This window comes from Pelagimonas sp. (genome assembly GCF_050633425.1).
Taxonomy (GTDB): Bacteria; Pseudomonadota; Alphaproteobacteria; order Rhodobacterales; family Rhodobacteraceae; genus Pelagimonas.
In genome coordinates this window covers 1-53,920 of the sequence record NZ_JBOEGM010000023.1, presented here as the reverse complement: position 1 = coordinate 53,920, position 53,920 = coordinate 1, and the positions used below count along the sequence as shown (strand labels likewise).

The following is a 53,920-nucleotide window of genomic DNA, read 5'->3' as shown; positions in this document are numbered from 1 at the left end:
TTCTTCGGTGGGCCTCACCCTGATCTACGGTGTGATGCGCATCCTCAATATTGCGCATGGGGGCTTTTATGCTCTTGGCGCGTATTCATCTGCCTGGGCAATTGGCCTCTACACCCAAACCGGCAGCACTATTGCCTTGACCTACTTAATCATTCCCGTCGCCGCACTTGTAGCCGGGGTTGTCGCGGGTCTCTTGATTGAGCGGGGAATTCTTCGCTTCATGTATGGCCGCGATGAGGTTCTCATGGTGCTCGTTACATACGCGATCTTTCTGATCCTCGAAGATGTCACAAAACTCATTTGGGGAACAGAATCCTACGTCGCGTATCAGCCCGCATATTGGCTTGGAACGATCGATGTCTTTGGTATTCCCTACACGGTTTACAAATTCATGATCATTGGCATCGCCCTTGCGCTTGGGTTGATCCTTTTCATCGTTCTGAACAAAACGCGCATCGGCAAGTTGCTTTTGGTAGTCATCGAAGACCGCGAAGTCAGCTCGGCTCTTGGCATCAATGTCACGCTCTTTTTCACCGTGACATTTGTCATTGGGGCGACACTCGGCGCGCTAGGCGGGGCTTTGACGGCTCCCGAGATTTCCGTCTCGCCGGGCATCGGTGCCGAAATCATTGTCATGGCCTTTGCCGTGATCGTCATTGGGGGCATGGGCAGCATCGGAGGCGCTATGATCGGCGCTTTGATCGTTGGTCTCGCACGTGCCGCCTCAGTCCACATTTATCCGCCTGCGGAGCTGTTCTCCATCTACCTCGTGATGGCCGCAGTTCTTGCCGTAAAGCCCTACGGTCTCTTCGCCATGGCTGAAGGAAGAAAGATATGATCCGCAATATAGACAAAACAGAAACCGCTCTGCTCACAGCCATTCCCATTCTCATTGCACTGGCTTTCGTGCTGCCTCAATGGATCGTCAACTATGTACAGGTGTCATTGGGCACCGGGTTGGTGGCACTTGGCGTCATGATCCAAATGCGCGCCGGTCTCGTGTCCTTCGGTCAAGGTCTTTACTTTTGCATCGGCGGATATACGGCAGGGCTTGCTGGGAAATTCTTCAGCATTTCGGACATCTTTGTCCTGGTTTTGCTTGGCATCATCACCAGCCTGTTAATCTCGGGTGTTCTTGGCTTCCTCTTGCGGCGCTACCGGGAAATCTTCTTTGCCATGCTGACGCTGGCGATTTCAATGATTCTGTTTGGCATGCTTTCCAGCAGTGAGGAACTCGGCAGCACCGACGGCTTCAACCTTCCTGCCGCGACCTATCTGGGGTGGGCACCAACAGGCGAGGTTGGGCGATATGCGCTCTACATTGCTACCGTCATCCCGGTCATCGCGATTGCGATCATGTTGAACCGCTATCTGCGTAGTCCGATGGGATACGTGAACGAAGCGATCCGCGAGAATGAGCTACGCGTTGAATATCTTGGCACCTCTGCGCACCAAGCTGTCCACATCACCTATATGCTCGCAGCTGCGGTGTCCTCGGTGGGCGGGGTCTTGTGGGCGCTATCACTTGGCCATGTCGACCCTGAAATGACCAACTGGACCACATCCGGTCAGTTTGTTTTCATCTCAATTCTTTCGGGCACTGGAAACATAATCGCACCACTTGTCGGCACGTTTCTGCTGGAAATTCTACGGGTTTACGCTGTCGAGATCTCTCCGAACACATGGCAGATGATCCTCGGCACAGTGATGCTGTTGATTATCATCTTCCTGCCTAAGGGCCTGTGGTCGCTGATCAATCGCACCCGTAAACCATCACAAACGTCCGTTTCGCCGGCCAAAACTCCAGGGGAGTGAACGCATGACTGTTATTCTTGAAACGAAAAATCTTGAACGGACATTTGGTGCAGTTGTCGCTGCGTCTGATATCAATATCACTATCAGTGAAGGCGAAGTTCTCGGCGTTATCGGCTCGAATGGGGCGGGGAAGACAACCTTTGTGAACATGGTGACAGGGTATCTGACGCCAAGCTCCGGTCAGATCCTTTACCGCGGCACGAATATAGCTGGCAGGCCAACACGTGAGCTTACCAAACTCGGGGTTTGCCGGTCCTTTCAGATTCCGCAATTGTTCCTTGAGCTGTCTGTGATCGACAACATGCTGATCGCGCTGACCATTGCCAAGCAAGATCGGCCGGTACTATTCAAGCCAGCAATCAACCAAGAGATCCGACATGAAGCGATGCAAATCCTTGCCCGTTTCGGGATCGAACAATGGGCCGAGCAGGAGATCACAACGCTGCCTCAAGGGGTTCGCAAGCTGATCGACATCGCGATGGCCACTGTGTCTGGGCCTGACCTTCTGTTCCTCGATGAACCGACCAGCGGTGTCAGCGCGGACGAGAAAATGGACATCATGCGTGTTCTCATCGATGCGTTGAAAACGACCAAAACTGCCGTGTTGTTCATCGAACATGACATGGAAATCATCGAGACATTCTCGCCACGAGTCGCGGCCTTCTATGAGGGAACAATCCTGGCAGATGGCCCGACTGCCGAGGTTCTCGCGAATGACAAAGTCCGCGAGTTCGTCATTGGTGGAGAGTTTCACAGACAAAGCACTTCAGAGGAGGCTGTATCTTAAATGTTGAAAATTGATAACATAGATCTGTCCATTCAACGCGTCCCAATTCTTCACGACGTGTCCCTCGACATAGCAGAAGGCAGCACCTGCGGACTGATTGGTCGAAACGGTGCGGGCAAGACGACGCTCCTGCGTGCAATAATGGGACTTTTGCCGGTTCGCAGCGGCTCAATTCGATTCCGTGACCATATCTTGACGGATATGAAACCCCACGAACGTGCAGGCCTGGGTATTGGCTACCTGCCAGAAGATCGCCGTCTCGTGCCTCACTTCACGGTTGAAGAAAACATCAAGGTCACGCTCTGGGCGAGCGGGCAGACAGATGAGACGCGCCTTCGTTGGGTCTATGAAATGATGCCAGAGATCGGCCGGTTTGCAGATCGCAAGGCCCTCACCCTCAGCGGTGGGCAACAGAAACTGGTCGCGTTGGGCCGCGCGATGGTTGCCGGCACAGACTTGCTTTTGCTTGATGAGCCTTTTGAGGGCGTTGCCCCGGCGCTCGCGCAGCGATTGATGGAAGTTATCTCGAACTTGAAATCCGAGAAACTCTCCGTGCTGATCTCAGAGTCGGACTACACGCATTCCGAGAAAGTCGTGGACAATGTTTACTCTATCGAGCGCGGCAAAATCAGCATCATGAACACCAGTGAAGCGGCATGAGGGTAGCGAAATGACGGACTTCATATTCAACACCACACCATCCATCCGGCAAATGTTGGGTGGTGCGACTCAATTGGGCAAAGTGCTGGAGAGCATGCCCTTTGCAAGTGATCGTAAAGACGTCCTTTTCGTCACTGACCCGGGGATCGTAAAACTTGGCCTCAGCGCGCCTGCGCTCAAAAGCATCCGTAGCCACGGATTTGAAGCCACTGTCTTTGACGCTGTTGAACCTGACCCCAAGGCGACAACGGTGCTTGAAGCCGTCAAAATTGCAAAAGCAAACAAGATCTCAGCCGTCGTGGGTTTCGGCGGTGGCAGTTCGATGGATGTGGCCAAGGTCATTGCGCTTCTCGCGGCGTCTGAACAATCCATCGACGCGGCCTATGGCGTCAATCAAGCCAAAGGCCAACGTTTGCCGCTGGTCCTTGTGCCAACGACGGCGGGCACCGGCTCCGAAGTGACCGCCGTGTCCATATTGACCACGGGGACTGAGGAGAAGAAGGGGATTGTCTCACCGATCATCCTACCGGACATTGCATTGCTGGACGCAGAACTGACCATTGGACTGCCGCCCCAAATCACCGCTGCAACCGGCGTTGACGCTATGGTACATGCTATTGAGGCCTACACTTCCAAGAGCCCCAACAACAACCCGATCTCTAAAACGCTCGCTTTGCAGGCTCTCGATCTGCTTGGCGCAAACCTTCGGGAAGTCGTCAGCAATGGGAAAAATATTGAAGCGCGGGCCAACATGTTACTCGGCTCAATGCTTGCGGGCCAGGCCTTCGCCAACTCGCCGGTCGCAGCTGTCCACGCGCTTGCCTATCCGATTGGGAGCATCTTTCACGTACCTCACGGGTTATCAAATGCGCTGGTTCTCGCAGAGGTGATGCGATTTAATGCTCCCCATTGCGCTCCTGCATATGCAGAACTTGCACCACATGTCTTTCCCAAAATCGACACCAACAGATCGACCGACGAAATCTGTAACGACTTCATCGAACGGTTAATCCAACTCAATGTCGATCTTGGGCTTGAAAAAGGACTTCGCCAGGTCGGAATTGCAGAAGGTGATCTCGACCGGCTTGCGACCGATGCGATGAACCAGACACGTCTCCTTGTGAACAACCCACGGGAAGTGACGCTGCAAGATGCCCGCCGGATATACGAAGCTTCGCTTTGATCCAGCGTGTTGAAGGGATCCGTGGAGCGGTCGCGACCCCCTTGAAATTTTAGACCGCAAATTTCCAAGGGAGGAAAAATCGATGAAGATGATTGCAATAACTGCTGCTTTTGTAGCCTGTTTGGCGGGTGGCGCTGTCGCACAGGACTGGACCGAGTCTCAATGGGGTCCGGAAGACGAAATCGGTGCCGCCAACCGTATTACACCAGAAAGCGTACTGGCGGCTTCGCAGCTGATCACAACCGGTAAAACCTATAATCTTGGGATCGTTGTAGATTCCTCTACGCCCGCATTTTCACCGCGCAGCATGAGCGTCACCGTTTTGCAGCCAAACCAGATCGAGACCGATGGTCTGGGCTCGAATGGTATGACCTATAACGACGATATCTTCACCGGCTGGCTGGGAATTGGGCCGCAGATCGACGGGCTGGGCCACATCGGCGTGAAGCACACATATTACAATGGCTTTCACGATTCCGAATTTGCCAAAGCAGACGGTCTCACAAAGCTGGGCATTGAAAAATTGCCGCCAATTGTGACCCGTGGGGTTCTGTTGAATATGGCGGCGCATTTTGATCAGGAAATTGTGCAGGAAGGAACACCCTACACGAAAGAAGACATCCAAGCTGCTGCCAGTGCACAAGGCGTCGAAATCCGCGAAGGCGATACCGTCTTGTTCCACTCCGGTTGGCTGAACCTTCTTGATGGTGAAAACCCGGATCACCAGCGCTATGTGTCCGTTGAACCCGGCCTTGGTATATCAGGCGCAGAATATCTCGCTGAAATCGGCGTCGTCGCGGTTGGTGCTGACACGTGGGGCCTTGAAACTCTGCCGTTCGAAGAAGGTACCGATGGCGTCTTCAAGGTCCACCAAATCCTGATCCCACAGAACGGTATTTTCATTCTTGAAAACATGGAAACCCGCGAGCTTGTTGCCGACAACGTCAACGAGTTCATGTTTGTTCTGGGTGCGACCCGCCTGAAAGGCGCAGTTCAGATGATGATCAACCCAACTGCAATCCGCTAATCTTATCGCCCTCGCGCTGCACCTGCGCGGGGGCAACACACCAAATGAAAAGACACCACCAATGGCATTGTTTTTTGCAGACTACCCTCACCGACTGAAGAACCATGATCTTGTGAAAGGCGCGGCCTTCGTGGGGGGCGAGTGGACAACGAAATCCAGCGACGGAAAGTCGTTTGATGTCACAAACCCATCGACCGGCGACAAAATTGCTCAGCTTCCCGATATGGGTATTGCTGAAACAAGGTCTGCAATTGACGCTGCTTATGAGGCACAGGTTGATTGGGCCAAACGCACCGGCAAAGAGCGTGCAAACGTCTTGCGCAAGTGGCACGATCTTATGATTGCCAACGCAGATGACCTGGCTGCGATCCTGTGTGCCGAGATGGGCAAACCACTCGCCGAGGCGAAAGGCGAAATCCTATATGGCGCCAGCTACATCGAATGGTTTGCCGAGGAAGCCAAGCGCATCTATGGCGATCTGATCCCCGGACACCAACACGATAAGCGCATCATGGTCATGCGCCAGCCCGTCGGCGTGGTTGCTTCTATCACACCCTGGAATTTCCCCAACGCGATGATCGCGCGCAAGGTTGCCCCGGCCCTCGCAGTTGGGTGCGCCTTTGTTGCCAAACCCGCCGCAGAAACGCCCTTGTCTGCGCTGGCGATGGCCGCTCTGGCGGAGGAAGCTGGCCTGCCCAAGGGGCTGTTCAGTATCGTGACATCAACATCCAGCTCTGACATCGGCAAAGAGTTTTGTTCAAATGTCAAGGTGCACAAGCTGACCTTTACCGGCTCAACGGAAGTTGGTCGTATTCTGATGCGTCAATCGGCCGACCAGATCATGAAGACATCAATGGAATTGGGTGGAAACGCCCCGTTCATCGTGTTTGACGATGCCGACCTCGACGCAGCTGTCGAAGGCGCGATAATCTCAAAATACCGCAACAACGGGCAAACCTGTGTCTGTGCAAACCGAATCTATGTCCAGTCGGGTGTGTATGATGCTTTTGCGGAAAAACTGACGGCTGCGGTAAAAGCAATCTCTGTTGGTGATGGCTTTGAAGATGGCGTTACTGCTGGTCCACTTATCGACAATAAGGCCGTGGAAAAGGTTCAAGAGCATATCGCCGACGCGACTGAGCTCGGCGCAAGAATCGTGACAGGCGGCAAAGCCCATACGCGTGGCGGTACGTTCTTTGAGCCGACTGTTCTGACCGGCGTCACCAAGGAAATGAAGATCGCCTCGGACGAGACCTTCGGCCCGGTCGCGCCTCTGTTCAGATTTGAAACCACTGAAGATGTCATCGAGCAGGCCAATGACACGATCTTTGGGTTGGCATCCTACTTCTATGCCAATGATCTGTCTCGTGTCTGGAAAGTCGCAGAGGCACTGGAATACGGCATGGTCGGCGTCAATACCGGTCTGATCTCGACGGAAGTCGCCCCCTTCGGCGGTGTCAAACAATCTGGTCAGGGTCGCGAAGGCTCAAAACACGGGACCGAGGATTATCTTGAGATGAAGTACGTCTGCATCGGTGGCATCGCGTAGCCCGCCAATGCAATCCACTCAATATCCTGGAAACACTATTGTGAGGCACGACATGAGCGACACATCAAAACCCATGGCACAGGCCATAAAGGCAATGATGGAAAACCAGGCGCATTTCATGCAGGCCTATTCCGATTTTTGGGAGAAACCGGGCGCTGATAGAGGCGCAGCGACGAGCAATCTGTTTGATGCGTTTCAGGAGAAGATGGCAGCGTGGAGTGCCCGCATGCCAAACGCCGACTGGATGAAAAACAAAGATGTTGTGTCCGAGACAATGCAGCGCATGATGGATCCGGCGCGCCTGCTATTTGCCGGATCGGATGAACTCAACAAGACCCTCAACAAGCTTGTGGAGGGGCCCGAGTTATCTGACATTGGCACGCTGGAACGGCAGAGCCTGAAGACCATGAAAGAATGGGCGGCGCTGAAAGAGGCCAACACCCAATACCAGGTTGTCATCGGCAAGGCCTGGACCCGCGCATTTGCGGCCTTTTCGAATGAAGTGGCGCAAGAGCCAGATGTCGCGCTCAAGGGGTCAAAGGTGTTTTGCGACCGCTGGTTCGCTATTGCCAATGATGAGCTGATCAAAACCCAACGCACACGCGAATTTCTGGAGGCCCACCGCCAGCTCTTGCGCAGCGGCGTCGAATACCGCTTGCGCGAGCGCGAGATGGTTGAGGCTTGGTGTGAAGCGCGATCCATGCCAACGCGCACGGAAGTCGATGACCTGCACAAGACTGTCTATCTGCTGCGCAAGGAAATGCGTGGATTGAAGAAGCAGCTGGCGGCGGCAAATCCAAAGAAACCCGGCGATTCTCCAACTGGAAGGACGACAAAAAATGGCTGAATTCCGCGAAAGCAGCCTGCTGTTGAAAGAGGCGCAGGAGCTTTTTGAAAACATCTCAAAAGGAACGGAGGCTCTGTCCCAGATCAAGGATGCCGACATTGAAGTGGGCACGTCACTAAAGACCTTGATTCATGCACAGGACAAGGTGACGCTGCATCATTACGAACCGCTTGACGGCGTCAAATCAACCATTGGGCCGGTTTTGATTTGTTATGGTTTGATTGGGCGTTACACTATGATCGATCTTCAGGAGGACCGATCTTTGGTGCGCAATCTGTTGGCGCGCGGGGTTGATCTTTATGTAGTCGATTGGGGGCATCCCAACCGGTCGGATCAATGTCTGACATTGGATGATTATGTTGATTGGTATCTGGACGATTGCGTCGATGCCATCTGTGCGGATGCGGGTGTTGGCCAACTCACACTCCTGGGGATTTGCGAAGGGGGGGTGTTTTCCACGATCTATGCGGCGCGCCATCCCGAAAAAATCCGCAATCTGATGCTGACGATCACGCCCATCGACTTTCATGCCGATCAAACGGACCCGGAGGAAACCCACGGCTTCATCAACCTGTGGACCCGTAATCTGCAGGATGAGGATATCAACCGCCTGGTAGAGGCCTTTGGCACGCTACCCGGTGACATCATGTCGAGCGTCTTTCAACAAATGACACCGATCAACACGATGACAAAATACAATCTTGGCATTGTCGACGCCTTCAAAGATGAGGCACGGTTGAAGAATTTTCTGCGTATGGAGAAATGGCTGGCAGACCGCCCCAACCATCCGGGTGAGGCGGCGAAACAATGGCTCATCGGCCTTTACAAGGAAAACCGGTTGGTGGATGGCACGTTGGAAATTTCAGGAGAAAATGTTGATCTAAGCCAGATCACGATGCCTGTGCTCAATGTCTATGCCAAGGGAGATCATATTATTCCCCCCCCATGTTCGACCGCATTGGGAAAATATGTGGGCACAATAGATTATACCGAACTTGCGCTGCCCGGCGGCCATGTTGGCGTTTACGTCAGTAGCAAAAGCCAAGGCATTGTCGGGGACGGTATTTTCAAGTGGCTGAGCGAACGGCAATAGGGACTATCGATGGCGAATCTGGCGGTCAGCGCAGCGGAGGCCATTTCGGTTATCCGGGACGGGGATACCGTTGCGGTGTCCGGATTTGTGGGTGTTGGCACGCCGGATGAGTTGCTGATCGCGCTGGAACAGCGTTTCCTTGAAACTGGCCACCCGCGCGATTTAACGTTGGTGTTCGCTGCGGCCCCCGGCGACGGCAAGGACCGGGGACTGAACAGGCTGGCTTACAAAGGGCTGATCAAACGCGGCATTGGCGGGCATTGGGCGCTCGTGCCAAAGCTTGCAAAAATGGCCGTAGACAACGACATCGAAGCCTACAACTTGCCGCTTGGCTGTATAAGCCAGCTATATCGCGAAATAGCGGGCGCAAAGCCCGGCATGCTGTCCAAAGTCGGGCTGCGGACGTTTGTGGACCCCCGCCTCCAGGGCGGGAAAATCAACAGTCGCACAGAAGAAGACCTTGTGTCTTTGCAGGTTATCGACGGTAAAGAATGGCTGTTTTACAAGTCATTCCCAATTGATGCCACCTTGTTGCGCGCAACGACAGCTGATCTAACAGGCAACGCGACGATGGAACGCGAGGCGCTCAAGCTCGATGCGACGTCGATGGCCATGGCCGCGCATAATTCGGATGGTGTTGTCATCGTTCAGGTTGAACGGACCGCAATACGCGGCTCTCTGAACCCTAACCGTGTGCAAATCCCCGGCGCCTTGGTGGATTGCGTCGTGAAATCCAGCCGTGAAAACCATATGCAGACCTACGCGACGCCATATAATCACGCCTTTTCAGGCGAGCTGCGCCACCCTCTCGAAAGCATCCCAAATTTGCCGCTAGATCAACGCAAGGCTATCGCAAGGCGCGTGGCATTTGAGTTGCCAATTGATGGTGTCGTTAACCTCGGCATCGGAATGCCGGAAGGCGTAGCGGGTGTGGCGGCAGAAGAAGGTCTGCTGGATTGCGTAACCTTGACCGCTGAACCCGGGGTAATTGGTGGCATGCCCCAGGGCGGCATGGATTTTGGTGCTGCACTTAACCCTGACGCAGTCATCCAGCAAAGTTTGCAGTTTGATTTTTATGACGGCGGCGGACTCGATATGGCGTGTCTGGGCATGGCCCAAACCGATAGGCACGGCAATGTAAACGTCTCCAAATTTGGGTCACGCTTTGCCGGAGCCGGAGGTTTTATCAACATCAGTCAAAATGCAGGTCGTCTGGTGCTTGCGGGCACATTTAAGGCCGGTGGCCTTGAGACAACCATTCGCGAAGGGGTGCTGAACATCCTGAATGAAGGTCATTCCATGAAGTTTCTTGGCCAGGTTGATCAGATCACCTTTTCAGGGCCCTTTGCGGCTGAGATGGAACAGTCAGTGCTCTATGTGACAGAACGTTGCGTGTTTCAAAACACCCCGAAAGGGCTTGAGCTGATTGAGGTTGCGCCCGGCATCGACATTGAGCGCGATATTCTGGCCCATATGGAGTTTGAGCCAATTATCGGTGAGGTTCGTTCAATGGATGCGCGCATATTCATGGATAGGCCAATGAATTTGAAAGTCGACATTTTCGACGCGCCATTAAAAGAACGAATACAGTTTGATCGGGAAAAAAATATGCTCGAATTCAATTTCCGTGGCCTGACGATATCGCATACTTTACAACTATCTGAGATAGAGGCGCTGGTTTCAGGCATTTGCAGCACGCTGCACGGCCGGGTCGACAGCATTGTTCATTATGACGGGTTTGACGTGACATCAAGCTTGGAAGATCCCTACCGGGATCTAGTCGCCAGACTGGAAAAGAAATTTTATGCCAGGACCCAACGATTCAGTAGAAACCCCTTCATGCGCCTGCGCTTTGGGGCCGAACTTATCAAGAGAAACCTAAATGCGCGCGTGGTTCGTGAAGCAGTTGTAACAGGTTACGCGGACTAAGATGACAGCGAGACAATCCAAAAAAACATGCCCAAGCCAATTGATGCCTTCCCTGAATGCAGATCTTACAGGCAAGGTAACCTGCATTTCACCCGTTGGGTTTCACGAAATAGCCTATCGTGAGTTCGGGCGATATCCGGCCAAAAACAATGTACTCTGTGTGCATGGGCTAACCCGCAACAGCCACGACTTTGACTATCTTGCTAGTCAGCTTTCAGCCGAGGGTAACCGGGTAGTTTGTGCCGATCTGGTTGGACGCGGTCAGAGCGATTGGTTGAGCGATCCTCAGCACTACCAACTTCTGCAATACAATTCAGACATCGTTACGCTGGCTGCGGAACGCGGGCTTGCCCATTTCGATTGGATTGGAACGTCCCTTGGAGGCCTGATGGGGATCAGTCTGGCAGGTTTAGAGAACTCTCCAATAAAGCGTCTCATCGTCAATGATATTGGCCCAAAAGTTCCATATTCAGCCCTCTCTCGGGTAACTCTTTATGCCGGAACCATTCATCAATTCTCCAACCTTGACGATGTGGAGGCACATTTGCGTGAAACACTTACACCATTTGGGCCCATGACAGACGATAACTGGCACAGAATGGCCGTAACCAGTGCGATCGAGACTGATGTGGGTTTTGAGTTGCGGCACGATCCGAATATTCTTCAGAACTTTCGCCGATACTTTATGTTTATGCACTTTAGCCTATGGAACTACTGGGAGCGCATAACTTGCCCGGTGCTGGTTCTGCGAGGTACACAGTCAGATTTTTTGACTGAAACACTAGCAAACGAGATGCTTCACAGGTTGCCCCACGCCGAACTGATTGAATTTGAAGGAGTCGGCCACACACCAACACTGAACGCAGATTGGCAGATAGATCCGATACTCAGATGGCTAGATGCGAACCCTTAAGAGGACGTTGTTGCGCAGATTACTAGCCGGCGGATAGCGCAAGGACTTTCAACCTGAGTCTCTTTGACACATCCAGATCTGGGTAGAATCCACCCCTACGTGTTGTCCTACCCAACGTGTTTCTTCTCTGTGGGTACCAAATTGTTGTCAGCTGCCATTGAGGTTTGGCGCAACGAAAGCGCGGATAGTCCCTCGTCTTTCTATCTCATCGAGGTTGCAGCGACTGGTCGGGGTTGGAAACCGCCCAATGATGTGATTTTAAGGGCCGGTTCGGTGAAATTCGCTGCCCCGCCGCAAATGCCACGCTGCAAGAGCGAAAGTTTTCTGCGTTAGCACTAGCTGCATGTGCATAAGTCAGCTTCGTCCCGCAAATTACCGGTTCATGCACGATGCGGCGAAGGTCTGCTATGGCCCCTGCCCCAGTGTCATCAATAGAAAATGCTAAGTGATTGTTTTCAAGGGTGGCACAGTCTCACTGTTAAAGGTTTCCGACATTGGGTGAATTTCGAGGGGTTTCTTGTGAACATATGAAGGCCACAAGAACCCCTGTCGCGGGCGAGAGATACATCGATGGCTCACCTAGATCAAATCAACTGAAAGTTGCGAGTTCAATTTGCCATCTGTTGAACGAAACGACCATATTCTTGACTAACTTCCTGAGCCTCGGTGAACGCCCTCGCGCGTTCGCCTTCCATGCAACGGAAATAGTCTTGAACATTGGTGATGTAGTCTTCGAAATCTTGTCGGATAAGGTCTTCGTATTCCCGTGCGGACGCGGGGTCGCTCGGTACAAATGGTCTGGTTGGTGCCAAACACGTTTCAGCAATTGCCGAATGAGCCATAAAAACAAACCAGATTATAAGAGTGTAAGTCGTCTTCCGTGACTTAGCCATAGTGGTTGTTTCCTTATCATACTTGAGTAAAAGTAATCTTGCTGCTTAAGGGTGGTATATAGGAAGACTTGCATCGAGTGACAATATTATAACTTGATGATGGTTTTATAACATTGTAATGTGGTGGTGCCTGAGAAGGGTGCCACTGCTGCTGACCATGGAGGTGACGCAGATCGTGGCGACAAACATAAATAAAGAAGCGCCTAATGTGGTCACAGAAACGCATTTCAAGACCCTTGTTGACAGCGGTTATCAAGCAGAGGTTGTGTGCAAAACCAAAGCTACAAAGAAAGCTGCGGTTTGGTACGGCATCTGGATTATCCGCGTCGTCAACAAGGAACGCACATACGAAAAACTGCTCGTCCCAGCCCGCAAGAAGCTCGGCGACGACGACGAAATTGCAGTCCGTACCTTTAAGACAGCAAACGGCCTTATCTCCTTCCTCGAAAGCATGGGCTTCACACAAGTCAACATTCCGATGCTTGAAGGCGGTCGCACGTTGCACGCCCTGCCAGACAGGCCTATCGAAAGTAGCGACAGCTAGTCTTGCTGCTCTAATACTCGCCAGCACCCCTGCTCTTGCGCAGAGCATGGTGCTTGTAATGAACGGCGACGGCTCACTGAGTGAGTCTACTGCGCAAGACAACTTTGCACGAAATTACAATGATGGTGTGGGCCAAGGGTCAGCGTCCGAAGGACTGCAACTTTTCGGTCAAGGCACTGCTGTTGAGAGTGAGACAACAGATGGCGACTTTCGCGTTGCGTCTGTTGCACCAAGGGCCGCTGTGCCGCGCCCTGAAATTCTTCAAGCAATCGACGCAACAGCTATGCGCTACGCAAGCCACCCTGCCCTGCGTCGTGCAGGGCTTTCGGTGACTGAATGGCGTTTGTTGTTCCGAGCAAACATTGAAATCGAGAGTGCCTATAACGTCGGCGCTCGGAGTCAGGTCGGCGCAATCGGCCTTGGGCAACTCATGCCTGAGACAGCGCGTGACCTGAACGTCGATCCTCACAATTGGCAACAGAATCTCGACGGGTCGGCCCGGTATCTTCTCATGATGCTGGTCCAATTCGGGGATGCGCGATTGGCATTGGCTGCATACAACGCTGGCCCCGATGCTGTGACGCGCAACAACGGTATCCCGCCTTATCGGGAAACCCAAAATCACGTCAGCAGGGTGCTGGCTGTGTTTAACCGGCTAGAAGGAGAAAACTCATGAAGCCAAATACGACCAACGTGGTGACACTGATCGGTGTATTCCTGATGCTGGCACAACCGGCATTAGCGCAATCCATCGACCTCTCACCTGTCCAAAGTGTTCTGCAAGGCATCGTCGATGCGATTACCGGCCCGCTCGGTATCGTGATCGGCACACTGGCTCTGATCGGTGTGTTCCTTTCGTGGCTCTTTGGCATCCTCGATTTCCGTCAAGCCCTCTGGGTGATCATCGGGATCGCGGGGATCGCAGCCGCACCAACAATCGTCGCTGCAATCTGGACCACATAAGGAACACTACGAATGGCCGAACAAACCCCACTTTTCAAAGGACTGCTCAGACAGCCGAAGCTACTCGGCTTGCCCGTCATGTACGCGATGGTGTGGTTGTTCGGCGGCGTTCTGGTGTTTCTGTGGACACAACATTGGGTGGTCGCGGTTCTTGCCGTGGCCGCCTACCCCGCTCTGCGTAAAGCTGCGGATTGGGACCCAAATTTCTTGGACGTGGTTGTGACGACTCTGCAAGAGACGCCTCCCACGACAAACCGTAAAATTCACGATGGAGATAGCTATGCGCCTTGAAGATGGCTTTGACGCTGCATCGCTGTTGCCCCATTGGGTTGCGAAGGAAAAACACCTCGCACAGATGCTTCCTTATGTCAGTCTGGTAGATGATCAGACCGTGCGGACGCGCGGGAATGAACTGTTCCAGTGCATCCGTCTTGATGGCATTAACAGCTATACGAAAGACGACGACGAGCTGGACAAAATACGTGACCTGTTCGCACAAATCGTATCGGACAGCGGCCACCAGTTTGCCTACTACGTGCATAAGGTCTCTAAGCCCATTGATCCGGCAATGAAACCTATCGAGGGCGATAGCTTTGCAGCTGCGGTCGATGAACAATGGCGGGCCTTTCTTGCGAACGCTGGTATGCGGGATAAGACGCTCACGCTGACAATCATGCACCGTCCCGCAACATCAAAGAAAGTTCCGTTCTCACCAAAAAAATCTATCGAGGCTTTGCGTGAAGAAACGGCCAAACGTATGCGGGCGCTGCGCGAGGCGGTTGGCTTCATCAGCACCACATTCGCCGATATGCAACCACGCCTTCTGAACGCAGAGAGTGGTGAGCTATTGGGCTTCCTTGGCAGTCTCAACACTGGCGAAGAAACCCCCCTCTATTCCGGCACGAAGTATGGCGTTGTCGCTGATGCTGTTGCCAATACGCGGGTCACATTCAAGGGCGATAGCTTTGAACTGACTGGTGGCTCGGTCGGTAAGAAAATCGGCACGACCTTGGCGATCAAGGATTACTCCGAAAGAACGCCCTGCACGATGTTCGATGAACTCAACCTGCCTATCGACATGGTGATCACGCATTCCTTCACGCCGGTGAACAGCAACACTATGGATGATCGGATTAAGCGCCAGATGCGCTTGATGCAGACGACCGAAGATGGCGCAGTAACGCAGTATGAACAACTCGCGGCTGCGCGTGATGAATTGCTAAGTGGCCGTCTTAGCTTTGGGGATCACCATATGTCGGTGACGCTCTTTGCTGACTCTGTTCCTGAACTAGATGATTACACGGCAGAGATACGCAGTAGCGCACTTACGCAGGGCGTGAAAATCATCAAAGAAGGTTTCGCTCTGCGGACCCACTTCTTTGCGCAACACCCCGGCAACTCGGTTAAGCGCAGCCGCAAGGCAATCGTGACCAGCAAGAATTTCGCGTCGTTTGCCGCATTTCACCGCACGCCTTTGGGGAAGACTGGCGATAACGTGCCTTGGGGCGTCCCAATCACGATGCTCCCAACGCCCGAACGCTCTGGATTCTGGTTCAACTACCATGAAAAGGGCTCCCCCGATGCGGAACCTACAGGCGGTCACACGCTGATCTTTGGTCGGCAGGGTGCCGGTAAGTCGGTCCTGTCGGCTTTCCTTGCCACGCTTGCGCGGCGGGCCGGTGCGCGGGTGTTCGTCTTTGATTATCGCCTCGGAATGGAGATGGCGGTTCGCGCAAACGGCGGCACGTATTCTTCGATCAAGGCAGGCGAACCAACAGGTTTGAACCCGCTGTGGACCGAGACCGACATTGAAGGTCAAGCGTGGATGAACGAATGGCTCATGTCCCTCTTTAGCCGCGATGATCGGTCCTACACGCCATTGCAGCGAACGAAAATTCAAGAGGTGATCCGCCAGAACGCCGAGGCGGCTGACCCCTCATTGCGGAATTGGGATGATCTAGCTTCGTTGTTTGCTGCAACCGATGATGACGGTGACTTGCAACAACGTGCGCGTGAATGGGCTGCTGACGGGCGCTACGGCTGGATTTTTGGTCAGAACCTAGAGGACAGCTTTTCACTTGATGGCGATTTTGTGGGTTTCGATCTGACCGGCATTCTGGACGATTCCAGTGAACGGGAACGCATGGCTGTGCTTTCGTATCTGTTCCGCCGTGTCGAACGGACCATGAAAGACCTCAAGCCAACCTTGATCATCGTGGACGAAACATGGAAGTCGCTCGACAACCATTACTTCCGCGAAAAACTGGAAAGCTGGCTCTTTTCCGTGCGGAAACAGAATGCGGTCGTTGTGATGATGACCCAATTCCCAAGCCAGCTCAAAAAGACCGGCGTTGCAGAGACAATTTTGCAGGCGGTGCCTACGCAAATCCTACTCCCCAACTCGAAGGCGAAGGCGGCTGACTATGACCTTCTAAGCCTCGAAGACAAGGAACTTGATGTGATGCTGACAACCCCAAGCGCATCGCGCCTGGGGCTTGTGAGAGACGACCAAGGATCAGTTGTTGTGAACGCTGATCTGAGCGCCCTCGGGTCGCTGCTAACCATCCTCGGCGGGATGAAAAAAGGAGAACAGTTGGTGGGTGCCGATTACCGCCAGCGTCCAGACTTTTGGAGAGTCAAATGACAAGAACTGTATTATTGCTTCTGGGCCTCACTCTGACTGCCTGTGGTGAATATCAAGGGCTGACAGCTAATTGCTTCAACACTGACAGCGGCGCGACCGTCACCCGCTCGGCGAACTCGCTCAGCTTTCTACCGCAATCCAGTGGCCGCTTGTCTACGGCAACAGCGCCGGTTGATGATTGCAGCTTTACGCCGCTTGGTGGACCGGGGGGTCAGTGATGCGCCCTACCCTATCAACAACGGCTCTTTGCCTGATCTGGGCAACATCATCGTTCGCTCAAGGTGTGCCAACGGTCGATGGGGGCCTGATCATTCGCAACGAAGCCGCCAACCTGCGGCGCGAGGCTGATCTTGCGACACAGGCCGAACGTCTTTCGACCGCCGAGGCTATTGCGGAAATTGAAGCCGAACAGCTTGAAGTGCTGCAAAACATCCTCGACGCACAAACCAGTTTTGGTGGTCAGAATATTCCTGCAATGGTTCAAGGTCTCGAAGACGGCGCATTACCGGAACAATCTGCTGACGCCCTTTACTCACCGACCGACACCAACCCTGCTGGTGATCAAATGTTTGGGGACGCAAACCTGAACATCGAACAGCTTATTATCCGTGTGGCCCAAGAAACGCACGGATTGAACGGCGTCAGTCAGGCAGGTCTTTCGGTCGTACAGTGGCGTTGTCTGTTGCAAGCTCTTATCTGGCAGGAAAGTCGCTTTACGATTGGCGCACGGTCGCCAGTAGGTGCGTTCGGTCTGACCCAAATCATGCCACCTACGGCGGGTGATCTGGGTATTTACCCCGCCTACTATGACAGCCCTTATTTGCAGGTTGAAGGTGGCGCACGGTATCTCGCGCAGATGCTTCGCATGTTTGATGGCAACATCATCCACGCGCTTGCTGCCTATAACGCTGGACCCGGCAACGTTCAAAACTACGGTGGCGTTCCGCCTTTCAAGGAAACCCAGCATTACGTGCAGGTGATCCCCCAGAAATATAACGAATATCTCACCCGCGTTGGTGGGATTGACGCCTTGGGAACTATCGACCCCGCGTTGCTGGCGAACTCGAACCTTTCGATTTCAGGCAGTGGCGCAAGTTTCTATGCCAACAGCTCTATGCAGAATGTAGAAGCTGCCGCCCTTCGTGTTCGCAACATCGTAGAGCGGATCGGACAAACCACCGATATTCAAGAGTCGATGGCACTCAACACCTACGCACGGGCCGAACTGGTCAGGCTGGTATCGGTCCTTACTCGACTGAAAGCCGCCCGCACCCGTCCTCTGAGCGATGCCGAACTGGCAATGGCTGCGGCTCAACTCAGAGAACAACAATTCATGGACTTCACATTGGAGGAACTCGACTAATGGAAAATTTCACCAAACCCCGCGCAATTCTGCGTCAAACAATCACGGCAAGCATGATCGGTGCAGCCGCTTTCGTGGCCGCGCCCAGCCTTATGGGGGGCGGCGCAGCCTACGCGCAGGGTGTCCCAACGGTTGATACACAGAACATTGCGCAAGAAATCCAACAACTTCGTCAGATGATTGAAGATGAAGTCTTGCAGAACGAACAACTTCAACAAGCCTTGGCACAGTTGGAGACGTTGCGAGAGCAATACGCGCAACTTCAAGAAACGTATGCCGCTTTAACTGGCTTGATGGAGCTACCAGAAATCATCACGACGCAGTTTGAGGCGGAGCTAAACGGCCTGCTGGATCAAGAATTTGGCGACATTATGGGGACCATTGACGCGATCCAAAACGGCGATTGGTCTCAGTTGGCAGGCAGTGGGTCAGGCCAAATCCAAACCCAGATGACGCGCGTACTGGCCGACGCGGGTTTTGATGAAGATACACTGTCAGAAATGGCAAACAGCGGTGTCGGTGGCGCAGAGCGTGCGGCACAACAGGCCACCACCGGCGCGGTCATGTCTGCGGCGGCACAGAATAGCTATGAGGATGCCGGACATTCGCTTGAGCGGGTTGACCGCCTCGTTGGCATGATCGGTGACATGGAAGAACTCAAGGACAGCGTAGACCTCAATACGCGTGTCACCGCTGAACTAGCAATCGCGTTGGTGGCCCAATGGCAATTGGAAGCCGTGCAAACGGTTGGCACAGGCACGACTGGCGTTCTGGATGCCGCGACGCTCGCCGAAGAACGGCAATTCATGGACTTCACCCTGCCGACATTGAGCGCAGATTAAGGGAAACAATACATTGGCTACTGAACAGGAATACATCGAAGAAGAACTGATCTACGGCGCACGGCGTCGTGAACAGTTATGGCGAAAGCTCGGTCTGGGTGGCATGGCATTTGGGTTAATTGGGTGCTTGTCGGCGGCGGCGGTTGCTGTTCTCGATGTAGACCCTGAGCCAGTTGTCATTCCTTTCAACCCAGAAACCGGCATGGCTTTGCCTAATGCGCAGGTTGAAACACAGCGCGTAACGGAAAATCAGGCGATTATTGAAAGTGTCGCTTTCCGTTACGTGACAGACCGTGAAACCTATAACCAACTCGACAATGACGTGCGGGTTCGAAGCATTTTGGAAAGATCAGACGGTGCCGCCCTCGCATCAATGCGCGCGCTTTGGGACAGCGCAAACCCGAATTATCCCCCCGAAGTCTACGGCGACAATGCCCGCCTCGATGTTGAAGTCTTAAGCATCACGCGGATTGGGGTGAACCGCGCACAAGTCCGGCTTCGCAAGCGATTGACTTCAAATCAAGGCGTCCAAGCAGGTCTTTTTACCGCGACGATGCTCTTTGAATTTAGACCGGAAGAACGTCGATCCATTGATGACGTTTGGAGCAACCCCTTCGGGTTCACGGTCATAGAATACTCTATCCGCTCAGACAGATTGGAGAACTAGGATGAACGTATTGAAACCAACCATTCTGTCATTGGCTCTGGCTCTTGCGGCTGGCCCAGCACTGGCGGAATACACACCACGCGCCGGTGCAAACGACAGTCGGGTGCGTGTTGCTCAATATCAAGACGGGCAGGTGTATCGTCTCAACGTAAGCCTGACGCATGTAACCACGATTGAGTTTGGTCAAGGTGAAACGATCCGCTCGATCATTGCTGGCGACACGGAAGGCTTTCAACTCGACGGTGTTCCCGGTGGTCGCGCATTCGCGGTAAAGCCCAACGCGCGAGGTGTTCATACGAACATTACGGTCTACACAAATCGTCGGAGCTATTACTTCAATGTGCGTGAGGTAAACTCACCCACGTTCTACGTGGTCCAATTTCGGTATCCCGAAGACAATGTGAGGCCAGTCAACGCGGTCGCCCAACAAGCGCCAAATTACAATTATGCGGCCAGCAGCCAGACCGCCTTCACTCCCACGTCCGTTTGGGATGATGGAACATTCACCTACTTCCGGTTCGCGCGAAACGCTCCGATCCCTGCAATTTTCCGTTCTACCAATGGCCGGGAACGCACAGTCAATTCGCAACAAATCGAAAACGGCGTACTGCGCGTGTCAGGTGTCAGCGGGCAATGGGTGCTTCGCTTAGGCGATGAAGTTGTCTGCATTCAAGTCACTAATGGAGGGACAGGATCATGAGTGAAGCAGAAGACCTCAAAGCAAGGCTTGCTGCACTGGAAAACGCAGGCGGTGGTGGTAGTGGTAAGAAAAGACCGTCAACACTGGTTGCCCTTGCGGGGATAGCCGGTATCGGGGCGCTCGGCGGTGTTGCGTTCTTGGCGTTGCAACCTGAGACAGAAGATCCGATGCCTGTTGCACAGCCCGAGGAATTTCAGGCCCAGGGCGACGGCTTTGGCGAGATTGCACCATTCGTTCCCCCTGCTGCTCCTGAACCCGAGGTTCAAATTGTGGAAGCGCCAGCGGAACCGAACGCAGAACTATTGGCTCAATTGGCGGCACTGCAAGCTCAAATTGAAGAATTGCAAAACGCTCCTGAACCCGTTGTAGAAGAAGACACTGCCGCAGCGGACGCGATTAACGCCTTGACCGAACAAATCGCAGCGTTGCAATCGGCCTCTGAGGATGCGCAACAGCAATTCCAAGACGAGTTGGAAGCCCGCGACCGCGATCTTGAACGGTTGCGGATGGACCTCGAATTGGCACAACTTCAAACGCCAGCCCCAGCTCCGGCCGGACCAACGCAAGACGAATTGCTTGAAGCGGAAAGGCAACGTCTCGCCCGCGAAGAAGAAGCCCGCCGACTAGCGGAATTGGAACAACGCCGTGCGGCGGAACTCGCCTTTCAAGAGGCACGCATCCTCTCGCCCACCATCGCGTTCGGTGGTGGCGCTGGCGCTGATGAAGGTGAATTGAGCGGTCGCACTTTGGGCGCTGTTCAAGATTTTGTCGCCAATGGTGCGTTGCCAACACAGGTAACGCAGGCCGAAGTGATCGCGAACCCGGCAAACACAGTCGTCCAAGGCACGATGATCCAAGCCGTTACAGAAACGGCGCTGGATAGCACCCTCCCCGGCCCCATTCGCGCAATTATCTCTGAGGACGTCCATTCTTTTGATGGCTCACGCATATTGATCCCGCGCGGCTCACGGCTCATCGGTCGTTATCAATCCGGTGTGGAAATTGCGCAGCAACGGGTGACTGTCGCATGGGACCGGATCATACTTCCCAATAATCAAACCGTTGTCATTAGCTCCTTTGGTGGCGATGAACTTGGCCGCTCCGGTGTAACAGGCGTTGTTGATACGCGCTTCGATGAACGGTTTGGTTCCGCTGCATTGATTTCATTGATCACGGCACTTCCTGGGGCAGCCGCAGCACAGGTAGAAAGTGAAACGTCCGCAGAGGTCTTGGAAGACGTTGGCGACGATCTGGCGGATAGCACAGACTCCGTCCTCAGCGACTATCTGGCAATTGGCCCTGTGATCTATGTAGATCAAGGCTCTCGCATTACGGTCATGGTCGACCGCGACGTAGAGATTTTCTAGGTGGCAGGTAACTACTTCCAAGTCACTCTGGACAAGCTCCCAGAAGCCAAAAGGGGCGATGCAATCGAAATTTGCATCAACCCCGATGGTTCGATCTGGGGCGAGTTTCAAGGCGATCACTTTATGAACCGCCTTGATACCGTCTGGGACACGCGCCAGATCGGCGACTTAGCAACTCAGATTGCGGCGGCGGCTGAAACTAAAATCAGTCGAGACAAGCCGATTGTCTCTTGCAGCGTCGATTACCACGGAAGGGCTGTCCGGGCGCAGGTGATCCAAGATCCAGTTGTGCGCGGCGGATACTCCATCGCGTTGCGGTTCTTCTCAACCATGTCTCTCGATGATATTCAGTTGAAATTCCTCTTTGGCGAGGAAATCAGTCTGGAAAATAATCGGAAAGAGCGGAATCGTGAGCTGCGGAAGGTCGTGGAGTCGGGCGACATTGACGCCGCGGTTAAGTTTTGTGTCGATAAGCGCCTCAACGTCATCGTTTCGGGTGGCACATCCACTGGTAAGACCGTCGCCTGCCGTAAGATCATCAATTACATCGACGAGGCCGAACGGCTGATCACGATTGAAGAAGCAGCTGAACTGGTCCCAACGCAGCCGAACACGGTCACGCTTATCTCGAACAGAGACGTGCCGGTTCAAATGGCTGACGTTCTGCTGACCTCCACCCTTCGAATGCGACCAGACCGCATCATTCTTGGCGAAGTGCGTGGGAAAGAGGCTTTGACCTTCCTTGAAGCGATCAACACGGGTCATGGTGGCTCGATGACAACGCTTCACGCGGAAACGCCCCAATTGGCGGTTCAACGCCTTGCTATCGCGGCACTTAAAACAGATGTGCCAATGACTTACCAAGATATGATAAGATACATCGAAAGCTCGATAGATGTTATTATTCAAGCCGGTCGCCATGAGGGTGATCGGGGTATCACGCAATTCTATCTGCCGGGCGAAACGGATCAGGAAGGAGACGGAAAATGATCTATTTTGAACATGAAATCTTGACCTTCGGGACAGGCACGAAAAAAGAAATGAACGCTATGGCGGCGTCTTTGAAAGAATGGGGCGCGGCTGGTTATGAAGTGGTCAGCGTTGTTCCCATCCAAATTGGCGGTTCGGTAGTAACCGTGTTCCTCAAGCGGGAAGTAGTCGCCGAAGATAACAGTGATGGGAAGGCCGCATGAAAAACCTAACAATCTTCATCGTTGCATTTGTTAGCGCCGTCGCCAATGGGGCGGCGGCGCAATCCGTTTCCACCAATGATTATGATTTTTGTGCAAACCGACCAAATCGCCCAGAAATCGTAGAAGACATGCCGTTCCGCGAAGCACACCGGGGAATACTTATTCAACGCCTGTATGCAGCCAATGCTTTGCAGAGCGTAGTCGAGGGTAATGATTGTTCCTGTGAAACACGCTTTCCTCAGTGGGATAGTGCTGTTGAACAATATCTCGAACTCTACGCTGGTATCGAAGACCGACATGAAATTCGCACTCTAACCTCTGAGTTTACCCGTGCGATCAACGACTACCGCAAACTGGCCCGTCCAATCTGCGAAGAAGTTGGAAACTGGTAAGGGAGAAAAGAAAATATGAGTGTTGTTACATTTTTTGTCGAGACTGCCGACAACTTCCTAGAAGAAGCCGCAGAAACACAGTTTGGATCGGTCGCCGCGACTGTTGGAACCATTCTTGTCCTCGCGATGACTGTCGTTGTGTTGATGGTCCTTATCAACGCTGTTTTTCAATACAAGTCTATGGATGGAAGGCAAGCATTTTGGCTGGCGGTCAAGCTAACGTTGGTTGGGGTGTTTGCAACGAACTGGGCACAATTTAACTCGTTTTCAACGGCAATCCTGAGTGGCATCGACAGTATTGCAGGTTCGCTTGTTGCTTCGGTAGGTGGAGGGACGCCCGGGCCGTCCGGCACATTTGCGGAGGAGTTTGATGGCATCATCGAGCAGTTTGGTCTCTACATGAATGCGATTGGAAGCGAAATGCACTGGATGACGGGTGCTTTGATGGGTGCCATCGGAACCGTCATGTTGTCGATCCTGGGTGGTCTAGCAGCTTTCTTTCTCATTGCTTCACGCCTGATGATAGCGTTGCTGCTTGGACTCGCACCAATCATGATCTTCCTCACGCTGTTCGAAGTGACAAAGGATTACTTTGCACGTTGGCTGTCTGCGCTGATCTCTTTTGCTATGTATCCCGTCTTTATTGCCGGTGTATTCGCCACAATTATTGGCGTCTCGAACGCTTTGATCAACGAGCTTGGGAGTCCTGACGGGGCATCTAACATTGGTGCTATACTACCATTCTTCATGATGGTGTTCATGGCAAAGGGTTTCATCCTAGCAACTCCATTTCTTGTGCGAGCGGTCTCAGGCAACATCGTTATGCCAGCACTAAACAGCGGGTTAGGCGGTGCATACCAGTTTGGTGCGGCGGCTCTCGGTGGGAAACAAGCGCAGGCTAGAGCAAGTGTTGGTACAGCGACCGGGGCTGAATTGATCGCGTTGCGTGGCAGGACTATGCTTGGCATAGGCAAAACAGAAAAGCGCCAAAAAACAGCGGCCAATGATGCCAAACCTACGCCGCAACCAACCGGCACTGGCGCCCAACAACAGCGGTTGAAAGAACGAGCTGACCGGCTGGCTAGCAAAAAATAGACTGCTACAATAACAGCAAAAGGGCCGCTCATTGAGCGGCCCTTTTGCGTGGTGCTGGTCGTGATCACTCAGCGGCAGTAACTTTGACGCCCCCCTGCCCTTCGCTTTCAAACTCAATCTCAAGTGCGGCAAGCGCAGCCTCCGTGTCCTCGATAGCGGCAATGTCCTCGGGCGACGGTTCTTGAAGGTCAAGACTTTGTTGCACCGCTAGATCAAGCTGCGCCTGACGATCATCAAAGTCGCGGGTGGCGTGAACAACAGCTTTGGCACGTTTGCGGCCGGAAGTCGGCAGTTTCCCTTTCGATGGGATATGTGACGCCGCACCAACAGACAGAGGTTCTTTCTGTTCCCGTTCTGCTTTCTCTGACACATCGGCCCCCGCGCCACCTTCCGGCATAGGCTCTTGGCCCTTCACAGGCTGATCCGTTGATGAACCTGGCTGACCCTCTGGCATAGGCTCTTGACCCTTCACAGGCTGATCCATGGGTGTTGTTGTTTGGTCCGTATTATCGCGCTCTGGTGAAGCCTCTGGGGCCGGTCCAGACGCCTTCGCTTGATCAGATAGTGATACCTTGTCCAAAGATGTTTCTGGGAATGGCAATTCGCCCTTCTGTGCCGCATGGATGCCTTTGAAGAATGGATCATCGTAGTATTGAATCCGCTTCGCCCTGATCGGCATTTGTGCATCCACGACAATGATTATGTCATCAAGCGGTAGGCGACGGGCTTCATCTTCTGGAAGCAACGACACTTCTTCTGTCCGCTCTGACATGCTGCGTCCCTCGAATGGGTTTTTCCCGATGGAACGCGACCGCGTAACGACGCGCTTCGTCGTTTTACCAACAGCTTTGCTCAATTCTTCGACCGTCTTTTCATCAGATGGCGTCAGATAGAGCTTAACGCCCGCGTTGCCCTGCAGGGCGCGGCGGGTGTTCTCACCGTAAATCTCGTCCAGCGCTGGAATGGTCTGGGTGACGATTGCCAAGTGACCTTTGTATGATCTGAGCGTTTCGATACTGTCAGTAACAATCGGCATCTTTCCAAGACGGTTGAACTCGTCAAGCATGATCATGACCGGCCACGGCTCGTCTGGACCAGGTTCTTTGTCCTGCATTGAAGAAATAAGATCAGAGAAGAACAGCCGGATAAGCGCTGCCATTGGTTTGACCATATTTGGGGACACCACCAAAAAAACGGAAAAAGGCTTCTTCCGAATGTCCCTGAAATCAAAATCGGAAACCTGCGTGGCCTTGTCGATCGCGGGGTTGCTCCACTGGTCCAGACCCGAAGTCATAAGTAGCGACACATAGGAAGTCAGCGTGTCGTTGTTGGTCGATGCCATACGTTCAAAGATCAGCTTGCCCGCACGGTTCTGAATTTCGTCACGACGCATCATGAACTCTTTTTGCTTGTTACCACCGCTGGCCGTGATCCGGTAAATCTCCCCGAGCGTCGGGCGCTCTCGCTCGAATGCCAAAAGGCCGGCTGCAACAAACAAGTCGATCCCGCCCTTTAAGAGACCTTGAACGCGGTCACTGTCCGCTTGCAGAAACAGTGACGCCAACAACTGTAATTCCATCTGCTGACGGTCGGGATCTTCTAGCTCCGCAATCCGCAGCAAAGGGTTGTAACGATGGCTGCGACGGTCATGCCAGTCGGTTGGTGCAAAGCGATAAACCTTGTCACCCTCTGCGGCTCGATGCCGCGCTGTTGCTTCAAAGTTCTCGCCCTTCACGTCCAGGACCACAGCTGACCCTTTGAAGGTAAGCAGATTCGGAATGACAAAGCCTGTGGTTTTACCTCGGCCTGTTGGTGCCACGATCAACGCATGTGGAAAAACCTTCGAGCTGATCAGCTTGCCGTTGCCTTTTGGTTTTCCCAGCTTCCCGATGATGAATCCTGTTCCTGGCTTGCTGAAAAAACCGTTCTTGCGCATGTGCTGTGCCTTTTGCCATTGGGTGCGGCCAAACTTCGTCAGGGCGTTCCCTGATAAGACCGCGCTCAACAAGAGGCCGGTCACGCCGAAACCACCAACGATCAGGTTCACCAGTCGAAAATCGTCTGGTCGAAACCGCTGCAACCCGGTGTAATTCTCCGCAAGCCACATGAAGTCCAATTCAGCATTCATGCCGTAATCGCGGAACGTCAGAAAAGCGGTGGCGACGACATAGCCAATCGCCAAGAACACGGCTGTAAGAAGGAAAATACCCGCTGCGATCTTGCCCTTATCCATGTGTCTGCCCCTTTTCTGTGTCTGCGCGAACGGTCTTCAATCGCTGTGCATCAAATTCCTCTTCGGCAATTTCTGAGACGACTTCCCGCGTCGCCTCGCTGTTGGCGGTCTCGGCGTCTGATTGCAGATAGGCTTTGGCTGCGTACAAACGGTCAAGACGTTCATCAATCACGTGCTCCAAGGCATCGGCGTCACCGTTGCGCAGCGCTTCAAGTTGCTCGTCGTCCAACTCACGCTCGATCTGGTCGCGGAACTCATGACTGCCACGCCAGTTGTCGAACGGCCCTTCGATCTTTTCCGTCCGCTCATGCTCGATAACACGGCGCATTTCGGCGGTCTCTGCTTGATCTGCCCGATATGGCCGTATGGCATTGTCGAACTCGCGCACCCGTGCATCGGACCACTCTTGGGCCGTTTCACTGTCCTTATCATAGTCTGGATCAAAACGGTCGGTTTCCGGCTGATTGTCACGGGCTAGTCCATCACGCATTTGCTCTCCATAGCGATCCGCTGTGTCTTGCAAATACACTTCGATCCGACGCTGATCCGCAGGGCTAAGGTCGGCGTCGTTTCGGCTTTGGGCCAAACTCGTGAATGCTAGGCCCATATCTGAACCATTCACGACGCCACCGACTTGGTTTCGCTCAATCGACAAAGGTTCAAAGCGAGTATATTCGTCAGAACGCTCGTCAAACTGTTCACGCACCCCACGGTCAATATCAGCAACAATCTCTCTGTCCGACATATCGGCCCGCAAGGTGTTGCTCTGATCTGTCTGAACGTAGGTGGCGGGCTTCTCCATATCATCGCCAAGTTTATCCCATGCGCGGGACGCAAGCTGCGCGTGGGCCGGTGACTTCGCTGCAAAAGCGTCGAAGTCGGCTTGACGGTCCTGCTGCAAGGCTTGGTCGTTCTCGCCGTCTCTGAACTCCTGTGTTTGAACAAGGTTTTCCTCAAGCCGTTCAAACTCGCGCCGGTCTTCGCGGGTCATTTGGATAAGCTCTGGATTGTCAGCGATCCGTTCTTCAGCCCGCTCGGTCATTTGGACGGTGTAGCCACCAATAACCGAGGCAGGCATTCCAGCACGTTCCATCGCCCGCATGTTTTGATTGAATGCGTCCGTCACTGCCTCCTTATGTTCGGCCTCGGCAATGCCCTGCACTTCTGCAAGCTCGCTTCCGCGCTCCAACCGCAGTCGTTCGGACACGTCTTCGCGATAGTCTTGGTCCGCCGCATTCTGCATCATCGCCGCAAATTCTTCGTCTGACGGGCGTTCCTGATCATCGCTTAGGATCACACCATCATCCCTGATCACATCTGCTTGCTGTAGTGTTTCTCCCAGTCTCACATGCGCCTGATCCAACTTTTCAGCGGCTATCTCTAAGTCAGCCTTACGCTCAAGGTTCAAACCTTCGGTCTCTGCAATTTTTGTAAGGTCATCTGCAATCCAACGCTGCTCCAAAGAGGCATTGTTGGCCCCCTGCTCTACTCGCGCAATGACGGCCTCTGACGAAATGCCCGTTCCCCGCAACGCTGTCTCGATCTGAGCCCGTGTCTCAGGATCACGCATGGCTCCGATACCGTCTTTGTTGACGTTCGTTTCCGAATAAACGCCGGTGTCTGACGGTGCAGTAGTCAGCTTCGATGAATTTGCGCCAACGGGGTTCAAATGCGCAACTGGCTGTAATGCGCTGTCCAACTGTTTTTCCATCCGTGGCCGGTCAGCCTCGGACGCACTTTGGATTTGGCTTTCAATCCGATTAAGACGATCTGTGAGGCTTGTTTTCAGATCATCGAAACTCTGCTGGTTCTCCATGTAAACGTCTCCATCTGTTTGTAATTGACCCCCACGGGCAAGGACTTCGCCTGCACGGAAAAGGGCATTTGAAATGTCTTCCCTGTTGTCGTTGGTCGCTTCGGCTGACAACGAAAGGTAGACTTTGGATGTGGTGGCGATTTCGGCCAACGCGCGGTCAAGGTCACGTCCAACCCTCTCCCGCTGAACCGGCTCCCGGCCCTCTGCTTTGGCGTCGTAAATTTCCTTCGTGCGCGGCGCGTAAGTGACGTCTCCGCGATCAAGTCGCCGCGTTGCCTCAAGGCGAACACCAACCTTTTCGGCGTGTTCAACCATCGAAAGGCGAAAATCATCATAGTTAAAGTGATGATCCCGCCCCAGATAGAAATACTCACCCTCCTGGGAACGTCGATTCAAGACGATGTGCGCGTGGGGGTGCGCTCGATCCTCATGAACGGCGATGATGTAATCAAAGTTTCGATCATCATTTTGAAAATGCTCACGACAGACAGCCGCGGTTATATCTCGCACATCCTCGCCGCGTGTCCCTTGCGGATAGGACATGAGCATGTGAGTGGTGTGGCCCATCTTTGGGCGAAAGCCATCGTCCCAACGGCTTGAAAATCTATCAGTCAGACCTTTGATTTCGTCTCCCGAAAGCGTCTTCTTACCGTCCAACACGCCTCGGCTATCTACAATGTGGGATGACTTCGTTGTCAGGTATTCAAGCTGATTGGAAAGCTCTGCCTTAGTATGTGTTACGCCAGATTTAATAGCTTTGAACACGGCTGCACGGTGGCCTTTTGCTGCTCGGATCATTTGCGGCTTCTTCGCATGAAGCCCCTGCATGGAACCGCGCACACGGCTCCAACCTTCACGGAAAATCTCGCCCGTTACGGACTGAACCGCATCATTCCTCGCCATCGGCCAGCTCCTTCAAGGCGTCACTGACCAACATGGTGATCCCATCGGTCCTGCGACGGGACAGAAGATCTACCTGATCCGCAAAATCCAGAACGAACCCTGCAAGGCTCCGCATCTGCGCCAGACTTGATGGACCAAACGAAGGTCTCAGACCTTTGTTGTTCGATTCATTCATCCGCTTTGCGATCTGCGTCACGTTGTTTCCGACACGGTTCAACGCCGCCCGAAAGGCTTTCAATTCGTCGGCCAAATGCTCGTCAGGTTGAAAAACTCCGTTCGCGGACTGGATCAATCGGCGCATTCCATCTGACCGATTGCTGATCCCGTGCCGCGAAAGCACCACTTCAAACGCCCGTAGTTCCTCTGGTGTGACGGTCGTTCCAATCTGCGCGGTGCGGATGCCGGTATCGCGGCGGCGCTCTTTTTCGCGCTTCACGGTGTATTGGATCGTTCGCGGTGTTACCGAGTATCGCTTTCCAAGCACCTGAGCAGAAACGCCTTTTCGCGTTTCACGGACGACTTCCAATCGCTCCAAATCAGTCAAGCGTCGGCGACCAGCCATGCGAACATACACCTCCTATTTCCTGCCATCTTCCATACAATCACTTAGGCTTTGACGCAATTGTAAAGGTGCACCGCAAATTATAACATTGTTAAAGCCGTTAAGAGTGATTGTATTCCGTTTCAGACGGCCCCTTGCGGGTCGTCGTGTCGAGCCAGAGGCGAGACCGCCCAAAACCGAAGGTGATGGGCCAAGCCAAAAATGCGCCGCCTGACGGCTCAACAGCACTTTTGGCCCCTGCCCTACCAAAAAACACGGCATGGCCCTCTGACGGGCCGGAAATGCCCCCTCAAGCGGTATATCGCTTGGTAGCTGCCCCCTATTTCGGTTTTGACTGGTCTAAAAAGCAGACTATCGCGGCAGACAATCAACAGGAGACAAGAAACAAGATACGGGTTCGGGGCAATCTGGCAAGCAACACGAAACAAGCTACACGGCACAATCGACACTCGACAGGTAACCAGAAACAAGGAACACGCTGCAAGACACCGAACACGACACACGTAACACGCGACAAGAAACACCGAACGCGCAACAAAGGACACGCGACAAGAAACCTGTGACACGAAACACGCAACAAAACACCGAACAAGAGGCAGGCGACAAGAAACAGTAGACGCGATACCAGCAACAAGATACCAAGGACACGACACAAGCAACACGAAACAAAGGACAAGATACATGCCCAATGATGAAATGAAGGTCGTCTCGATCATCACGCGAAAAGGCGGCGCGGGAAAAACGACACTCACGCGGGCATTGGTCAGCGCAGCAATGGCGAGAGGCAAACGCTGTCTAGTGTTTGACGCCGACCCGCAACAAGCCTTAGCTCGATGGGCGAATAAGCTGCAAATCGAAGACCCACTGTTCCGCATTGAGCCGTTGACGATGGTGAACGAACTTTCCGAGAAAGTGGAACATGCATACGAAAACGACACTGCCGATTACGTCTTCATTGATACCATCGGGGCAGCGGGTGCATGGGCAGACGATCTTGCGGTTGAAAGCGATGTTCTAGTCATACCAATGATGCTGAGTGACGACGATCTTGAAATTACGACTGACACTTTCAACTGGTATGTCGGGCTACGTGATCGCGCCGAAGACCCAGACGCCTTACCGTCCTTTCATGTCGTAATGTCAAATGTGCCAGCCAAGCAAAGCAAGGCAGAGCTGGCAATCGAAGAAAAGGCTATCTCTCAATTTCCGGTTATGGACGATTATTTCATGCAACGGAAACAGCATAAGGATGCGTCGGCGGAGGGCTTCATCCACCACATTGCGGAGAACCGGCGTAACGGGCCAAGCCACTTGCGCGTTCAAGCAAAACACTTTGCCGAAGCGCTCGAAGAAGCCACCTCAATACTCGATGCTTTGACAGGGGGTTAACAGATGCCACGCAAGAAAAAGACCGCAATCAAGGGAAGCGACCCTGCGTATACATCAGACTTTTCGCAACCCTTGCCGACAAACAAGCCTGTTGTCGAAGAAACTCCGAAACCCGTTGTATCCAAACCCGAACCTGCGCCCGAAAAGTCTCCCGCACCAAAACCGACGCCCAAACCAACGGTAAAAACAGAGATCACCAAGCCAAAACAACCACCTGCGAAACCAGCACCAGCAGCAAAACCAAATTCAGAGCCGCAAGTCCAAGGATCAGGCGACAAACGCGAAATCGCCTTGTCGGCTGCGGTCAAGATGGACCAGCAAAAGCAATTGGACGCCTTGGAAGCACAAGGAACACCCGCGAAGGTTGCTATCACAATGGCGGGGCGTCGGGCAGTCGAGCAATTTGAGCCACAACCTGAGTATGTTGAAAAACAAGACGTTCAACGGATGCCAATGCGGCAGGGGTATAAAAGCACAAAACGCATTGATGCAAGTTTGCTTGATGCGCTCCGAAACAAACATGATCCACATCGCCTATCCTCCGATAGTGCGATGATGCGAGGTCAATTTGAACCATTGTTCTGGACCTGTCTCGATGCTGTTATCAAAGAACTGAACAGCAAAGATTGATAGAGGGCGCGATGCGCCACGATATTTTTAAGAGGGGGAAGGAGTTTCGGCTTCCTTCCCCCTGAAACAAAATAGACAGGGCCGTGTCCTCGCTTCGCTGCGGGCCGCACCAACCCTGTCGATTTGGTTTCACCCCCATCCTCTCATGCTCCGCGCAAACTCGCGGATAGGCGATGGCCTACCCGACTTCGAATTGTGGGTCGGGCAGGAAAATCGCTGTTCTCAGTGAATGCAGAGGAAAATCTATGGGACGCAAACAAAGACTTTATGCTGAACCAATACAGCGAATTTTGGATCGCAAAACGCGCTCGGTTGTTGGATGGCTATACCTCTGGAACACCGGTGAAAAGGTGCCGATGTGGAAGGATGGCAAGCAATTGGATGTGATCTATGAATGACGAAGGGCAGGGGGGACTTTTTAAGCTGGTAGCAGACTACGGCACTAGCAAAAGTTGGCTTCAATCATCGAACGAACGAACTTTGCGCATGTTCGGTAAAGATCATCACCAATCTGCTAAGATCAAGCCGGAACTCACATTGCTGGCCCCCGATGGGTCTGTGATCGCCACGATGGATCATTGGGCGTATGAGTGGAAAGAGGCCGACAAAGGCGCGGCCTAGCCTTCCAAATTCCGAGCCAAAATGCTAGACTGCTTCCGTAAAGGAGGCAGTCTATGCGTATTGTCAAAACCCTTATTTCTCTTGCACTTTTGGCATCTGTGCCGGTTTCTGCATTTGCTTGGGATCACGAAATGGAACGTGGTGTAGACCTCTATCAAGCTGGGGATGCTGACATGGGTGTTTCCTTAGTTTGTGATCCCAACTCCGTCTATGGCACCTCTGTAAGTGCAGTTCTGATCGCACTTGACGCTGATCCAGACATAAGCGCCGTGGCAACGTTCCGTTTCCCTGACCTGATCACCATTGATGCGCCGATGGCACACGGTCGTATCTCCAAGGCTGATAACCAAAACGGCATCTGGGAACCTCTGGTGGCCGGTCTCCGTGCCCATAGCGCCGTGGATGTTTCATTGAATGGCGAAACGCATACTGTCGCACTTGGCGATCCTTTGCCGTTTAGCTGCCTCTGATCTGGCCGGAAGGGCCAGGGCGCGAAGCGCAAGGCGGGGCAGGGGGCGGGCGCAGCTCGTCCCCTGCCGCGTCACCATCATCATCCCGTGAAAAAGCCCCCACCTTTTCAGGCAGGGGCAGCATCGGCCAAGTGGGCCAACAGGGAGGGGTTTAGCTTACCACCTTTGGCCGATATAGCTATGTGGCTACGCGGCCTCCTGCGTCGTGGATTGCTCAACCTGTGCTGTGATGTAGTCCACTGCTTTTTGTGCCTCTGATGCGGCTTTGAAAATCAGGTTCTTATCGTCCTTCAAGGCTTTCAACCAAGATTCGACGTATGCGGCGCTCTGGTCAAAATCTGGCTCAATCCCAAGTTTCACGGCAAGGATGCAAGCGCCGATTTCGGCAACAAGTTCTTCGAATGCGTAGGCTGTGCGGTCATTAAATTTCTTGATCCGGTCCAGCCGCTTCTCGCCGCCGCTCCAATGCGTGATTTCGTGACCTAGAACCCCATAATACTTGGCTGCGCTGAAAAACGTAGCGATTGGCGGCATGTGAACGTGATCCTCGGACGGGCGGTAATAGGCGCGGGGTTCGTCGGTTGTGATGATCTTCGCGCCTGTGTTAGCAAAGAATGCCTCTAGGTCGGCATCTGGCTCGGTTCCAAGATCGCGGGCAGGATCAGGCAGGACGTAGTATTCAGCGGGCAAACCTTCGATTTCGTCGGCGTTGAATACGTTGTTGCACTTAGCAAAGGGGACGCGGGTTTTGCCTTCCCCGTCTGGTGCGTCGTTACCCTCTGCATCCTTTTCGAATGTGCCATAGAAAACAGAACGTGCCGCCTTCGATCCCTTCTTGACCATGCCGCCCAATTCCTGCGCCTGACGAAAGGTCATCCACCGCTCGGACGAATAACCGCGCTCGGATGCGGTCGCCCACAACATCAAAATGTTGATCCCGCGATATGCCTCTCCGTTGTGACGCAATGGCAAAGCGGCTGATCCTGCGCCACCTGTCCACGGCTTGCGCCAAGGTGGTGTGCCTGCTTCGATTTGCGCGACGATTGTATCTGTGACGTGCTGGTGAATATCTACTTTTGGCATAACCTATCATCCTTTGTGGTGTCGCTTGGGTCTGTGCGCCCAATGGTTCGGGTTTTATGGACAGCGCGAATGCGCCTGCTCCTGAAAACCTGAATGCGATGAAAGGAAGGATTAGGAGGCTCCAAGCCTAATCGACGGGGGGTGGTGCGGCCCGCAGCGCAGCGAGGACACGGCCCCCGGCTATTCGACTTGGAGGCGGCGGTATCCCTACCGCTAACGCCCCACAGTGGCGTTCGGCTTGTCCGAACCCCAAGGGGCCAATGAAAAGTCAGGACCAACGGTCCGTAGGGCAGGGGGTTATCCAGTGCGGGTGAAGGCGGCTTGACCGCCTGAATCCCAAACCGTCGCACTCCCGCAAACGAAGACATCACACATCGAAGTGTCGGGATTGTGGGTAACGCGCTGCCCGCCCAAGGCGAAGCGAACGACCGTCACCGGCAGGCTGATCGGCGCGGCCCAGGGCGAGCATGAGACAAAGGAAGCGGGGCGGCTCAGAGAGACGGCCCGACGACTATTGGATCAGCTCGTATCGGGGCGCGGTGTTCAGGTGGAAGCCGCTTGCGGCTGGAACTAGGGCGCAGTGGACCGCCCAACGGGCGGGACATGGGCCACCAAACGTCCTGCTCTGTGTGCTTAGATTTCGGTATTCAGCGAAAGTGTCACGGAATGTCCCTCAATCACGGGGAAGGAAACTTCGGTGAAGCCGCCGTCTGTTAGGAACGACACGATCCCGGTCACAGTCTTGAACTCACGAACGCAAATTTGACCAGCAAGTCGAGAACGCGCCGTGACAAGCATCTGCTTAGACCCGTCAGGATGATGGGCCTCCATGGTCCAAACACCGTGCCACGTTGACGCTTTTCGCGTTGGCGTTTGGGTGCAACGGATTAGCAATTTTGACCCTGTTTCAAGCCGGTGGCGCAAAGCCACCTCAGTGATCACGTTTGGGATCGGGGCAAGTGTTTCCGACAAAGAACAATCCAGTGTAGCAGACAATGATATGTTATTGTACCAAGCTCCGTCGAAACGACAAGCAGCAAAGGGGCTGTCTGCCCCCGCGCCCTGCAGGGCGCTCCCCCGAGGATTTTTAGGGGAAGATGAATAGGAAAAGTTTCACAGCCGGATCGCAATTCCAGTTTGGTCAAACCTTGACAGAATGGGGCGACTTGGCAGAAAGAGGAAAAGAACAATCCAAGAACATAGGAGGGATTTGGATGCCTGTTTTTCCGGTGGAAACACCTGTGGTTGCCAATGGTATGCCCCTTCGGTTGGTGACAACGCCTGCCAGCGCGGGTTTTCCGTCCCCCGCTGCTGATGATCTTGAAGACGAAATAGACCCGATTTCATGGGTCGTTCGTCGTCCTTCATCGACATTCTGGTGGCGTGTCGAAGGCGACTGCCTTTGGGACGCCGGAATCCGTGACGGTGATCTGATCGCTGTTGATCGTGCGGGCAAGCGAAGGATTGGCCGTGCGGTTCTGGCCGTTGTGGAAGGGGCAGTGACCGCCAAAATCCTGCGCAAGCGGGATGGGCGGTATTTTCTGGCCCCGGCCAATGGCCGCGAGACCTTCCCAGAAATTGAACTGACCGAGGACAGTGAAATTTGGGGTGTGATCGCAGGCGTCGTGCGGCGGTATGATCTGGAATGAAGCGGCCTATCGCGATTTCCGATAGCGCCAATTTCTACGTCTCTGCTGAACGGATCTTCGACCCCGCCCTGAAAAACGTGCCGGTGATCGTCTTGTCGAACAATGATGGGTGCGCGGTAGCTCGATCCGATGAAGCCAAGGCGCTCGGAATCAAGATGGGCTAACCGCTGCACCTGCTGCGCGATAAGATCAAAGCGCATGGGGTGAAGGTCTTTAGCTCGAATTACACGCTCTACGGCGACATAAGCCGTCGCGTGGTCGAGGTTTACGAAGACTTCACGCCCAATGTGGAAATTTACTCGATAGATGAATGTTTCTTGGACTTTGGCGGGTTCAAGGATCGGGCAGAACATGCCCGCGCGATGAGGCGCGAGGTCCTGAGGCGGATCGGCGTGCCGGTGCGCGTCGGGATCGCGCCGACGAAGACGCTGGCGAAGTGCGCAAACGACATAGCTAAGAAGAACCCGATATTCGGCGGGGTGCTGGATATGATGGACGACACACTGGCCGATTGGCTCCTGCCAATGGTGCCAGTTGGGGGCATTTGGGGCATTGGGCGCAAGACTGACGCGAAACTGCGTCAGCTTGGTATCCAAACAGCGTCAGACCTTCGGGCCATGCCGTTAAGGCAGGCCCGGGCGGTCGGAACGGTCGTACTCGAACGCACGGTTCTGGAATTACAAGGTGAACCATGTTTGGCTTTCGATGATGTTGAACCGCAGCGCAAAGGCATGGCTGTCACCCGCTCGGCGGGTCAGCCCATGACGGATTTCGACACGGTTTTTCAAGCCGTGTCTACGCATGTGACCCGTGCAGCGGAAAAATTGCGCCAACACGGGCTTGTCGCGGGAACGCTGACGGTGTTTTTCCACACCAACCGGCATCGCAAGGACCGTCCGCAATATGCGGGCAGTAGGTCCACGCGGATCATGCCAATGTCCTGCGATACATTTGAGCTGGTGCGGGCGGCGCGGCGATGTGCAGACGCCGCCTGGCCGAAAGGACAGGCGGCAAAATTCGGCTTCACGAAAGCTGGCGTTATGCTCGATGATCTTCTGCCTATCGAGGACCGACCGCGAACGCTTTTTGATGCGCCCCGCAGCAAAAGCGGTGAAGCGATGCGGGCGCTCGATCTGATTAATGATAGGTTCGGGAAAAAGACGATGGTGCTTGCAAGTGAGGGCGTGAACCGGCCTTGGCAGCTTCGGGCGGAACATCGCAGCCCGCGCTACACGACGCGTCTGTCAGATTTGCCGATTGTGCGATGACAAAGGCAAAAGCCCCGCGAGGGGCTTTGCCATGCAGCCGCGCTATTTTTCGCGGCGCTTGATTGTGAACTCGATCTTGAGAAGGATCAGGTTGATTTCGATGCTGAGGCTCAAGTCGATCTTGCGCAGTTGCTTTCTGAGTGTCTTCAAGCGGCGGGCTGCGATGCGACGTAACCGATTAGATTTTTTGCGTAAATATTTCATGGTAATCTCCTTAGTGAATAAACAGGGACGCCAGACACGGCGTTAAAGGGGGCCTGTCCACACGCGCGGCACGCGCCCCGAAGGGCTTGGTGTTGACTGGCCCACGCGCCGTGTAGGGTTCCCGGTCGTTTTTCACGGAGATTGCTATATTTTCGGAAACTTCGGTTCTAGGATCGCTGCTTCCGAAGACACGGGGTCTGCGCTCGATCCGCCTTCAGCTCGTCAACGGTTCTTCAGGTCAAATTCACAATGATGCACTGGCCGCGATAGCGGCTGCATGGCAAACCCTGTTGCAAGGCAGGGTTTACCGTTTCCACGGTCCCGCTGACCGTGCTGACGCGCCCGCTAGGGCGTGTCGTTCAAAAGGGCCTCAAGGCGCTTTTGAGCAAATTTCGCCAAGGCATCTGCATCGTTGGCGGCGTCAACAGGATCGCGGTTCAACAACGCCACTTTCGCGTCCCTGAGCCACGCAGATTGCGTTGCGTCGATTTCATTCTGATCAGTCGGCATAGCGTGTCCTAGCAGTGAAAGGGGGCTGTCGGCCCCCGCGCCGGTGGCGCTCCCCCCGAGGATATTTTAGGGAAGATGAATGAGAAGAATAGAGGATTAAACCAAATGTCTAAGCGCGATGATCGTGACCAAAAAGATAAGCAGAATCGTGACCTTGAAGACGGCGCAAATTATGCAACCTGCCTGCACTGCAACAACCCCTTCCGCGTCAGCGAAGGGGTGGTGACGCCCGATGCCGCAATCTGTGATGTGTGCAACGGGCGCTGATCCAATATCAGTTTTGCTTTGTGATCTTGAAAGTCACGGTGTTGATGTTGGTGCCAGCCTCGGCAAAACTCTCGGCGGGTAGGTCGGTGAACATGCCCCAGCTTCGCCCGCCGTTGGCTTTCTCGGCCCATCGGCGGAACTGAATGTGGGCTTTGCTTTGGCCGACTTCGGCGGATGCCGGAACGATGGCGATAAGCTGGCCCCCGTATTTCAGGAAGTCATAGGCATGGCGCAAGTGGTCCATCCAATGCGTCCGAAAGAAGGGCGGATTCTGGATCACCGCGTCATAGATCGGGTTCGCTGGCTGGTTCAAGAAATTGCCGTGTATCACGCTGCAATTTGGGCCTTCATGCGCCCGCAACTGGCGCACCCTGTCCGCGTGTATCTCGATGGCCGTAACCTTGTGGCCCTTCGCCAGAAGCGGCCTGACAAGGTGCCCTGTTCCTGCGCTTGGCTCAAGGATATGTTGGCCGTCTTCATAGCGAAGGTGATCTACAACCAAAGCCGCTGCCTCGGCGGGCGTGTGGTAGAATTGCAGGTCTTTGGACGGTAGGTTTGTGCGCTTGGTAAAGGCGGCGCTGTCCTCGTCCTTGGGGGCGGCGTCGGGGATCACTTCGCCGTAGTAGTCGGCCAAAACCTGATTGGCCTTTGTGACCAGATCATCGCGGGTGAACCAAAGGTGGGCGTTGCCATTCATAAAGCCCCGGATGCGGAAAAACCGGCTTTCGGTCAAAGACTGTTGCGGCCCGTAACCGCGCCGGTCGGCGTCGATCTCTTGGATCAAGCCGCGACCGGCTGGCTTCTGGTCGTCCAGCTTCGCAAAGACACGCTCCACGTCGATGATGGTTTCTTCGGCCCATGTTCGGTTGAAGCTGCCCGAATATTCGGAAAACGCACGATCAACGATCATGCGTGAACCGAGTTTGAAAGCGTCATGCGATTTGAAGCGACTATCAAGCCGCGCAAATGCGACGGCCAGCCCCCGTGCAAAGGTCAGATCGGCATTGCACATCCACGTTTCAAAGGTGGCGCGAACGTCCTGCACGGTGACGGGCGGGACTTCCTCGCGCAAGCCTTGGTCGAACTCGCGTGATCCTGTGGCGTCCATCAGGTCACGGATGCCTGTTTCTTCCAACAGGTAAGACCAGACGGATGCGTCAAGCTGGCGGCGGTAGGTTTCAACCGACTGCGCGGCGTCAAAGCCCTGCTGCGAAAGGTGTTCATAGTGTTTGTTGTGGGTCCGGTCGATGCCCCAATATTTCCGGCCGCATTGGGCTTTGCGGGCAAAGGCGTTGGCCTCGTCGGTGAGCGCATAGGCTGCTTCAAGGGTGGCGGCGGCGTCGGTGATCTTGGCAAGTGCTGCATCGCGGGCAGCAACAATATCTTCGATTTGCGAAGTGATCGCGGGCAGGCTCGATGCCTGCTCGCTATCGTCGGCCATGATTTCGGGGGCTTGCATGTTCATGCGCTCATTCCTTCAAATAGATCGGCTTGGGGGTCGGCTTTTGGTGGTACGGGCTGCAAAGGGTCGATGCCCTTTGCCTCAACCGTGAATTTCCACTCACGTTGCCGTTTTGCGCCCCAATCGGTTGTGTAGTTTTCGCTGATCCGAACGCCGTAGATGTTCGGCAGGTCTGCATCGGCGGTGACGCAATACCGCTTTGGTGATCCTTTGTAGCCAAGCCATGCGTTATGGTGATCCTGTCCGCGCAGGTATTCGATGCAATCTAGGATATTGCGTTTGTCGCGGGCGGTTAGATGCCCGCCCGTGATCTTGAAAATGCTCGGTTTCATCGCATGGACTCCTTGTCCTCTTCGTCTTTTTCCGCGCGGTAATATTGAAAGGCGTTCTTGTCGTGCCTGTCGAATGCAAGCGTGCTTTGATCTGCAAGGTGGCGCAGGTCACATAGGGCATAAGTGAGCAGGTCAGGGACGCTATCCACGCCGTATAGTTCTGCAAGGGCAGAGAAAATCCGGTCGCTCTGACGTTCCGCCAACTGGCGGGCTTCGGCGTTGCCGTATGTCAAAGCCTCTGGCGATAGATGTTGAATGGTGACGCCGCAACATGCGACGCCTGTGGTGCTGTCGGCATCCAAAAGGCGCAGCAAATCATTATGGATGGCTTGGCCTTGATCTTGGCGACTGTCCTCTGCGGGACAGTCATAGACCATTTGAGCGGTGATCGTGATTTCCTCTCTCATTGACCCGCCTCCGTCCAGTCGGACGCCCATGCGTCCATTGTGGCGATGGTGTTGCCCTCGGGATCAATCAGGGTCATTTCAGGCTTGATTTTTGCCGCTTCGTGGTGGTCTTTGCCGAACATGCGCAACATGGTTTGATCAGAAGATGAAAATTCGTAAGTTGCCGTGTCGTAGTCAGCCCGCAGTGTGAAAATACCAATGCCATGCGTTCCAGCTAGGCGCATCGCGCCTTGTTCCGTTGGGTGTGTGTAGATATTTCCGTCAGCCCCAACGTAAGCCCAGCGATCAAACTGCTTCGCTGTATCCGTGCCATTTCGCACATCATTAATCGCCGCGCGTAGGTGCGCCGGATTTTCAAAAACCTTCATCATATCGTGTTCCTTTGTGGTGTGGTCCATTCTGGTGTTTCCCAAAATTGGACAAGGGTTCTGGAAGGTCCGCGTAGCGGTGCCTCTCCTGAAACCTTGGCCCTCGCCGAGAGCAGGGGGGGAACCGATGCAATGCTGAAATCCAGCCCAAAGGGGAGGGGGATCACCCGTTAACGCAGCGCGGCGCAGCCGTGACCGATGATGGGGACACCCCTTTGGGTGCAGTATTTCGGGGTTGCATTGGGGGACCGGCGGTCCCCTGATCGTCGTGCAGTGGCGTACGGCTTGTCCGAACCCCAAACGACTAGAAAAACCGGATCGAGCGAGATCCGATGCACAAGGCGAAGCGAACGACCGTCACCCGAAGGGCAGATCATCGCGGCCCAGGGCGGGCATGATGGAAAGGTGGCGCCTGGCTCTGCAAGAGACGGGCCCCATCCTATTTCATCAGCTCGTATCGGGGCGTGGTGTTCTGGTGGAAGCCGCCTGCCGGCTGAAACTAGGGCGCGGTGGCCCGCCCTTGGGGGCGGGGCATGAGCCTAACGCCTACTGGTATGCAGCTTTTGATAGCAACGCTTTACGCGACCCGAAAACTTCACGCAGGATCAATGCCAAATTTTCATTTGTTGCGCACAGATCGGCGTCCTCTGGTCCTTCATGTGCTTCCATCATCGGACGAATTTCATCGTCTTCGACCAACAGGATAAATCGCTGTTCGTCGCCAGCAATATCATCAAATGTGTCGCTACCCGCGATGGAAATGGCGATCCGAACCGAAGTCCCAGCTAACGCAACTTCTTCATCGGTGAGGTCATGGGCTTCGCCGTACCAATCTGGCGAATAAGGAATATCGAGACAAACTTCGTCGGGGTGAGGGTGGAAGTCGCTGCCGCCAGAAAATGTGGTTTGAACATTTTTCCAACTGGATAATTCAGTCTTTAGAAAGCTGTAAAAATCAACATCAAAGCGTGCAACGCTGTCCTCGCGCTCGATGCAAAGCTCCATCTGCATATCCTGTTCGACCCAAAGACGAACCCAGAAATTCGTTGTGCCAATCTCTTCGTCTGGTGCTTCTGGGACAACATAGCAGAAGTCATCGGGACCTGAACTATAAGCGTGGGCGGCTATGTCGGCGAAAAGGCTTTCGTAGAAGCCCTTTGAGACCGGCATGAAGCCGCGCCGCATCTGCGTGACGGTAGGCAGGCTGATGTATTGTTGGGCCATGTGTTCGCCGTCATCTGCGACGGCGAGATCATTGTAAGCCGAAGCAACAAGTGCCGCGAAGTCCTGCAATCGAGCCAGCTTGTTGTAGCTTTCGAGAACAAGATCATCGGGCATTGCCATCTTCCCGCTGATCCATTTTTTGATTGTATCGAGGCGGACGCCATAGAAGACGGAGGCTTCTTTTTGGGAAAATCCGAACCGCGAGATAAGAGTGGACGCCTCGTTTGGCAGTTTGAACGGATAGTCGGGAATCGAGATTTCGGGCATGGTTGGTCCTTGAATTTAAGCAGCGCTTTGGATTTGAAACCAGACACGGCGGTTAAGACCACCGAGGGTAGATAAGTCATACAATGGTCAGTCGTTTGGGGCAACGGTTTCAGTTTGGGCCAATTCAGACACGATCAAGCCAACAATGCTGGCATATGTCATAGAACCGTCTGGCTGCTCGGATCGTGAGAGCGATTTTGCAACGTCTTCTGGCCGCACGCCGTGTTGCAAAAGAAGCGAGAACATCACGCAGGCGTCTTGAACCTGAAATTCAAGCTGCGATCCTGACTTGAAGCCCGCGGAGTAGAAGACCTCGCGGGGTCGCCCATTTTCCTTTGGATCATATCCGACCGACAGGTGAATGTTGTGACCGTCTGGTGTCGTGATTTTGCGGGTCTCTGTGAGCCGCCTCGATGGCAGGTCGTGACGTGGATCAGGCGTGTCTTTGTAGTCCATCGGCTTGTCCTCTGTGATGACCTTCCCGGCTATCCGGTTGGAAAAACCCCTTGGGTTTTTGTCACCGGGAAGGAACCTTTGGTGAGAGGGCCGACCGGAAACGTCCAATCCTTATTCTCGTTATCTGCGACCGAAAACGTCCAGCCGACTGACAAGCCCGTTGGGGGAGTGGTGGGCCGTTAGGCCCACCGAGGGTGTTAGCCCTCTTGCTTTTTCGCTGCGCGGCGGCGTTCGTCCTGGCTCATGTTGTCGAAGTCGTCAGCCGCAAGGGTCATGCCGTATTCGGTGCCACCGGAGCTGTTTTCCCATTGTGTCTGGCGGAGCGTGCCGCGAACATGGACCAGATCACCGGGTTGGGTGTTCTCTTTCACCCACGTGATGACGTTCTCGTTGAAGATCGTCACTTCGTTCCAGTAGGCGTTTGCCTGAAAGTCGCCGTTGTTGTCTTTGCGTCCGTATTCGGCGGCAACTGTGACCCGGAGGGTGTTGCCAACGTCTTTGGTCTTACCTACGCGGCCCATGATCTGAAATTCTGCAAAGGTTCTCATTGTGGTGTCTCCTTGGTGAGAGTGTTTCGATAAAAAACGGTCAAGCGTGTATTCGATGCGATCAAACCAAAAAACGGAGGGTCCGAACGATATTATAATATTGTAAAATATTCTAATTCGGATGGAAACCGTTTTTTTGTTTGAAGGCAAAGGCGTAGCCGGAGCCGGTCGCTAAGAGAAAACTAAGTGAAGTTCCGTTTGAGAAACACGTCCAAGGGGACACTTGAGAACCGTCGCGCTCAGTTTTTAGAAGGGCCGGGTAAGACCAAGGATGTTGGTGACTGTGCAACAGTGATCAACACCGAATACAGCAAAGACAGCAGCGGAACGGGCAAACGCGGAACGTGATGGGGATCTTCGGCGGGGGCAGAAACAGGGTGAAAGTCCATCCCGATTGGTCCATGTTTGTGGCATGATTTGGCAGCGGGAAAGACCGCGCTTGGCATAATGGAATGACCATGGCTTACACAGGCAACAGAAGCGGAACGCGCCTCAGAGAAAAAGCTCTGCGGGTCTGCGCCTCGATGTGGGACAAAAGACCCCCACTCTCTTACCGGGCATTGCAGGCTGGTTTGGCATTGGCGCTGATTACGGGGCAGGTGAACGCTGAAACAGTCGATCCGGCGGCGGTGTATGTCGTTGATGGCGACACAATCCGCATGGATGGCGATAGCTGGCGGCTGGTCGGTTTGGACACGCCAGAGACCTTTGAACCGCACTGCGACTTCGAGCTGGCGCTAGGACAGGCAGCAACCGCTCGACTGCGGGCGTTGATGACGTCCGGACGTGTGGTGGAAGTGATCAGATTGCCGGGGCGTGACCGCTTCGATCGGGGGTTAGCGCGGCTCTATGTCGGGGGAGAAAATATAGCGGACATTTTGATCCGCGAAGGGTTGGCGCGAGTTTATGATGGTGGTCGCCGTCAAAGCTGGTGTGGCTGACGCTTTAGCGTTTCTGCGCGAATAGCGCAGGCCCGTGTTCGCAGGGCATCGCCCTGGGGGAACGGGCAGAAAATCACTTTGACCGACGCACAGTCCCGATAAGGCCGGTCGCAACAGCCATGAACCCTGTATACATCGTGAAGGCCAGCCAGACCGCCACAAAGATCAGTCCGATGTTTGAAATTAGCGTTGGCTCTCGGTCAAAGCGGAATGCCTCGGATGAAAGGCCCTTCGCGAGCATTGCGCCAAATCCAAGGGCCGGTAGAAACACGGTCCAGCCTGCAAGCGAATAGCGGTTGCAGGTTGTTCGGCCCTCGGACCAACAAGACTTCAAGACACGCAAGGGGCGGAAAATGACTTCTGCCATGCGTATCTGCATTTCTTCCAAGATAGGCAGCATCATTCGTACCGAGCGCGGCATTGATAAATCAACAGAGCGGCCCCGATCAGCCCAACCAGACAGAAACCGCCGATGATACTGGTCGCCAGCCAAAAATCGTCGGGCCGGACAGTTCGAAGCGGAAAATAGCTGCGGGCCAGCCAAGACCAATCCACGGCAGCGGTGAAACCGTAGTCGCGGAAGGTGAAATAGGCGGTCGCGCAGATATAACCCAAGATGCCAGCCACGGCGGTAACAACGACCGTCGCGACGATGGCCTTACCGCCTGACATTTTCATGATGCACTCCTGTTCATATCTGCTTCAATGGCTTGCAACTCTGCGGCCATAAACTCGTCCAATTCTTCATCAATTTCGGCGCGGTATGCGTGGTAAGGGTTGGCTGGCCCGTATCGGACACCACGCTCCCAGAAATTACCGTCACGGCCATAAAGCCATGCGCGATGAACCTGTGATCGTGGAAACAAGCGCCGGAACCATACAGGCAAAATGCGACCCCCGTAGCCTTGAACGCAGACCCACAACAGGAACCGTCCATAGATCGACGTAGGATTATCCATCGCAAGGCTCTAATTTCGATGAGGTTGGCCCTGTATCTGGTCGGGATGCCATGTGCTGAGTGAACAAATCGACCGCTTTGTGATCGGGTCGATCAAATTCAGCATTAACTTTATCGAGCGCCGTCAAAAGGATTTTGGTCGCCCAGATAGGGTCAAACCCCATGTCCAGCACAGCCTCTTTGATGGCTTCGGCTGCGAGGTCGTCGTTGTCGATAGGCAAGCCACCATTGTTATTGATGATCTTCATGAAGCGGTCATACTCGGGGCGTTTAGTCATCTGTTTCTTTCCAAGGGTTGATCACATCCAGCCGAAACGCCTCAAAGGGGGCAATGTCCCGTGACGCGACAGGGGCCATGTTGTTTGCGACCGCAATTGATGCAATTTGGCCGTCCGCAAACCCAACAGAGATACCTTCGCCACGAACAAGAGCCATTCGCATTCCGAAATAGTGGGCGGCGGTTGCATCGAAAGGCAAAATTCGTCCTCTGAATTGATCCTCAATGATGTGGGCTACGGCATCTTGCAACTCAGCGGCCCGCTTTCCATCGGGCAAACAATGTGCACCGAACATAAGCTCCGCAGCCGTGATTGACGTTAAATACAGGTTCGTCGGTTCTTGTTGATCCAACCAGTTCACGACATTCGGATTCGGCGCAGGTTTCTGTAGCTCGGAAATGACGTTGGTATCGAGAATAATCATCCTAGCTCCAATGGCTGTGCTGGGGTTTTGTCTCTGGCAACATCCAATTCGTCACCCTCAATCCCTTCAAAGCAAGCCCGCAGGCGCGTCCCAAACCCCCCTTGCTTTTCCGATACAAAAGTTTCAACCAACAACGCTCTCACCTCGGCTTCTGCACTTCGGTTGTTCTTTGCCGCCCGAAGTTTCAGCGCGTCATGAATTTCATCTGGCAGATTTCTAATTGACATATTTCCCATGCGTTCGCTCCTTGCTATCATTTCAATGAATGCTATCAAATCTGGGGAATGATGGCAAGTTATAAAATGCTATCACTTCACTCGTCCGTGGAAAAAAAGGCCCCACCGCAATATGGTTACTGCGAGCGGGGCCAGGTACATCCTCACCACAAGGAAACTCTATCATCCACTCCAACGCCGCCCCTCTGGACCAACATCAATGTGGGTAAAATCGGCGTAGCGGCCAAGGCCATGAACCCCGTAGGATTCGGCGTAGCCAACAACAAGGGCAGGGCTAACGCCAACCATGTTGAAGTCACACGCTCGGCCTCGGACGTGCTGCGAATTGCGGGCTGCGCCTTCGATGGTTGCGTTACGGCTGGCCGTGCGGAACCCTGAGTTAATCAGTATCAATTTGGGTTCTGCAAAATCGAGCGACATACGCGTTTGGATCAACGCAAGATCACCAAACAACAGTGGGTCAATCTGACGTTGCGCACCGCCCGCCCGCCAGTCCCGCCACAACCAATTCAGCCGTTGAAGGTTGCTATTGTCATATCGCTGGCCGTTGCGGAACCGCACGGCAAGCCTGTCCCCATTGGTGTTCGCAACCAAGATGCGATCATAACCAATTTCTGCCCACGGGGTATCTTGAGCATTACAAATAGCCGGTGCCGAAAGCATCATGGACGCCATCACGGCTGTTTTGATGAAGTCTCTTTTCGATTGCATTGCTATGTCCTTTTCCCAAACGGCTGGGATCATCTTCTGTGTAATCGCAACAAAACAATATTACAATATTGTCACTACATTGCCATATTGCAGATACACAAGAGAGCCGTGACTTAACGAGTGTCTTGGTTTCTCAGGGGGGGCAGGGCGCTTATGCGCCCCACTCCATGCTTCAAACCATGCCTTCGGGCAACCATGCTGCGATGCGGGCTTCTTGCGTCTCGGTGACGCCAAGGGCCTTGCGTGTGGCTTCGTCACCAAACAGCTTTTCCAGCTTTGCGGCCTTCTCGCCCTTTTTCAGTGCCGCAAACGTCTTGGCAGCATCATGGCTGTCGGACAGGTCCAGCAATTCGTTCCACAAGGCAATCATGTAGGGGCCACCAACACGGCTAAAGAAATTCTCGGCTGTCGGGGTGAAGTGATCCCGCGTGACCTTCTTTGTCTTCTCGTCAATCAACTCGCCAAGATCAGCGTGTGAGATTGAAAGCTGACCGATCAGAGTTCGCACAAGCATATCCATGCACTTCTTATGGCCGCGCTTGCGGAATGCGGTGAAGTCCTCGGCCTTGCTGCCTTTGCTCTCTACGGGGTCAGGCAACGTCAGGCGCTTGTCCTGCGTGTAACCTGTCTCGCACTCCGGCACGTTCGCCAGATGGGGCAAAGACACATCATAGGCATGGATACGCTGCCAACCCTTCGATTGGGTCAACTGGAAAGCCAGTAGATCAAGGGCAAGGGTTGGGTCGTCCAGTAGCGCATTCTGACGTGCGCCAATGACGATCCGGTCAAGGTCTTCCTGCAACTTCGCTGAAATGGGTGATTTCTTCGGGGTCTCTTTGTGCGCCGATTTCTTCAAGACGCCCGCTGCGATAGCTGCCTCTTGATCCTCTTGGCGCACAAGCCCTTCGATCACCTCAATGTCTCCACTGTGATCAACGTAGATCACAACGCCTGCATGGGCCTGCTGCTCTGCCGTAAAGCCACCATCAGCCTTTGCCTGCAATTCCAGAAATTCAGCCGTGCCAGCTTCATCGCAAGCATCACCATTGACCAGATCGCCCAACTCGTCGTAGCGGTCGCTTTCTTCCTCGGTCAACACGCCTTCGACCTTGTAGACCCGCGCCATCTTCATGCGGCTGATCGTATCGCTATAGACATAATCGTCCGTGATACCCTCGCCCCAAGTCCAGCCATTGTCCGTTGCGATCTGCGCGGCAGTGCTGGCAAGTTTCGCCTCAAAGCACTCCTGCAAAATCGCTGGATCATCAAAGATCGTTTCGTCTTCAAACAGGTCGCCACCAACACGGCCCCCTGCGGCCTTGTAGTCTTCAACACCAACAAAGGCGGCGCGGCGGTCACTGCCTTTGACGTGATCGGGCTTCAAACCTTCCTTGATCTGATAATCGGACATTGCGCCCCAACCCTTCGTGCCGTTCGCCTTCACGCGCTCCAACACTTCAAGGGTCAGCTTTTCGTCATTGCTGATTGTGAACGCCTTGGCTTGGGACATGCTGATTTCACTGGCCTTCAACGCATCCAAAACAGCCGTGTGCAGACCAGCCATTGCCAAACGGCGATAGACCTTCTTTTCGGTCACGCCATAGGCCACGGCGATCTGTCCTGCGCTCAAACCTGTCTTCTCCAATGCGCCGTAGTCACGGATTTCATCGGCGGGGTGAAGGTCTTGGCGCTGCGCATTCTCACTTGTCGCCCAGAGTTTCGCGGTGTCTTCATCGGGCGCAATCTGAACCTGCACGTTCTGAAAGCGCGGATCGTCCTGCAAAAGCGCGAGGGCGCGGTAACGACGCCCACCAGCGACAACACCAACACCCTTGGTCCCATCATGGCGGAACCCTGCAAGGTTGTGGATCAGGCCAGCGATTTTGATGTTCTCAGCCAGCGATGCGATTTCATCTTCGGAAACCACTGTGCGCGGGTTCAAAGGGGAAACATAAAGATCGGCAAACGCTACGGTTTCGGTGATCTGCGGGATTGTTGTTTGGTCAGTCATTTTTCTATCCTTGATATGGTGATGGGTTTGGGTGGAACGCCCTTCGTCGGGCGCTCTCGATTTTCAGTAGTCAGAGGGGAAAAGGACCGTCATGACCCGCTTGGTTTGCTCCAAGTCGGTTGGGTCTTCGGCTCCGTATTCAAGGTCCCAATCGTAGAGGTCGATCTTGAACCAAATGGTCTTTGTCTCGTCGCCTACAGTGATTTCCACCGCACCAAAGCTGTGATCCCCATAAGGGTCGTTATCTTCGGTAAAGTCAGAAAACTTCTGAATTGCCTGCATCAGTCGCGCCATCCAAGCGGGGCTTAATGCTGCCACGGCTTGCGTCATGACGATCTGGCCGGGGATGGTAAAATCCGCCCCCCATGTATTGCGAAAACGGTCATTGTGATCTGCGATCAGCTTGGCCCGTTCCGCAGCCTCAAAATCTTCTTCGGGAATTGAAAGCGCGTTGCTCATATCGTGTTCCTTTGTGGTGTGGTCCGTTCTGGTGTTTCGCAAAATCGGACAAGGGTTCTGGAAGGTCCGCGTAGCGGTGCCTCTCCTGAAACCTTGGCCCTCGCCGAGAGCCGGGGGGGAACCGATGCAATGCTGAAATCCAGCCCAAAGGGGAGGGGGATCACCCGTCAACGCAGCGCGGCGCAGCCGTGACCGATGATGGGGACACCCCTTTGGGCGCAGTATTTCGGGGTTGCATTGGGGGACCGGCGGTCCCCTGATCGTCGTGCAGCGGCGTTCGGCTTGCCCGAACCCCAAACGACCAACAAAGACTCAGGGCCACCGGCCCGTCGCAGAAGCATAGCGATGATGTTTCGATCCGCCCTGGGCGGTTCACGCCGGACGTGAATGCCGATCTATCTCGCTGGAAGTAGAGCAAAAGATGAATATGCTGCACACAACTTTGGAGGTATATTCATGTTGAAAAATTCACGCAGGCACATGCGCCTGCACACTTTAGTTTTGGTTGCACTCATCGGATCCTCGTCTAATGGCGCTGTAGCGCAAGACGCAGCATCTGACGACTGCGAGCTGGCCGTCGCTGCCATGATCAATTTGGCGCAGACGAATTTAGCCAACAGTGAAGCGATGGTGCAATTATCCATTGATAAGTTGGGTCTTCTGACGTCGATCGGAGGACAGGCAAACGCAGATATGGTGGAGGCCATGTCAGCAATGGATGAAACACTTGATGGTGTTGAGCAAATTGACAGCCCCGTGGTTGCGGGTGGGATCGCGGCGATGCGCCGTATGTGTCCTGACGCATTCCCTCAAAACTGAGAGAATAGGGGCTGTCTGCCCCCGCGCCCTGCAGGGCGCTCCCCCGAGGATTTTTAGGGGAAGATGAATGAAACGATTTTACGCGTAGACCGGCGGACAACACGCTGTCTGTGTACGGATCAGGTACATAATATTATTGTATTAGACACAATCTTGTAATATTGTCGGAAACTGCGGACCTAGCAGGGATGCGACGGTGCGTGGAAGGTGAAAAAAACTCCGGTTGGATTTACCGAAAGGGCCGGGACCGCAAGGTTTCGGTCCTTTTTCTTTGAGAGGACGCAAATGAAATTTGTATTGATATTGGTGCTGTTCAATTTTCAGTCGGGATCAGAGGTGATCACGGCGGAATTTGACGACATGCAAGCCTGCGCGGATGCGGCTTTGCGCACGTTTCAGGGCGTAGATGCTGCCGTTGAATTGCGGGCGCTGGTGCCTGTTGAGGGCGCGACCGTGCTGGATGGCACGATGATCGCGTATAATGCTGATGGTGCGGAAACGGGAATGTATAGTTGCAGTCCGTCGCGCTCCACAAATTTGGGAGAATAGGGTGTTGGAAGACATTAAGTGGGCTGGGATGGCTGTGCTTTGGCCCCCCGCAACGAAAAAAGCGCGTGGGATGGTTTTATCGTTTCGCCAGTGGTGCATGATGCTCGGCGGGACGTTCTTCATGTTTTTGTGGAGCGTGTTCGTTGGCTCGTTCTTCATGTCGTCTTACGATCCAGTTGGCGGCGGCGCAATTTTCATTGGGCTGCTCATGGTCGGTGCAGCATTGTATTTTGCGTATCTCTTTTATGCCTTTGGTTGGCGGACGAAGACGCAGTAGATGAAAAACACAGAGACATACCGTGAAGGCTTTAGCGCCATATTGGCGTTTGAAGCTGCCTTCGATCATGCGGAAAAACTGCATGGACCTACTGCCTTTGACCCCCGCAAGGCTGACTTGTCTTCGCCTGGACTTGCGATGCTCAGACAAGTTGGCGAACGGTTGGATCGTTTGGGGGGCAGGGACGCGATGTTTGCTGCTGCTCACGCCCTTGCTGAAACCGATCCGCGCCGGTTCTACGGCCTCGGAGTGCTTTTAGGCGTTGTTTGGGCTGGCATTGGTGAGTGGTCATTGATCCGAGGATAATGCTTTGAAGATAATCAAGAACACGACCGATGTTCTGCAATTATCATCGAGAACTTGGTTCTGGGGCGGCGGGGTCGATGTGACCTTCGATAGCTTTATGAACAACGTCGAGATTTCGGAAAAAAGAGCCCTCACGACCGATACTCGTCGGTTCGGATTGTCGGAAGTCAGAGACGCTATTGTGGTTTCTGACACGCGCAACAGACGGCGCACGGTTCACCGTGTCGCGCTTTTCGTTGATGGCAGGTTGCACAAGGGCGCATATCGTCTTTCCGGCCAGTTTGCCGATAGCAACGACGCAGAGAAAATCAAAGAGTTGATAAACCGCTGGCTTGATCGGCGGTTCGCATGAGACGCCGCAGGCGGCGCAAGGGAATTGCTTGGTTTCGGCGGCGACCGGCATGGGGGACTGTATATCTTATGCAGTCTTTGGATGAACCGGACTTGTTCAAAGTCGGGTTTACCAAACGGCTGACGAAAAGCCGCAGAAACGAATTGAAAGGCAAAGTGGGGGGTCGATTGAAGGTCTATTACACTTTGTCGATGCCCAATGCATATTTCACGGAACAACGGGTTTTGCGCGATTTGCGGGCGCGATGGTTTGGCCGCGGTGATCGTCGCGGAACCGAGTGGTTTCGGTTGCGGCGCAACGAAACACTGCCTGACGTAGCTGCCCGAATTTTCAAAGCTGCTGGCGTGGTGCGCCGGGTATCGAAGCTGAAACTATCTTGGCCGAAGGACCAAGAATTTGTGATCTATAGTTGCAATGAACTGGCCCTTTTGGACGATAAGGGCAAAGATCGGCTGGGAATTAGCAAGGAAGGCAGGGAAAATGGCACTGGTGGATTTGAAAGGAAAGTCAAAGCGCGAGCTGAAGGCGCTCCTGAAGAACATCGAGAGTGAAATTGTGCGCCGCAGGAAGCAGGAATTTCGCGAGGCAAAGCGCGTAGTGGGCGACATTGCAAAAAAGCATGGCTTCACGCTGCAACAGCTTTTGGCTGACGCACCGGCGCCAGTGAAAAGGAAAAAGCGGCAATCGGCACCTCGACCGCCCAAACCGCCGAAGTATCAAGATCCTCGGTCGCCAGAGAAAGCATGGTCCGGCTTTGGCCGTCCGCCAGCGTGGTTTAAGGAACATCTTGCGAACGGAAAAACGCCCGAAGACCTATTGATCACATGAAACGGTCTATGCGTTCTACGCTTGTATGGGGCGTAATTGCCGACCTTGAAAACTGGCGGCGTTCGATGCCAGCTGCGGTGATAATTCGTGATGACGATGCACTGTCGCAACTTGAATCTGGTGAGACTTGCATTGGTTTGGCACATGCCCCGACCGAGCGGGCATTGTTGGCGCGGTTTCCCTCCCTTCACACCCGTTGTCTTGATCTACTGCCAGCATCGCAAAGCACCCACTAGCGGCCGTCAGGTCGCGTGGGCGAAGATCGTCACCCTTTGGGCAGATCGGACCTTCCCTGGGCGGGGATGAAGCGAAGAAAATGACGCGGCTCTGTAAGAGACGCGGAATGACTATCGCGGCACCGTGCGCAGGGTAGGGCTGTTCTGGGTGTAAGCCGTCATGTGCCGGCTGAAACCTAGAGCTGGTCGGACGCTTGCGTTCGACGCCCCAAAAATTTCATTATGAAGGTCAAAACCGGGGCCTGAAAAATGTGCAATCTCTACTCCAACAACCTGCCTCAAGAGACGATGCGGCGTCTGTTCAACGTTAAGCCTGCAAATGATCAGCTTGGAAATGCGCAACCACTGCCTGCGATTTTCCCAAAGGGTAACGCCCCGATCATCACGCTCGATGGCGAGGGTTCGCGTCGGCTGGCAAATTCTCATTGGGGTTTCGTGCTGCCGCAAAAATCCAAGGTGACGGGAAATCCGATTCAGCCCAAGGCCGTGAACAATGCGCGTGACGATAAGCTGCTGACTTCGAGATTTTGGAAAACCAGTTTTGAAACGCGGCGTTGTCTCGTCCCAGCAACCAGTTTTTGCGAGGCCAAAGGAAAAAAACCGGCGACGTATTTTTGGTTTGGGCTGAAAGGCGACGAAGCGCGACCGCCGTTTGTGTTTGCGGGTATTTGGCGGTTTTTCAAAGGCGAATACGGACAAGAAGAACGGTCGCAGGTGACGTCCTCGATCATTACGACAAAACCCAATGAACTGGTGCGCGAGGTGCATCCAGACCGGATGCCTGTGATCCTGTCGCCTGAAAATCACGATGTTTGGCTCCACGGCTCGCCCGAGGATGCCTTTTCGTTGATTGAACCGTTTCCAACCGAACAAATGACGATCCACAAGCACGGGGAATGGCTCAAATCTGACGCTGGATAGCAAAACAATCATCTGCTTTGCTGATCTTTCCGCTCGGCCAGTGCTTTCAAGCTACCGACGAGATTCAGGGTGCCGTTGCGTGCTGCACTTGTCATGCCACGAAGGTATCCGCCGGGGTTCTGAACACGGATTTCCGGTGTAAACCTGTTTGCATCTGTGATGATCAAGGCGAGAAGGGCGTCATTGTGGCCCATCACTTCGCAAGCGTCACGCCATGCCGTTTGATTGATACCCAATTCGGGAAGCATCTGCACGGCTGCGGCAGAAACGTCATGCTCGGTGGGGGATCGTCCACTGGTCCTTGCGTCGATGTAAAGCTGCATGTCCGGCGATGCGAGACCATAAAGGATCGGTCCTGACAGCTTTAATCGAATTTCGCCCTTGCTTGCTTCGCGCGACCTTTCATCATCTTTTTCCCTGCAATGTTCAGGGCCGTTAGGCTCTGAACCATCATACCCAGAGTGCGCGGGCTTGCCCGC

At 54.0% G+C, this 53,920-nt stretch carries 69 protein-coding genes and 1 pseudogene (1 of these 70 cut by a window edge); 45 read left to right on the top strand and 25 right to left on the bottom strand.

All coding sequences use genetic code 11. The features are described 5' to 3' along the window. The 11 genes from ACRBB0_RS19920 to ACRBB0_RS19870 form a co-directional block, all read left to right on the top strand. Nucleotides 1-838, top strand: partial view of a branched-chain amino acid ABC transporter permease gene (locus ACRBB0_RS19920; RefSeq protein ID WP_431376215.1) — the 3' portion only. Its footprint begins 59 nt before the window's first position; 838 of the gene's 897 nt are visible here — the last part of the coding sequence; the start codon falls outside the window, past its left edge; the stop codon is at nt 836-838. Next, entirely contained in the window at nt 835-1,815 is a 981-nt protein-coding gene (locus ACRBB0_RS19915; RefSeq protein WP_431376214.1) for a branched-chain amino acid ABC transporter permease, read from the top strand. The genes ACRBB0_RS19920 and ACRBB0_RS19915 overlap by 4 nt, the downstream gene beginning before the upstream one ends. 4 nt (nt 1,816-1,819) lie before the next feature. Then, complete coding sequence (locus ACRBB0_RS19910; protein ID WP_431376213.1) at nt 1,820-2,602, top strand: ABC transporter ATP-binding protein; 783 nt, start codon at nt 1,820-1,822, stop codon at nt 2,600-2,602. Further along, entirely contained in the window at nt 2,603-3,262 is a 660-nt protein-coding gene (locus ACRBB0_RS19905) for an ABC transporter ATP-binding protein (protein ID WP_431376212.1), read from the top strand. It begins immediately after the preceding gene. A 10-nt stretch (nt 3,263-3,272) separates the two neighbouring features. Beyond that, nucleotides 3,273-4,445 carry an iron-containing alcohol dehydrogenase gene (locus tag ACRBB0_RS19900; RefSeq protein ID WP_431376211.1) on the top strand — a complete coding sequence of 391 codons (1,173 nt, stop codon included), beginning with the start codon at nt 3,273-3,275 and terminating at the stop codon, nt 4,443-4,445. Between the two features lie 82 nt (nt 4,446-4,527). Further along, a complete protein-coding gene (locus ACRBB0_RS19895) occupies nt 4,528-5,472 on the top strand; it encodes a cyclase family protein (protein ID WP_431376210.1) in 945 nt (314 codons plus the stop codon). A gap of 61 nt (nt 5,473-5,533) precedes the next feature. After that, on the top strand, nt 5,534-7,021 hold the full coding sequence (locus ACRBB0_RS19890) for an NAD-dependent succinate-semialdehyde dehydrogenase (RefSeq protein WP_431376209.1): 1,488 nt from the start codon (nt 5,534-5,536) through the stop codon (nt 7,019-7,021). A gap of 52 nt (nt 7,022-7,073) precedes the next feature. Beyond that, nucleotides 7,074-7,868, top strand: coding sequence for a poly(R)-hydroxyalkanoic acid synthase subunit PhaE (locus tag ACRBB0_RS19885; RefSeq protein ID WP_431376208.1), 795 nt, complete (start codon nt 7,074-7,076; stop codon nt 7,866-7,868). Next, nucleotides 7,861-8,961 carry an alpha/beta fold hydrolase gene (locus tag ACRBB0_RS19880; RefSeq protein WP_431376207.1) on the top strand — a complete coding sequence of 367 codons (1,101 nt, stop codon included), beginning with the start codon at nt 7,861-7,863 and terminating at the stop codon, nt 8,959-8,961. The genes ACRBB0_RS19885 and ACRBB0_RS19880 overlap by 8 nt, the downstream gene beginning before the upstream one ends. 9 nt (nt 8,962-8,970) lie before the next feature. Then, nucleotides 8,971-10,890 (top strand): acyl CoA:acetate/3-ketoacid CoA transferase, encoded by a 1,920-nt coding sequence (locus ACRBB0_RS19875; protein ID WP_431376206.1) that lies wholly within the window; start codon nt 8,971-8,973, stop codon nt 10,888-10,890. 1 nt (nt 10,891) lies between these two features. Continuing rightward, complete coding sequence (locus tag ACRBB0_RS19870) at nt 10,892-11,803, top strand: alpha/beta fold hydrolase (protein WP_431376205.1); 912 nt, start codon at nt 10,892-10,894, stop codon at nt 11,801-11,803. Between the two features lie 608 nt (nt 11,804-12,411). Here the strand turns inward: ACRBB0_RS19870 and ACRBB0_RS19865 are convergent. Continuing rightward, nucleotides 12,412-12,645, bottom strand: a complete 234-nt coding sequence (locus tag ACRBB0_RS19865; RefSeq protein ID WP_431376232.1) for a hypothetical protein — start codon at nt 12,643-12,645, stop codon at nt 12,412-12,414. A gap of 190 nt (nt 12,646-12,835) precedes the next feature. On the opposite strand from ACRBB0_RS19865, the gene ACRBB0_RS19860 reads away from it, so the two are divergent. Genes ACRBB0_RS19860 through ACRBB0_RS19790 form a run of 15 tightly spaced genes read left to right on the top strand, consistent with a single transcriptional unit; the run spans nt 12,836 to nt 24,466 of the window. Beyond that, the gene (locus tag ACRBB0_RS19860; protein WP_431376204.1) at nt 12,836-13,240 is read left to right on the top strand and encodes a hypothetical protein; all 405 of its coding nucleotides are present in this window, start codon (nt 12,836-12,838) and stop codon (nt 13,238-13,240) included. 46 nt (nt 13,241-13,286) lie between these two features. Continuing rightward, nucleotides 13,287-13,916, top strand: a complete 630-nt coding sequence (locus ACRBB0_RS19855; protein WP_431376203.1) for a lytic transglycosylase domain-containing protein — start codon at nt 13,287-13,289, stop codon at nt 13,914-13,916. Further along, nucleotides 13,913-14,203, top strand: a complete 291-nt coding sequence (locus tag ACRBB0_RS19850; protein ID WP_431376202.1) for a TrbC/VirB2 family protein — start codon at nt 13,913-13,915, stop codon at nt 14,201-14,203. The genes ACRBB0_RS19855 and ACRBB0_RS19850 overlap by 4 nt, the downstream gene beginning before the upstream one ends. Before the next feature lie 12 nt (nt 14,204-14,215). Then, nucleotides 14,216-14,494, top strand: coding sequence for a type IV secretion system protein VirB3 (locus ACRBB0_RS19845; RefSeq protein WP_431376201.1), 279 nt, complete (start codon nt 14,216-14,218; stop codon nt 14,492-14,494). Next, nucleotides 14,484-16,847: a type IV secretion system protein B4 gene (locus ACRBB0_RS19840; protein ID WP_431376200.1), complete on the top strand. Its 2,364-nt coding sequence runs from the start codon at nt 14,484-14,486 to the stop codon at nt 16,845-16,847. Before ACRBB0_RS19845 ends, ACRBB0_RS19840 begins: the two co-directional genes overlap by 11 nt. Then, nucleotides 16,844-17,065, top strand: a complete 222-nt coding sequence (locus ACRBB0_RS19835) for a hypothetical protein (RefSeq protein WP_431376199.1) — start codon at nt 16,844-16,846, stop codon at nt 17,063-17,065. The genes ACRBB0_RS19840 and ACRBB0_RS19835 overlap by 4 nt, the downstream gene beginning before the upstream one ends. Next, the gene (locus tag ACRBB0_RS19830; protein WP_431376198.1) at nt 17,065-18,210 is read left to right on the top strand and encodes a lytic transglycosylase domain-containing protein; all 1,146 of its coding nucleotides are present in this window, start codon (nt 17,065-17,067) and stop codon (nt 18,208-18,210) included. The genes ACRBB0_RS19835 and ACRBB0_RS19830 overlap by 1 nt, the downstream gene beginning before the upstream one ends. 53 nt (nt 18,211-18,263) lie before the next feature. Continuing rightward, nucleotides 18,264-19,052, top strand: coding sequence for a type IV secretion system protein (locus ACRBB0_RS19825; RefSeq protein WP_431376231.1), 789 nt, complete (start codon nt 18,264-18,266; stop codon nt 19,050-19,052). A gap of 13 nt (nt 19,053-19,065) precedes the next feature. Then, complete coding sequence (locus ACRBB0_RS19820; RefSeq protein ID WP_431376197.1) at nt 19,066-19,719, top strand: virB8 family protein; 654 nt, start codon at nt 19,066-19,068, stop codon at nt 19,717-19,719. Between the two features lies 1 nt (nt 19,720). Beyond that, nucleotides 19,721-20,419: a TrbG/VirB9 family P-type conjugative transfer protein gene (locus ACRBB0_RS19815; protein ID WP_431376196.1), complete on the top strand. Its 699-nt coding sequence runs from the start codon at nt 19,721-19,723 to the stop codon at nt 20,417-20,419. After that, nucleotides 20,416-21,786: a TrbI/VirB10 family protein gene (locus ACRBB0_RS19810; protein WP_431376195.1), complete on the top strand. Its 1,371-nt coding sequence runs from the start codon at nt 20,416-20,418 to the stop codon at nt 21,784-21,786. Before ACRBB0_RS19815 ends, ACRBB0_RS19810 begins: the two co-directional genes overlap by 4 nt. Then, complete coding sequence (locus tag ACRBB0_RS19805) at nt 21,787-22,776, top strand: ATPase, T2SS/T4P/T4SS family (protein ID WP_431376194.1); 990 nt, start codon at nt 21,787-21,789, stop codon at nt 22,774-22,776. Further along, nucleotides 22,773-22,979: a hypothetical protein gene (locus ACRBB0_RS19800; RefSeq protein ID WP_431376193.1), complete on the top strand. Its 207-nt coding sequence runs from the start codon at nt 22,773-22,775 to the stop codon at nt 22,977-22,979. Before ACRBB0_RS19805 ends, ACRBB0_RS19800 begins: the two co-directional genes overlap by 4 nt. Then, nucleotides 22,976-23,371, top strand: coding sequence for a hypothetical protein (locus tag ACRBB0_RS19795; protein WP_431376192.1), 396 nt, complete (start codon nt 22,976-22,978; stop codon nt 23,369-23,371). The genes ACRBB0_RS19800 and ACRBB0_RS19795 overlap by 4 nt, the downstream gene beginning before the upstream one ends. A 15-nt stretch (nt 23,372-23,386) precedes the next feature. After that, nucleotides 23,387-24,466, top strand: coding sequence for a type IV secretion system protein (locus ACRBB0_RS19790; protein WP_431376191.1), 1,080 nt, complete (start codon nt 23,387-23,389; stop codon nt 24,464-24,466). 64 nt (nt 24,467-24,530) lie between these two features. On the opposite strand, the gene ACRBB0_RS19785 is transcribed toward ACRBB0_RS19790, so the two are convergent. From ACRBB0_RS19785 to ACRBB0_RS19775, 3 genes are read right to left on the bottom strand one after another with little or no spacing between them, the layout of a single operon-like run. Further along, on the bottom strand, nt 24,531-26,699 hold the full coding sequence (locus ACRBB0_RS19785) for a type IV secretory system conjugative DNA transfer family protein (RefSeq protein ID WP_431376190.1): 2,169 nt from the start codon (nt 26,697-26,699) through the stop codon (nt 24,531-24,533). After that, nucleotides 26,692-29,418, bottom strand: coding sequence for a relaxase/mobilization nuclease domain-containing protein (locus tag ACRBB0_RS19780; RefSeq protein ID WP_431376189.1), 2,727 nt, complete (start codon nt 29,416-29,418; stop codon nt 26,692-26,694). The genes ACRBB0_RS19785 and ACRBB0_RS19780 overlap by 8 nt, the downstream gene beginning before the upstream one ends. After that, nucleotides 29,405-29,980: a transposase gene (locus ACRBB0_RS19775; RefSeq protein ID WP_431376188.1), complete on the bottom strand. Its 576-nt coding sequence runs from the start codon at nt 29,978-29,980 to the stop codon at nt 29,405-29,407. The genes ACRBB0_RS19780 and ACRBB0_RS19775 overlap by 14 nt, the downstream gene beginning before the upstream one ends. A 681-nt stretch (nt 29,981-30,661) precedes the next feature. Between ACRBB0_RS19775 and ACRBB0_RS19770 the strand changes: the two genes are divergently transcribed. The 5 genes from ACRBB0_RS19770 to ACRBB0_RS19750 all read left to right on the top strand — a co-directional run bounded on the left by ACRBB0_RS19770 (nt 30,662) and on the right by ACRBB0_RS19750 (nt 33,090). Then, on the top strand, nt 30,662-31,369 hold the full coding sequence (locus tag ACRBB0_RS19770; RefSeq protein ID WP_431376187.1) for a ParA family protein: 708 nt from the start codon (nt 30,662-30,664) through the stop codon (nt 31,367-31,369). A 3-nt stretch (nt 31,370-31,372) separates the two neighbouring features. Beyond that, on the top strand, nt 31,373-31,999 hold the full coding sequence (locus tag ACRBB0_RS19765) for a hypothetical protein (RefSeq protein WP_431376186.1): 627 nt from the start codon (nt 31,373-31,375) through the stop codon (nt 31,997-31,999). Between the two features lie 245 nt (nt 32,000-32,244). Continuing rightward, the gene (locus ACRBB0_RS19760) at nt 32,245-32,397 is read left to right on the top strand and encodes a hypothetical protein (protein WP_341369154.1); all 153 of its coding nucleotides are present in this window, start codon (nt 32,245-32,247) and stop codon (nt 32,395-32,397) included. Nucleotides 32,398-32,485: 88 nt separating this feature from the next. Then, a complete protein-coding gene (locus tag ACRBB0_RS19755; protein ID WP_431376185.1) occupies nt 32,486-32,620 on the top strand; it encodes a hypothetical protein in 135 nt (44 codons plus the stop codon). A 53-nt stretch (nt 32,621-32,673) separates the two neighbouring features. Then, nucleotides 32,674-33,090: a hypothetical protein gene (locus ACRBB0_RS19750; RefSeq protein ID WP_431376184.1), complete on the top strand. Its 417-nt coding sequence runs from the start codon at nt 32,674-32,676 to the stop codon at nt 33,088-33,090. A gap of 186 nt (nt 33,091-33,276) precedes the next feature. Here the strand turns inward: ACRBB0_RS19750 and ACRBB0_RS19745 are convergent, their stop codons facing one another. Continuing rightward, nucleotides 33,277-34,173: an ArdC family protein gene (locus tag ACRBB0_RS19745; RefSeq protein WP_431376183.1), complete on the bottom strand. Its 897-nt coding sequence runs from the start codon at nt 34,171-34,173 to the stop codon at nt 33,277-33,279. A 633-nt stretch (nt 34,174-34,806) separates the two neighbouring features. After that, nucleotides 34,807-35,145 carry a hypothetical protein gene (locus tag ACRBB0_RS19740; protein ID WP_431376182.1) on the bottom strand — a complete coding sequence of 113 codons (339 nt, stop codon included), beginning with the start codon at nt 35,143-35,145 and terminating at the stop codon, nt 34,807-34,809. A 242-nt stretch (nt 35,146-35,387) separates the two neighbouring features. Between ACRBB0_RS19740 and ACRBB0_RS19735 the strand changes: the two genes are divergently transcribed. The 3 genes and pseudogenes from ACRBB0_RS19735 to ACRBB0_RS19725 all read left to right on the top strand — a co-directional run bounded on the left by ACRBB0_RS19735 (nt 35,388) and on the right by ACRBB0_RS19725 (nt 37,090). After that, nucleotides 35,388-35,822, top strand: a complete 435-nt coding sequence (locus ACRBB0_RS19735; RefSeq protein WP_341369165.1) for a LexA family protein — start codon at nt 35,388-35,390, stop codon at nt 35,820-35,822. Further along, nucleotides 35,819-36,259, top strand: a pseudogene (locus ACRBB0_RS19730) (Y-family DNA polymerase); the annotation flags it as partial. The gene ACRBB0_RS19735 and the pseudogene ACRBB0_RS19730, both read left to right, overlap by 4 nt. Before the next feature lie 51 nt (nt 36,260-36,310). Beyond that, nucleotides 36,311-37,090, top strand: coding sequence for a DUF4113 domain-containing protein (locus tag ACRBB0_RS19725; RefSeq protein WP_431376230.1), 780 nt, complete (start codon nt 36,311-36,313; stop codon nt 37,088-37,090). A 42-nt stretch (nt 37,091-37,132) separates the two neighbouring features. Here the strand turns inward: ACRBB0_RS19725 and ACRBB0_RS19720 are convergent, their stop codons facing one another. Further along, complete coding sequence (locus ACRBB0_RS19720; RefSeq protein ID WP_341369167.1) at nt 37,133-37,294, bottom strand: hypothetical protein; 162 nt, start codon at nt 37,292-37,294, stop codon at nt 37,133-37,135. Nucleotides 37,295-37,639: 345 nt separating this feature from the next. Beyond that, nucleotides 37,640-37,804, bottom strand: coding sequence for a hypothetical protein (locus ACRBB0_RS19715; protein ID WP_431376181.1), 165 nt, complete (start codon nt 37,802-37,804; stop codon nt 37,640-37,642). A gap of 75 nt (nt 37,805-37,879) precedes the next feature. Between ACRBB0_RS19715 and ACRBB0_RS19710 the strand changes: the two genes are divergently transcribed. Beyond that, nucleotides 37,880-38,071 carry a hypothetical protein gene (locus tag ACRBB0_RS19710; RefSeq protein WP_431376180.1) on the top strand — a complete coding sequence of 64 codons (192 nt, stop codon included), beginning with the start codon at nt 37,880-37,882 and terminating at the stop codon, nt 38,069-38,071. A 7-nt stretch (nt 38,072-38,078) separates the two neighbouring features. Here the strand turns inward: ACRBB0_RS19710 and ACRBB0_RS19705 are convergent, their stop codons facing one another. From ACRBB0_RS19705 to ACRBB0_RS19675, 7 genes are all read right to left on the bottom strand, one after another. Continuing rightward, complete coding sequence (locus tag ACRBB0_RS19705; protein WP_431376179.1) at nt 38,079-39,536, bottom strand: DUF4942 domain-containing protein; 1,458 nt, start codon at nt 39,534-39,536, stop codon at nt 38,079-38,081. Beyond that, on the bottom strand, nt 39,533-39,865 hold the full coding sequence (locus tag ACRBB0_RS19700) for a hypothetical protein (protein WP_431376178.1): 333 nt from the start codon (nt 39,863-39,865) through the stop codon (nt 39,533-39,535). Before ACRBB0_RS19700 ends, ACRBB0_RS19705 begins: the two co-directional genes overlap by 4 nt. After that, nucleotides 39,862-40,272, bottom strand: a complete 411-nt coding sequence (locus tag ACRBB0_RS19695; RefSeq protein WP_431376177.1) for a hypothetical protein — start codon at nt 40,270-40,272, stop codon at nt 39,862-39,864. The genes ACRBB0_RS19700 and ACRBB0_RS19695 overlap by 4 nt, the downstream gene beginning before the upstream one ends. Next, complete coding sequence (locus ACRBB0_RS19690; RefSeq protein ID WP_431376176.1) at nt 40,269-40,670, bottom strand: hypothetical protein; 402 nt, start codon at nt 40,668-40,670, stop codon at nt 40,269-40,271. Before ACRBB0_RS19690 ends, ACRBB0_RS19695 begins: the two co-directional genes overlap by 4 nt. 516 nt (nt 40,671-41,186) lie before the next feature. Then, complete coding sequence (locus tag ACRBB0_RS19685; RefSeq protein ID WP_431376175.1) at nt 41,187-42,131, bottom strand: hypothetical protein; 945 nt, start codon at nt 42,129-42,131, stop codon at nt 41,187-41,189. Nucleotides 42,132-42,218: 87 nt separating this feature from the next. Next, complete coding sequence (locus tag ACRBB0_RS19680; protein ID WP_431376174.1) at nt 42,219-42,587, bottom strand: hypothetical protein; 369 nt, start codon at nt 42,585-42,587, stop codon at nt 42,219-42,221. A gap of 197 nt (nt 42,588-42,784) precedes the next feature. Next, the gene (locus ACRBB0_RS19675) at nt 42,785-43,135 is read right to left on the bottom strand and encodes a single-stranded DNA-binding protein (RefSeq protein ID WP_431376173.1); all 351 of its coding nucleotides are present in this window, start codon (nt 43,133-43,135) and stop codon (nt 42,785-42,787) included. A gap of 186 nt (nt 43,136-43,321) precedes the next feature. On the opposite strand from ACRBB0_RS19675, the gene ACRBB0_RS19670 reads away from it, so the two are divergent. Beyond that, complete coding sequence (locus ACRBB0_RS19670; RefSeq protein WP_431376172.1) at nt 43,322-43,483, top strand: hypothetical protein; 162 nt, start codon at nt 43,322-43,324, stop codon at nt 43,481-43,483. A gap of 110 nt (nt 43,484-43,593) precedes the next feature. Then, the gene (locus ACRBB0_RS19665) at nt 43,594-44,076 is read left to right on the top strand and encodes a thermonuclease family protein (protein WP_431376171.1); all 483 of its coding nucleotides are present in this window, start codon (nt 43,594-43,596) and stop codon (nt 44,074-44,076) included. Between the two features lie 73 nt (nt 44,077-44,149). Here the strand turns inward: ACRBB0_RS19665 and ACRBB0_RS19660 are convergent, their stop codons facing one another. The 9 genes from ACRBB0_RS19660 to ACRBB0_RS19620 form a co-directional block, all read right to left on the bottom strand. Next, nucleotides 44,150-44,443, bottom strand: coding sequence for a hypothetical protein (locus tag ACRBB0_RS19660; RefSeq protein ID WP_431376170.1), 294 nt, complete (start codon nt 44,441-44,443; stop codon nt 44,150-44,152). A gap of 32 nt (nt 44,444-44,475) precedes the next feature. Next, a complete protein-coding gene (locus ACRBB0_RS19655; RefSeq protein WP_431376169.1) occupies nt 44,476-44,754 on the bottom strand; it encodes a hypothetical protein in 279 nt (92 codons plus the stop codon). Continuing rightward, nucleotides 44,751-45,035 (bottom strand): hypothetical protein, encoded by a 285-nt coding sequence (locus ACRBB0_RS19650; protein WP_431376168.1) that lies wholly within the window; start codon nt 45,033-45,035, stop codon nt 44,751-44,753. The genes ACRBB0_RS19655 and ACRBB0_RS19650 overlap by 4 nt, the downstream gene beginning before the upstream one ends. Beyond that, nucleotides 45,028-45,312, bottom strand: a complete 285-nt coding sequence (locus tag ACRBB0_RS19645) for a hypothetical protein (protein WP_431376167.1) — start codon at nt 45,310-45,312, stop codon at nt 45,028-45,030. Before ACRBB0_RS19645 ends, ACRBB0_RS19650 begins: the two co-directional genes overlap by 8 nt. After that, complete coding sequence (locus ACRBB0_RS19640; protein WP_431376166.1) at nt 45,305-45,736, bottom strand: type II toxin-antitoxin system VapC family toxin; 432 nt, start codon at nt 45,734-45,736, stop codon at nt 45,305-45,307. Before ACRBB0_RS19640 ends, ACRBB0_RS19645 begins: the two co-directional genes overlap by 8 nt. Further along, nucleotides 45,733-45,972 (bottom strand): FitA-like ribbon-helix-helix domain-containing protein, encoded by a 240-nt coding sequence (locus ACRBB0_RS19635; protein ID WP_431376165.1) that lies wholly within the window; start codon nt 45,970-45,972, stop codon nt 45,733-45,735. The genes ACRBB0_RS19640 and ACRBB0_RS19635 overlap by 4 nt, the downstream gene beginning before the upstream one ends. A 162-nt stretch (nt 45,973-46,134) precedes the next feature. Beyond that, the gene (locus ACRBB0_RS19630; protein WP_431376164.1) at nt 46,135-46,683 is read right to left on the bottom strand and encodes a YcbK family protein; all 549 of its coding nucleotides are present in this window, start codon (nt 46,681-46,683) and stop codon (nt 46,135-46,137) included. 172 nt (nt 46,684-46,855) lie between these two features. After that, nucleotides 46,856-48,694: a ParB/RepB/Spo0J family partition protein gene (locus tag ACRBB0_RS19625; RefSeq protein ID WP_431376163.1), complete on the bottom strand. Its 1,839-nt coding sequence runs from the start codon at nt 48,692-48,694 to the stop codon at nt 46,856-46,858. Between the two features lie 63 nt (nt 48,695-48,757). After that, nucleotides 48,758-49,153 (bottom strand): DUF3768 domain-containing protein, encoded by a 396-nt coding sequence (locus ACRBB0_RS19620; RefSeq protein ID WP_431376162.1) that lies wholly within the window; start codon nt 49,151-49,153, stop codon nt 48,758-48,760. Nucleotides 49,154-49,609: 456 nt separating this feature from the next. Between ACRBB0_RS19620 and ACRBB0_RS19615 the strand changes: the two genes are divergently transcribed. The 8 genes from ACRBB0_RS19615 (at nt 49,610) to ACRBB0_RS19580 (ending at nt 53,441) form a co-directional block, all read left to right on the top strand. Next, a complete protein-coding gene (locus tag ACRBB0_RS19615; RefSeq protein ID WP_431376161.1) occupies nt 49,610-49,972 on the top strand; it encodes a hypothetical protein in 363 nt (120 codons plus the stop codon). Between the two features lie 285 nt (nt 49,973-50,257). Continuing rightward, the gene (locus ACRBB0_RS19610) at nt 50,258-50,521 is read left to right on the top strand and encodes a hypothetical protein (protein ID WP_431376160.1); all 264 of its coding nucleotides are present in this window, start codon (nt 50,258-50,260) and stop codon (nt 50,519-50,521) included. Between the two features lie 28 nt (nt 50,522-50,549). Next, entirely contained in the window at nt 50,550-50,798 is a 249-nt protein-coding gene (locus ACRBB0_RS19605) for a hypothetical protein (protein ID WP_431376159.1), read from the top strand. Further along, entirely contained in the window at nt 50,799-51,104 is a 306-nt protein-coding gene (locus ACRBB0_RS19600) for a hypothetical protein (protein WP_431376158.1), read from the top strand. It begins immediately after the preceding gene. A 4-nt stretch (nt 51,105-51,108) separates the two neighbouring features. After that, on the top strand, nt 51,109-51,456 hold the full coding sequence (locus ACRBB0_RS19595; protein ID WP_431376157.1) for a hypothetical protein: 348 nt from the start codon (nt 51,109-51,111) through the stop codon (nt 51,454-51,456). Beyond that, nucleotides 51,453-52,007: a GIY-YIG nuclease family protein gene (locus ACRBB0_RS19590; protein ID WP_431376156.1), complete on the top strand. Its 555-nt coding sequence runs from the start codon at nt 51,453-51,455 to the stop codon at nt 52,005-52,007. Before ACRBB0_RS19595 ends, ACRBB0_RS19590 begins: the two co-directional genes overlap by 4 nt. Next, a complete protein-coding gene (locus tag ACRBB0_RS19585) occupies nt 51,937-52,284 on the top strand; it encodes an H-NS family nucleoid-associated regulatory protein (RefSeq protein ID WP_431376155.1) in 348 nt (115 codons plus the stop codon). The genes ACRBB0_RS19590 and ACRBB0_RS19585 overlap by 71 nt, the downstream gene beginning before the upstream one ends. 485 nt (nt 52,285-52,769) lie before the next feature. Further along, the gene (locus tag ACRBB0_RS19580) at nt 52,770-53,441 is read left to right on the top strand and encodes an SOS response-associated peptidase (protein WP_431376154.1); all 672 of its coding nucleotides are present in this window, start codon (nt 52,770-52,772) and stop codon (nt 53,439-53,441) included. 8 nt (nt 53,442-53,449) lie between these two features. Here the strand turns inward: ACRBB0_RS19580 and repC are convergent. Then, nucleotides 53,450-53,920: replication initiation protein RepC (gene repC, locus ACRBB0_RS19575; RefSeq protein ID WP_431376153.1), on the bottom strand; the 471-nt coding region annotated here is incomplete at its 5' end.

Coding starts and splice junctions, on each gene's coding strand:
- ACRBB0_RS19915 (WP_431376214.1), top strand. CDS start 835: ATGATCCGCAATATAGACAAAACAGAAACCGCTCTGCTCACAGCCATT.
- ACRBB0_RS19910 (WP_431376213.1), top strand. CDS start 1,820: ATGACTGTTATTCTTGAAACGAAAAATCTTGAACGGACATTTGGTGCA.
- ACRBB0_RS19905 (WP_431376212.1), top strand. CDS start 2,603: ATGTTGAAAATTGATAACATAGATCTGTCCATTCAACGCGTCCCAATT.
- ACRBB0_RS19900 (WP_431376211.1), top strand. CDS start 3,273: ATGACGGACTTCATATTCAACACCACACCATCCATCCGGCAAATGTTG.
- ACRBB0_RS19895 (WP_431376210.1), top strand. CDS start 4,528: ATGAAGATGATTGCAATAACTGCTGCTTTTGTAGCCTGTTTGGCGGGT.
- ACRBB0_RS19890 (WP_431376209.1), top strand. CDS start 5,534: ATGGCATTGTTTTTTGCAGACTACCCTCACCGACTGAAGAACCATGAT.
- ACRBB0_RS19885 (WP_431376208.1), top strand. CDS start 7,074: ATGAGCGACACATCAAAACCCATGGCACAGGCCATAAAGGCAATGATG.
- ACRBB0_RS19880 (WP_431376207.1), top strand. CDS start 7,861: ATGGCTGAATTCCGCGAAAGCAGCCTGCTGTTGAAAGAGGCGCAGGAG.
- ACRBB0_RS19875 (WP_431376206.1), top strand. CDS start 8,971: ATGGCGAATCTGGCGGTCAGCGCAGCGGAGGCCATTTCGGTTATCCGG.
- ACRBB0_RS19870 (WP_431376205.1), top strand. CDS start 10,892: ATGACAGCGAGACAATCCAAAAAAACATGCCCAAGCCAATTGATGCCT.
- ACRBB0_RS19865 (WP_431376232.1), bottom strand. CDS start 12,645: ATGGCTCATTCGGCAATTGCTGAAACGTGTTTGGCACCAACCAGACCA.
- ACRBB0_RS19855 (WP_431376203.1), top strand. CDS start 13,287: ATGGTGCTTGTAATGAACGGCGACGGCTCACTGAGTGAGTCTACTGCG.
- ACRBB0_RS19850 (WP_431376202.1), top strand. CDS start 13,913: ATGAAGCCAAATACGACCAACGTGGTGACACTGATCGGTGTATTCCTG.
- ACRBB0_RS19845 (WP_431376201.1), top strand. CDS start 14,216: ATGGCCGAACAAACCCCACTTTTCAAAGGACTGCTCAGACAGCCGAAG.
- ACRBB0_RS19840 (WP_431376200.1), top strand. CDS start 14,484: ATGCGCCTTGAAGATGGCTTTGACGCTGCATCGCTGTTGCCCCATTGG.
- ACRBB0_RS19835 (WP_431376199.1), top strand. CDS start 16,844: ATGACAAGAACTGTATTATTGCTTCTGGGCCTCACTCTGACTGCCTGT.
- ACRBB0_RS19830 (WP_431376198.1), top strand. CDS start 17,065: ATGCGCCCTACCCTATCAACAACGGCTCTTTGCCTGATCTGGGCAACA.
- ACRBB0_RS19825 (WP_431376231.1), top strand. CDS start 18,264: ATGATCGGTGCAGCCGCTTTCGTGGCCGCGCCCAGCCTTATGGGGGGC.
- ACRBB0_RS19815 (WP_431376196.1), top strand. CDS start 19,721: ATGAACGTATTGAAACCAACCATTCTGTCATTGGCTCTGGCTCTTGCG.
- ACRBB0_RS19810 (WP_431376195.1), top strand. CDS start 20,416: ATGAGTGAAGCAGAAGACCTCAAAGCAAGGCTTGCTGCACTGGAAAAC.
- ACRBB0_RS19800 (WP_431376193.1), top strand. CDS start 22,773: ATGATCTATTTTGAACATGAAATCTTGACCTTCGGGACAGGCACGAAA.
- ACRBB0_RS19795 (WP_431376192.1), top strand. CDS start 22,976: ATGAAAAACCTAACAATCTTCATCGTTGCATTTGTTAGCGCCGTCGCC.
- ACRBB0_RS19790 (WP_431376191.1), top strand. CDS start 23,387: ATGAGTGTTGTTACATTTTTTGTCGAGACTGCCGACAACTTCCTAGAA.
- ACRBB0_RS19785 (WP_431376190.1), bottom strand. CDS start 26,699: ATGGATAAGGGCAAGATCGCAGCGGGTATTTTCCTTCTTACAGCCGTG.
- ACRBB0_RS19780 (WP_431376189.1), bottom strand. CDS start 29,418: ATGGCGAGGAATGATGCGGTTCAGTCCGTAACGGGCGAGATTTTCCGT.
- ACRBB0_RS19775 (WP_431376188.1), bottom strand. CDS start 29,980: ATGGCTGGTCGCCGACGCTTGACTGATTTGGAGCGATTGGAAGTCGTC.
- ACRBB0_RS19770 (WP_431376187.1), top strand. CDS start 30,662: ATGCCCAATGATGAAATGAAGGTCGTCTCGATCATCACGCGAAAAGGC.
- ACRBB0_RS19765 (WP_431376186.1), top strand. CDS start 31,373: ATGCCACGCAAGAAAAAGACCGCAATCAAGGGAAGCGACCCTGCGTAT.
- ACRBB0_RS19760 (WP_341369154.1), top strand. CDS start 32,245: ATGGGACGCAAACAAAGACTTTATGCTGAACCAATACAGCGAATTTTG.
- ACRBB0_RS19755 (WP_431376185.1), top strand. CDS start 32,486: ATGTTCGGTAAAGATCATCACCAATCTGCTAAGATCAAGCCGGAACTC.
- ACRBB0_RS19750 (WP_431376184.1), top strand. CDS start 32,674: ATGCGTATTGTCAAAACCCTTATTTCTCTTGCACTTTTGGCATCTGTG.
- ACRBB0_RS19745 (WP_431376183.1), bottom strand. CDS start 34,173: ATGCCAAAAGTAGATATTCACCAGCACGTCACAGATACAATCGTCGCG.
- ACRBB0_RS19735 (WP_341369165.1), top strand. CDS start 35,388: ATGCCTGTTTTTCCGGTGGAAACACCTGTGGTTGCCAATGGTATGCCC.
- ACRBB0_RS19725 (WP_431376230.1), top strand. CDS start 36,311: ATGATGGACGACACACTGGCCGATTGGCTCCTGCCAATGGTGCCAGTT.
- ACRBB0_RS19720 (WP_341369167.1), bottom strand. CDS start 37,294: ATGAAATATTTACGCAAAAAATCTAATCGGTTACGTCGCATCGCAGCC.
- ACRBB0_RS19715 (WP_431376181.1), bottom strand. CDS start 37,804: ATGCCGACTGATCAGAATGAAATCGACGCAACGCAATCTGCGTGGCTC.
- ACRBB0_RS19710 (WP_431376180.1), top strand. CDS start 37,880: ATGAATGAGAAGAATAGAGGATTAAACCAAATGTCTAAGCGCGATGAT.
- ACRBB0_RS19705 (WP_431376179.1), bottom strand. CDS start 39,536: ATGAACATGCAAGCCCCCGAAATCATGGCCGACGATAGCGAGCAGGCA.
- ACRBB0_RS19700 (WP_431376178.1), bottom strand. CDS start 39,865: ATGAAACCGAGCATTTTCAAGATCACGGGCGGGCATCTAACCGCCCGC.
- ACRBB0_RS19695 (WP_431376177.1), bottom strand. CDS start 40,272: ATGAGAGAGGAAATCACGATCACCGCTCAAATGGTCTATGACTGTCCC.
- ACRBB0_RS19690 (WP_431376176.1), bottom strand. CDS start 40,670: ATGGACCACACCACAAAGGAACACGATATGATGAAGGTTTTTGAAAAT.
- ACRBB0_RS19685 (WP_431376175.1), bottom strand. CDS start 42,131: ATGCCCGAAATCTCGATTCCCGACTATCCGTTCAAACTGCCAAACGAG.
- ACRBB0_RS19680 (WP_431376174.1), bottom strand. CDS start 42,587: ATGGACTACAAAGACACGCCTGATCCACGTCACGACCTGCCATCGAGG.
- ACRBB0_RS19675 (WP_431376173.1), bottom strand. CDS start 43,135: ATGAGAACCTTTGCAGAATTTCAGATCATGGGCCGCGTAGGTAAGACC.
- ACRBB0_RS19665 (WP_431376171.1), top strand. CDS start 43,594: ATGGCTTACACAGGCAACAGAAGCGGAACGCGCCTCAGAGAAAAAGCT.
- ACRBB0_RS19660 (WP_431376170.1), bottom strand. CDS start 44,443: ATGGCAGAAGTCATTTTCCGCCCCTTGCGTGTCTTGAAGTCTTGTTGG.
- ACRBB0_RS19655 (WP_431376169.1), bottom strand. CDS start 44,754: ATGAAAATGTCAGGCGGTAAGGCCATCGTCGCGACGGTCGTTGTTACC.
- ACRBB0_RS19650 (WP_431376168.1), bottom strand. CDS start 45,035: ATGGATAATCCTACGTCGATCTATGGACGGTTCCTGTTGTGGGTCTGC.
- ACRBB0_RS19645 (WP_431376167.1), bottom strand. CDS start 45,312: ATGACTAAACGCCCCGAGTATGACCGCTTCATGAAGATCATCAATAAC.
- ACRBB0_RS19640 (WP_431376166.1), bottom strand. CDS start 45,736: ATGATTATTCTCGATACCAACGTCATTTCCGAGCTACAGAAACCTGCG.
- ACRBB0_RS19635 (WP_431376165.1), bottom strand. CDS start 45,972: ATGGGAAATATGTCAATTAGAAATCTGCCAGATGAAATTCATGACGCG.
- ACRBB0_RS19630 (WP_431376164.1), bottom strand. CDS start 46,683: ATGCAATCGAAAAGAGACTTCATCAAAACAGCCGTGATGGCGTCCATG.
- ACRBB0_RS19625 (WP_431376163.1), bottom strand. CDS start 48,694: ATGACTGACCAAACAACAATCCCGCAGATCACCGAAACCGTAGCGTTT.
- ACRBB0_RS19620 (WP_431376162.1), bottom strand. CDS start 49,153: ATGAGCAACGCGCTTTCAATTCCCGAAGAAGATTTTGAGGCTGCGGAA.
- ACRBB0_RS19615 (WP_431376161.1), top strand. CDS start 49,610: ATGTTGAAAAATTCACGCAGGCACATGCGCCTGCACACTTTAGTTTTG.
- ACRBB0_RS19610 (WP_431376160.1), top strand. CDS start 50,258: ATGAAATTTGTATTGATATTGGTGCTGTTCAATTTTCAGTCGGGATCA.
- ACRBB0_RS19605 (WP_431376159.1), top strand. CDS start 50,550: ATGGCTGTGCTTTGGCCCCCCGCAACGAAAAAAGCGCGTGGGATGGTT.
- ACRBB0_RS19600 (WP_431376158.1), top strand. CDS start 50,799: ATGAAAAACACAGAGACATACCGTGAAGGCTTTAGCGCCATATTGGCG.
- ACRBB0_RS19590 (WP_431376156.1), top strand. CDS start 51,453: ATGAGACGCCGCAGGCGGCGCAAGGGAATTGCTTGGTTTCGGCGGCGA.
- ACRBB0_RS19585 (WP_431376155.1), top strand. CDS start 51,937: ATGGCACTGGTGGATTTGAAAGGAAAGTCAAAGCGCGAGCTGAAGGCG.
- ACRBB0_RS19580 (WP_431376154.1), top strand. CDS start 52,770: ATGTGCAATCTCTACTCCAACAACCTGCCTCAAGAGACGATGCGGCGT.